The organism is Duganella aceris (genome assembly GCF_011090165.1).
In the GTDB taxonomy this organism is placed as follows: domain Bacteria; phylum Pseudomonadota; class Gammaproteobacteria; order Burkholderiales; family Burkholderiaceae_D; genus Rugamonas; species Rugamonas aceris.
On sequence record NZ_JAADJT010000006.1, the window covers coordinates 57,672 to 114,969 of the forward strand.

Consider the following 57,298-nt stretch of genomic DNA (forward strand, 5'->3'; position numbering starts at 1 on the left):
CTTGTTGTTCCTGCTGCCCAAGCGCTGGCGGGTGCGCGCCATCCAGCGCAAGGCGTCGTATGTGGACCGGCTGCTGGCCAACCTGGTGCGTTCGTTGTACGCGCAGCCGCAGCCGGATCCGGCGCTCGCGCTGCGCTTGCGGGCGCTGATCGAGCGCGACGACATCAGCCATCTGATGGTCAGCTTCGGCACGCTGGGGCCGCTGGCGCTGGCCGCCAAGCGCGCCGCCGGCCGCCACTTCGACTATGTGCTGACCTTCCAGGGCGACGAGGAGTTCGCCGCCCACGCCGGGCGCATCGGTCTGCTGGACGTGTATCGGCAGCGGCTGAATCAATCGCTGGCCGGATCGCCGTGGAAGTCGATCGCCGTCAGCGAGGATTATGTCAGCCGCATCGTCGACGATATCCAGGTCTCGCCGGCGCGCTTGCAGGTGGTTTACAACGGCGTCGAGCAAAAGGCGCGCGCCGAGGCGCCGTCGTTCGCGCCGATCAAGGCGCTGTTCCCGGCGCTGCGGCAGGATGTGCCCATCGTCTTGTATCTTGGGCGCCAGGACAGCGAAAAGGGCATCGACCTGCTGTTGTACGCGGTGCGGCTGCTGGCCGGACGCGCGTTGCCGATGCAACTGGTGATCTGCGGCGCGACCGCGAAGGGGCCGTCCTACCGCAAGGTGCTGACCGAGCTGGGGCAGCATCTGGGCCTGCGGGTTCATCATGCCGGCACGGTGTCGGCGGCGCTGCGCGACGCGCTGTATGCGCACAGCTATTGCGTGGTCTATCCATCGGTCAACCGCGAGCCGTTCGGGCTGGTGGTGGCGGAGGCGATGAGCCACGGCACGCCGGTGCTGGTGCCGGATTACGGCGGCGTGGCCGAGGTGATCCGCGACCGGGGACGCCAGGGCGGCCTGTGTTTCCGCACCTGGGACAGCGGCGACCTGGCGCGGCAACTGGGGCGTCTGTTCGAGGAGCCGGTGCTGTACCGCGAACTGGCCGGCAACGCGCGCGCGGTGGCGGCGCGCTTCAACGTCGATAATATGACCGACGCCATCCTGGCCCATATCGGCCTGCAAGCCCATCCGCCGGGCCCGGCCGAGCCGGCCGAGCTGCCGCTGCGCGCCTGATCGGCGCGATGCCATCCCGTGCCGACCTCGGCCGCGCGTCCGCCCGCCGGACGCGGCCAGGGCGGCGTTGCGGCGATGCCTCGCGCCGCCGGGGCTAGGCAGGCCTCATGTCTGGTCGCGCGCCAACGTGGCGGCGATCTCCGCGAAAAATGGCCGGGCGGCGGGATCGGCGGCGAGACAGCGGGCCGCCAGGCGTGCCAGTTGATCCAGCTTCGGCTGGAAAGCGGGTGGCGCGTCGCAGCGCGCCAGCAGCTCCTCCAGCAGCACGCCGAAGGCGCGCACCTCCAGCCGCTGCAAGGCCGGCGCATGGGCGGCGTCGGTCGCGAACAGCGAGGCGCCGCCGAAATCGCCCAGCAGCGGAGCGCCAAGCTCGCAATGCAGGATGTTGTGGCCGTACAGGTCGCCGTGCATCACGCCCCGGCTGTGCAGATGGCGCGCCGCCGAGGCGACGCCGCCGGCGATGGCCAGCAGCGTCGCCGGCGTGAAGCGCTTGTCGGCCGGGTAGACGTCGCGGGTGCAGCTGTCCAGGCTGGGCGGACCGGCCAGGTTGCCGAACTTCGGATCGATCAGCGACATCACCAGTCCGTGCGCGCCGTCGGGGTGGTCGTCGATCTTGCCCAGCAGCGGAATCAGGTTGGGATGCGCGCTGGCGCCGATGCAGGCCGCCATTTCGCTCAACGGCGAACCGTCGCTGGTCATCGCCCCCTTGAACACCTTGACCGCGACGTGGCCGCCAGCGTAAGCGGCGCGGTGGATCACGCCGGAAGCGCCTTCGCCCAGTTTCCGCTCCAGCGTCAGGTCGCGCCAGGCGATGGCGGCGCTCGGCGCGGCCGCTTCGCGCTCCGCGCTGAACGGATTGCCGGCGCAGGCCAGCCAGGTCAGGCGGGGCAGCGTCAGCAGCCATGGCGGCAACTCGGTCAGCCGGTTGGCGGCGATGCGCAGCAATTCCAGCTGATGCAGATTCGCCATCGAGGCGGGCAGGGCGCGCAGGCGGTTCCCGGCCAGCATCAGCTTCCGCATCAGCGGCCGGCGGCCCAGCTCGTCCGGCAATTCCTCGATCTCGTTATCGGTCAGCACCAGCCAGCGCAATTGCGGCGGCAGCGCGGCGGCCGGCACGCTGCGGATGCGGTTGGCCTTGAAGCCGACCATGCTCAACGTCGTGCATGCGCCCAGCACCGGCGGCAACTCGGTGAATAGATTGTCCGAACAAAAGATGATGCGCAGCTTGTGCAGCCGGGGCAGGTCGTCCGGCAGCGACGACAGCGCGTTGCCGGACAGGTCGAGGATTTCCAGGCTGTCGGCCAGGCCGAAGATCTCGCGCGGGAATTCGCGCAGGCCGCAGACGAGTTGCAGGCGCCGAACGCCTTGCAGGGCGCCGGAGCGCAGTTGTTCCAATGTATGCATGGATGTGGGTGAACAGTAGATGCGGCAGTGTATCACCGCGACTTTGATGGCGCGAGGTAACGAACTTCCGCTGTCGCGGCATCACCGTAATATGTACGGATCTACATCAGGGGGCTCACATGAAAACGACATATCTGCATATGCTGTTTCTTGGATGCTGCGCCGCGTGGAGCGCGGCGTCCGCTACCACCGTCCAACTGGACTTTTCAGTGGAGCGTTTTGCTCCGTCCAACGGCAATCCGGCGCCTTCCGACCCGGTCCAGGGAAGATTCTGGTGGGAATCCGATAGCTTGACGGGTCCCATCACTCGTCTTCTCGGCGTCGATTTGCGGATTGGCGAACATCGCTACGGTTTGTCCGAGCTGGCGACCAGCGTCATGTCTTCCGGCATTCCCGGCGACCCCGGATCGACTTTTATCGGCGGGAAATACGGCACCGAGTACGGCGTCACGACCGAGACCAACGACTTCACCATGGCCTGGGATAACGACACGCGGCGACCTTTCATTTTTTATTACGCCGTGGATAACAGGAGCGGCATCTGGGGCAGCGACTCGGCATTGCGGCCGAACTATACGCGGTTCGAATTCACGCTGTCGGACGTGCCGCCGCCGGTGCCGGAGCCTGCCGCGTGGGCGCTGTTGTTGGCCGGGGTGCCGTTGCTGGCCATGGCCGGCCGGCGGGCGAGACGGCGTGCGGCCGTGTTCCCGCTTAATGGGGAGGAAATGCCGATGAAGATATGTAAAGATTAGCGGAAAGCCAAACAACCGTGCGGCTTAAGTGAAAATTAATGACGAAAGATTTACGGGGACTTAGTCGCGCAAATGGTTGTTGGGATACAATACCGGTGCTATGCTGAATAACCGATTTTGTCGTACCTGAAGAAATATAGCCCTTCCCCACAACTTGATGTGCAATCCGCTAACCGGTCAGGCCGTGTCGCGGAAGGTTAGATTAACCCGCTAATTCCTCGCGAAGCGCGAAGAAAGGTGAGCAATATGATGCAACAATATACGTCCAACTCCTACCTGTTCGGTGGGAACGCTCCGTACGTCGAAGAATTGTACGAAGCGTATCTGAACAACCCGGGCTCCGTGCCGGACAACTGGCGCTCGTACTTCGACGCCATGCAGCACGTGCCAGCCGTCGATGGTTCCAACAAGCCGGACGTCGCCCACGCCTCCGTGATCGCCTCCTTCGCCGAACGCGCGAAAGCCGGCCCGATCCGCACCGTGACCGCCTCCGCCGATGTCGAAATGGGTCGCAAGCGCGTCGCCGCGACCCAGCTGATCGCCGCCTACCGCTACCTCGGCTCGCGCTGGGCCAACCTGGATCCGCTGCAGCGTCAGGAACGTCCCGCCATCAACGAGCTGGAGCCTAGCTTCTACGGCTTCACCGATGCGGACATGGACACCGTCTTCAACATCAGCAACACCTACTTCGGCCCAGAGACCGCGACCCTGCGCGACTTGCTGAACTACCTGCGCGACACCTATACCCGTTCGATCGGCGCAGAGTACATGTACATCTCCGATCCGGCCGAAAAGCGCTGGCTGCAAGAGCGCCTGGAGTCGATCCGCTCGACCCCTAACTTCACCGCCGACAAGAAAAAGCACATCCTGGAGCGCCTGACCGCGGCCGAAGGCCTGGAACGCTACCTGCATACCAAATACGTCGGCCAGAAACGTTTCTCGCTGGAAGGCGGCGAAACCTTCATCGCGTCGATCGACGAGATCATCCAGCGCGCCGGTGAAAAAGGCGTGCAGGAAATCGTCATCGGCATGGCCCACCGTGGCCGTCTGAACGTGCTGGTCAACACCCTGGGCAAAGCGCCTAAGGAACTGTTCGAAGAATTCGAAGGCAAGCACGGCGACGACCTGCCGGCCGGCGACGTCAAATACCACCAGGGCTTCTCGTCGGACATCTCGACTGCCGGCGGTCCGGTCCACCTGTCGCTGGCGTTCAACCCGTCGCACCTGGAAATCGTCAACCCTGTGGTCGAAGGTTCGGTCAAGGCGCGCATGGACCGTCGCGGCGACCACCTGGGCATGCAAGTGCTGCCTATCCTGGTGCACGGCGACGCGGCATTCGCCGGCCAGGGCGTTGTGATGGAAACGCTGAATCTGGCGCAGACCCGTGGCTATGGCACGGGCGGCACGGTGCACATCGTCATCAACAACCAGATCGGTTTCACCACCTCGGATCCGCGCGACGCGCGTTCCACCATCTACTGCTCGGACGTCGTCAAGATGATCGAAGCACCGGTGCTGCACGTCAACGCCGATGATCCTGAAGCCGTGGTGCTGGCTTCGCAGATCGCGATGGACTACCGTCTGCAGTTCCATAAAGATATCGTGGTCGACATCATTTGCTACCGCAAACTGGGCCACAACGAGCAAGACACCCCGGCGCTGACCCAGCCGCTGATGTACAAGAAAATCGGCCAGCACCCAGGCACCCGCAAGCTGTACGCGGACAAGCTGGTTGCCCAGACCGTGATCGCGGCCGATGGCGGCGAGCAGATGCAAGCCGCCTTCCGCGACGCGATGGACGCCGGCAAGCACACCGTCGATCCAGTGATCTCGAACTTCAAGAACAAGTACGCGGTCGACTGGCTGCCGTTCCTGAACAAGAAATGGACCGACTCGGCCGACACCGCCGTGCCGATGACCGAACTGAAACGCCTGGCCGGCCGCATCACCACCGTGCCTGAAGGCTTCAAGGTCCACTCGCTGGTCGAGAAGGTCCTGGGCGACCGCGCCTCGATGGGCCGTGGCGAACTGAACCTGGACTGGGGCATGGGCGAGCACATGGCCTACGCATCGCTGGTCGCTTCGGGCTACGCAGTGCGCCTGACCGGCCAGGACGCCGGCCGCGGCACCTTCGTGCACCGTCACGCCGTGCTGCACGACCAGAACCGCGAGCGTTGGGACGCGGGCACCTACGTGCCGCTGGAGAACATCTCGGAAGGCCAGGCGCCGTTCACCGTGATCGACTCCGTGCTGTCCGAAGAAGCGGTGCTGGGCTTCGAGTACGGTTACTCGACCGCCGAGCCGAACACGCTGACGATCTGGGAAGCCCAGTTCGGCGACTTCGTCAACGGCGCGCAAGTGGTCATCGACCAATTCATCAGCTCCGGCGAAGTGAAATGGGGCCGCGCTTCGGGCCTGGTCATGATGCTGCCGCACGGTTACGAAGGCCAGGGTCCTGAGCACTCGTCGGCACGTCCTGAGCGTTTCCTGCAGCTGTGCGCCGACAACAATATGCAAGTGGTCCAGCCGACCACCGCGTCGCAGATCTTCCACGTGCTGCGTCGTCAGATGGTGCGCCAGTTCCGCAAGCCGCTGGTGATCCTGACCCCGAAATCGCTGCTGCGCAACAAGGACGCCGGCTCCGCGCTGAACGACCTGGCCAAGGGCGCGTTCCAGACCGTGATCGGCGAAGTCGACGAGAAAATCGATGCCAAGAAAGTCAAGCGCGTCGTCGCTTGCTCGGGCAAGGTTTACTACGACCTGGTCAACGCACGCAAGACGCGCGGCCAGACCGACACCGCCATCATCCGTGTCGAACAACTGTATCCGTTCCCGCACAAGTCGTTCGCCGCTGAACTGAAAAAGTTCCCGGCGCTGACCGAAGTGGTGTGGACCCAGGACGAGCCGCAGAATCAGGGCCCATGGTTCCAGATTCAGCACAACATCTTCGAGAGCATGGACGCTGGCCAACGCCTGGCTTACGCCGGCCGTCCGGCATCGGCATCGCCTGCGGTCGGTTACTACGACAAGCACTATGCCCAGCAAAAAGACCTGCTGGAAACGGCGTTCTCGAAGCTCAAAGGCTTCATTCTGACCAAATAATCAAGCATCACTTACGGAGCCGTGCCCTGCTACGCGGGGCGCGGCCGCAATAACAAAATATACGGAGTTTTACATGGCACAAATCGAAGTCAAAGTACCCCAGCTGTCGGAATCGGTAGCAGAAGCAACCATGCTGACCTGGCATAAAAAAGTCGGCGACGCAGTCGCGCGCGACGAAAACCTGATTGACATCGAAACCGATAAAGTGGTTCTGGAACTGCCGGCGCCTGCCGCTGGCGTCCTGGTTAAAATCATCAAGGGCGACGGCACCACCGTGGTCGCCGACGAACTGATCGCCATCATCGACACCGACGGCGCCGCCGCCGCAGCCGCTCCAGTAGCCGCCGCAGCCGCACCAGCACCTGCCGCCGCTCCAGCAGCAGCGCCAGCCGCCGCCACCGGCGGTTCGAAAGGCGACGTGGCCATGCCTGCCGCCGCCAAGATCCTGTCGGAAAAAGGCCTGAGCGCTGGCGATGTCGCCGGTTCGGGCAAAGACGGCCGCGTCACCAAGGGCGACGCCCTGGGCGCCTCCGTTCCAGCGACCCCAGCCGTCGCTCCACTGGCGCAAGCCGCCGCCAAGCCTGCGCTGCAACAAGTCGCAGCGCCTGCCGCCGCCAACACCGGCGACCGTCCTGAAGAGCGCGTGCCGATGAGCCGCCTGCGCGCCCGTATCGCCGAGCGCCTGGTGCAGTCGCAATCGACCAACGCCATCCTGACCACTTTCAACGAAGTGAACATGGCTCCGGTCATGGAACTGCGCAACAAGTACAAGGACAAGTTCGAGAAAGAGCACGGCGTCAAGCTGGGCTTCATGTCCTTCTTCGTCAAGGCCGCTGTCGCAGCGCTGAAAAAATACCCGATCATCAACGCATCGGTCGACGGCAACGACATCGTCTACCACGGCTACTTCGACATCGGTATCGCTGTCGGTTCGCCGCGCGGCCTGGTGGTGCCTATCCTGCGCAACGCCGACCAGATGTCGATCGCCGACATCGAGAAGAAAATCGGTGAATTCGGCCAGAAAGCCAAGGACGGCAAGCTGACCCTGGACGACCTGACCGGCGGCACCTTCTCGATCTCGAACGGCGGCACCTTCGGCTCCATGCTGTCGACCCCGATCATCAACCCGCCGCAATCGGCCATCCTGGGAGTGCACGCGACCAAGGACCGCGCCGTGGTCGAAAACGGCCAGATCGTTGTTCGTCCGATGAACTACCTGGCGATGTCCTACGACCACCGCATCATCGACGGCCGCGAAGCCGTGCTGGGCCTGGTCGCCATGAAAGAAGCGCTGGAAGATCCTGCACGCCTGCTGCTGGATCTGTAATACGGCTGACCTCGGGCCCGTCCGGGCCCGGGGAATTTTCAGAGGGTCATGAATGAGTGTCGCCGAAGAAATCAAACGTTTGCACGAACTGCATCAGGCTGGCGCCTTGTCGGACGAGGAATATGCCCGAGCCAAGGCCCGTCTGCTGAACAGCGAAACCACCGCCCCAGGGGAGAACATCTCCAACGACATCAGCCGTTTGCGGCGCTCGCAGAGCGACCGCTGGCTCGGTGGCGTCTGCGGCGGACTGGGCAAGGTGACCGGAGTCGAATCCTGGATCTGGCGCCTGTTGTTCGTGCTGTTTGTGCTGACCTTTGGTTTCGGTCTCGCGATCTACATTCTGTTATGGATTTTCGTTCCAGACGAAGAACTGATTGGAAAATAAAACATGAGTAAGCAATTTGACGTAGTAGTCATCGGCGCCGGTCCTGGCGGTTACATCGCGGCGATCCGCGCGGCACAACTGGGTTTCTCGGTCGCTTGCGTCGACGCGTGGGAAAACGAAAAGGGCGGCCCGGCGCCGGGCGGCACCTGCACCAACGTGGGTTGCATCCCATCGAAAGCGCTGCTGCAATCGTCGGAGCACTATGAGCACGCCGGCCATGCGTTCAAGGACCACGGCATCGACGTCAGCGGCCTGTCGCTGAACCTGCCGCAAATGTTGAAGCGCAAGGAAGGCGTCGTCAAGCAGAACAACGACGGCATCCTGTACCTGTTCAAGAAAAACAAAGTCACCTTCTTCCACGGCCGTGCCGCTTTCGCCGGCGCCGCCACCGCTGAAGGCTATCCGCTGACCATCACCGGCCCGGGCGCCGACAGCATCTCGGGCAAGCACATCATCGTCGCCACCGGCTCCAACGCGCGCGCGCTGCCTGGCGCACCGTTCGACGAGAAACTGATCCTGTCGAACACCGGCGCCTTGGCCGCCGATGCCGTGCCTAAGAAACTGGGCGTGATCGGCGCCGGCGTCATCGGCCTGGAAATGGGTTCGGTATGGCGTCGCCTGGGTTCGGAAGTGACCGTGCTGGAAGGCCTGCCGGTGTTCCTGGGCGCGGTCGACGAGCAAGTCGCCAAGGAAGCGCTGAAGCAGTTCACCAAGCAAGGCCTGTCGATCAACCTGGGCTGCAAGATCAGCAAAGTCACCCCGGGCAAGAACGACGTCACCGTCGAGTACGAAAACTCGAAGGGCGAAGCCACCACCGCCGTGTTCGACCGTCTGATCGTATCGATCGGCCGCACCCCGAACACCGACGGCCTGGCCGCCGACAAAGCGGGTCTGGCGCTGGACGAGCGCGGCTTCGTCGCGGTCGACGACCACTGCAAAACCAATCTGCCGAACGTCTGGGCGATCGGCGACGTGGTGCGCGGTCCGATGCTGGCGCACAAAGCGGAAGAAGAAGGCGTTGCGGTGGCCGAGACCATCGCCGGCCAGCACGGCCACACCAACTTCAACACCATTCCTTGGGTCATCTACACCTCGCCGGAAATCGCGTGGGTTGGCCGTACAGAGCAGCAGCTGAAAGCCGACGGCGTCGCCTACAAGGCAGGCAGCTTCCCGTTCCTGGCCAACGGCCGCGCACGCGCGCTGGGCGACACCACCGGCTTCGTCAAGTTCCTGGCCGATGCGGTCACCGACGAAATCCTGGGCGTGCACATCATCGGACCGATGGCTTCCGAGCTGATCTCCGAAGCGGTTGTGGCGATGGAGTTCAAGGCTTCGGCCGAAGACATCGCGCGCATCTGCCACGCACACCCATCGCTGTCGGAAGCGACGAAAGAAGCCGCGCTGGCGATCGACAAGCGCACGCTGAACTTCTAAGCGTCACCAGTAGGCGGACTGCGGGCGGACTGCGGTCCGCCCGTTTTTATTTGCGCACCAAGAATCGAATCACATGAACGTCGAAGAGTTTTATCAGCACGCGCTGGAAGAGCGCAATTTCAAGGCCGACGCCGCCCAGCGTCGCGCGGTGGACCGCCTGCAGCTGTGCTACGAGGAATGGGTGGCCTACAAGGGCCAGCGTTCCAGCACCTTCAAGCGGCTGATCAATCGTCCCGACGTGCCGAAGGGCGTCTACATGTGGGGCGGGGTGGGGCGCGGCAAGTCGTTCTTGATGGACAGCTTTTATTCGGTCGTGCCGCTGGTGCGCAAGACCCGTTTGCACTTTCACGAATTCATGCGCGGCGTGCATCGCCAGCTCGACGAGCTGACCGGGGTCGCCAATCCGCTGGACGAGGTGGCCAAGCGCATCGCCAAGAAATACCGCCTGATCTGCTTCGATGAATTCCACATCTCCGATGTGGCCGATGCGATGATCATGTACAACCTGCTGAAGGCGCTGTTCGACAACGGCGTGTCCTTCATCATGACCTCGAACTACGATCCGCAGCTGCTGTACCCGGACGGCCTGCATCGCGACCGCATCCTGCCGACCATCCAGCTGCTGTACGACAAGCTGGACGTGATGAACATCGACGCCGGCATCGACTATCGCGGCCGCGCGCTGGAGCAGGTCGATTCCTACTACACGCCGCTGAACGCCAATACCGACAAGGCGCTGCGCGACGCCTATGCCCGCATCGCCGAGACCGCCGACGAGGATCCGGTGGTGCGCATCGAGGCGCGCGAGATCCGCGCCTTGCGCCGCGCCGGTTCGATCATCTGGTTCGACTTCAACACGCTGTGCGGCGGTCCGCGTTCGCAGAACGACTACCTGGAAATCGCCAGCCGCTTCCATACCGTGATATTGTCCGGGATTCCGATGATGTCGGCGTCGATGTCGTCGGAGGCGCGCCGCTTCACCTGGCTGATCGACGTGTTCTACGACCAGGGGATTAAACTGTTGATGTCGGCCGAAGTCGAGCCGGAGGAGTTGTACACCAACGGCATGCTGGCCAACGAATTTCACCGCACGGTGTCGCGCATCGTCGAGATGCAATCGCGCGAGTACATGGATAAGGAACAGCGCGCCGCTGCCGGTTCGCTGGCGTGACGTTACACAGGAAAACGAATATGAGAGCAGGTTTGAAACCGCTGGGCGAGATGATCGCCGCCGCCACGCTGGCGGCGCTGGCCGCATTGGCGGCGCCGGCGCAGGCCCAGACCACGTCGGTCGAGCAGGCCAATGCGAAGCTGGAGCAGGTCGCCAAGGACCGCGACGCGGTCGAGCAGGAGTACGCCACCAGCGAGAACGTTTGCAACAGCAAGTTTTTCGTCAATAACTGCCTGGACAAGGCCAAGGAAAAGCGCCGCGTGGCGCTGTCCAGCCTGCGCGCGATCGAGGTCGAGGCGGAGCATTTCAAGCGCGTCGATTCGGTGCGCAAGCGCGATGCCGACCTGGCCGAGCGCGCCCGCAAGGATGCCGACGAGCAGGCGCAACGCGCCGCGCACGGCCCCAAGCAGCATACGGCGCCGGAAGACAAGCCGGCCCCGACCCGCGCCGCCGGTCCCACCGTGGCCGAGCGCGAAGCCGGCCATGAGGCCAAGCTGCAACGCCAGCAGGCGAAGGATGCGGCCGAGGCGGACCAGCGCGCCGCTAAGGCCGCGGCCTTCGAGCGGAAAAAAGCCGAGTCGGAGCGGCGTCAGGCCGAAGTAGCGAAGAAGAAGGAGCAGAACGCTGCCAAGGCCGCCGCCAAGGAAGCCTCGGAGAAGAAGCGCGCCGAAGCCGAAGCCGCCGCAGCGGCCGCCGCAGCCGCCAAGGCCGCGTCGAAGTAAAACGTCGCGCGCCGGCCTGGGCGCTGGCGCGACGCAAGCCGGCCGCGCGGTATCGCTTGCGGTGTCGCCGGCACGCGGCGGCGACGCGCCGGGGCGACGACGGCGGCTATACGGCGCGGCGCATCTTTTGCACGGTGTAGCCGGGCGCTTCCTTGGGCGGTGTCACCAGCTTGATGATCGCCATCGAGCAGTTGTCGCCCTTGCCCTGCGCCCGTTCGGCGGCCTTGCCGATCAGCCGTTCCGCCGCCTGGCGCGGCGTGTTGCGGGCCACGGCGGCCGCCAGTTCGACATCCTTGAACAGCATCCACAGGCCGTCCGAGCACAGCATGAAGGCATCGCCACCCTGCAAGCCCTCATGCACGCCGACGCTGACGAACGGCGCCTTGAAGCTATTGCCCAGCGCATTGCTGAGCAACCGGGAACTGCGGTGCTTCTTTGCGGCCTCCAGCGGCAGCTTGTCCTCCGTCACCAGATGCTGGATGTAGGCTTCATCGTTGCTGCGCATCGCGCACGCTTCGCCGGCAAACCGGTACACGCGCGCGTCGCCGACATGCGCCCAGACCGCCTGGCCGCGCGGCGTCAGGATCAGCAGGGCCAGCGCGCTTTGCGGCTCGGCGGTGGCGGCGATCGGGTTCATCTTGATGACTTCGTGCGCCTCCAGCGCGATGGCGCGCAGCAGCTCCCGCAGACGATCCAGGCTGGAGCTGTCGCCGGCGCGGAACTCGTCGAACAGGTGTTTGCTGGTCAGCAGCACCTGATCCGCGCCGATGGCGCCGGTGTTGCCGTCGGCTAGCACCGCCAGCACGTAACCGGGCGCTTGCGCCGAGGTGAACAAGGCCACCCTGTCGTTTTGCTGCGGCCGGTTGCCGATGTGCTGGGCGGTCCCGGCTTCTATTTTGTAAGCGCTCATATATAACACTGTATCCTAACGCCGGGTGAGCGATCAATCTGTTGGCGGCAAGCTCGCCGTAGATTAAACTATGCACCGTGTAGCAGTTGGTTTGCAATGTGTTTGCTGCTCTTTTGTTGTTCCGGTGAAACTATTTGACTGAGAAATATGACTGATGTACAAGATATCCAGCGTCGGCTGATCGAACTCGACGTCGAACACCGCGATCTGGACGCGGTGATCGACATGTTGACCCTGGACGGGCACCACGATCAACTGCAATTGCGCCGCCTCAAGAAGCGCAAGCTGCAACTGAAAGACCATATCACTCTGCTGAAAATGCAACTAGTGCCCGACGTTCCGGCCTGATCCGGACGAGCCACAACTAAGTTTATTTTGACCGAACACCTCCCACAGCAAGCCGATGTCCCCGCCGTAATCGGCGCCACGCCAGACCAGCCCCCCGGCAAGCACGACGCCGAGGTCGAACGCCTGTTCGGCGCCGGCGGCCCGCTGGGGCCGGCCGTGGGCGAATACCGCCCGCGCAAGTCGCAAACCGAGATGGCCAAGGCGGTCGCCGACGCCATCGCCAACCAGACCACGCTGATCGCCGAGGCCGGCACCGGCACGGGCAAGACCTTCGCCTACCTGGTGCCGGCGCTGCTGTGGGGCGGCAAGACCATTGTCTCGACCGGGACCAAGAACTTGCAGGACCAGCTGTACCTGCGCGATATCCCGACCGTGCGCGCCGCCTTGCAGGCGCCGGTGTCGGTGGCGCTGCTGAAGGGCCGTTCCAACTACGTCTGCCACTACCATCTGGAGCGCACGCTGCAGAACGGCCGCATGACTTCGCGCGACGACGTCGGCCACCTGCGCGAGATCTCGCGCTTCCTGAAGATGACCAGTTCCGGCGACAAGGCCGAGCTGGCCCGCGTGCCGGAAAACGCGCTGATCTGGAACCTGGTGACCTCGACCCGCGACAATTGCATGGGCGCGGAATGCCAGTATTACCAGGATTGCTTCGTCATGAAGGCGCGCAAGGAGGCGCAGCAGGCCGATGTGGTGGTGGTCAACCACCACCTGTTCTTCGCCGACGTTGCGCTGAAGGATTCCGGCGTCGCCGAGTTGCTGCCTTCCGCCAACACCATCATCTTCGATGAGGCGCACCAGCTGCCGGACACCGCCACCTTGTTCTTCGGCGATACCTTCTCGACCTCGCAGGTGCTGGAATTGTGCCGCGACGTGCTGGCCGAAGGCTTGTCCAACGCCCGCGACGGCGCCGACTGGGGCAAGGTGGTGACGGTGGTCGAGAAGGCCGCGCGCGATCTGCGCCTGACCTTCCCGCAGGACATCGTGCGCCTGTCGCTGCCGCAGATCGCCGCGTCGAGCGAGTTTTTCCCCGCCCTGCAGAAGCTGAAGGACGAGCTGGACGGCATGCTGGCGGTGCTGGAAACCCAGGCCATGCGCGCGGAAACGCTGGAACAATGCCGCCAGCGCGGCATCGAGCTGGGGCAGAAGCTGGCGGCCTGGAAGTTCGATCCGAAAGCGCGGGTGGAGAAGGGCGAGGAGGCGGTGTTCTGGGTCGAGGCCTACGCGTCGTCGCTGCAGCTGCACAAGACACCGCTGTCGATCGCGCCGATCTTCAACGGCCAGCGCGAAGGCGTGCCGCGCAGCTGGATCTTTACCTCGGCGACGCTGGCGGTGAAGAACGATTTCACCCACTTTTCCGAGCAGATGGGCTTGACCAACGAGCCGTCGAAGACCTGGCCGAGTCCATTTAATTACGAGCAGCAGGGGATTTTGTACGTGCCGCAGGGCTTGCCGGACCCGAACTCGATGGGTTACACCGACGCCGTGCTGGACCATGCCTTGCCGATCATCGAGGCGGCCGGCGGTAAAACTTTCCTTTTGTGCACGACTTTGCGCGCCGTGAAGCGGGCCGCCGAGCGTTTCCGCGACGAATTCGAGAAGCGCGGCCTGCCGTATCCGCTGTTTGTACAGGGCGACAAGGGCCGGACCGAGCTGCTGGATCAGTTCCGCAAGGCGGGAAATGGCGTCTTGATCGGCTCGCAAAGCTTCTGGGAAGGCGTCGACGTGCGCGGCGATGCGCTGTCTCTGGTGATTATCGACAAGCTTCCGTTCGCTCCACCGGACGATCCGGTGCTGGCGGCGCGCATCGAGGTGATGGAAAAGCAAGGCAAAAATGGCTTCATGCACCACACTTTGCCGGAAGCGATCATCAATCTGAAGCAGGGCGCGGGCCGCTTGATCCGCGACGAAGGCGATCGCGGCGTGCTGATGTTGTGCGATCCGAGGGTGATTTCCAAGCCGTATGGCAAGCGGATCTGGCAGAGTTTGCCCTCATTCAAGCGCACCCGCGAGCAGGCCGAAGTGATTGAATTCTTCAAAAACAAGAATAACGAACAGTAACTTTCGGTAACAAAACCAAGCTTGAGCGGCGCACCCCGCAAAGCCAACCGGGGTCGGACCCTCTCGGGTCCGACCCCGGCGGAGCGCCGTGCGGGGTACTAAGGCTGTATCACCACCTTGCCCGTGACCTTGCGCGCCGCCATATCGTTCAGCGCCCGCGCCGTTTCCTCCAGCGTGTAGCGGCCCGAAATATGCGGCCGAATCTTCCCCTCCTGCAACCATCCCATCAATTGCCGCATGCCGGCCAGATTGGCTTTCGGCTCGCGTTTTGCGAACTCGCCCCAGAACACGCCGATCAAAGAAGCACCTTTGAGCAAGGTCAGATTGAGCGGCAATTTCGGAATCTCGCCGTTGGCGAAACCGACCACCAGATACCGCCCGCGCCACGCGATCGAACGGAACGCCGGCTCCGAATATTCGCCGCCGACCGGGTCATAAATCACGTCAGGCCCCTTGCCATCGGTCGCCGCCTTGATCGCCTCGCGCAAATCCTGGGTGCTGTAGTTGATCAGCACGTCCGCCCCGTGCTGGCGGCACACCTCCAGCTTCTCATCGGTCGAAGCGCAAGCAATAATGCGGGCTCCAAGGGCTTTGCCTATCTCGATCGCCGCCAGTCCCACACCCCCGGCCGCGCCAAGTACTAGCATGGTCTCGCCAGATCTTAGCGCGGCGCGGTCCGCCACCGCGTGATGCGAGGTGCCGTAGGTGAGGGTGATGGCCGCCGCCGTGTCGAAATCCATGCCCGGCGGCATCGGCATCAAGGCTTGCACGGGCGCCACCAATTGTTGCCCGAAGCCACCGGTCGAGGTGAAGGCGATGACCTTGTCGCCGACCTTGAAAGTTGTCACATCGTCAGCAACAGAGCGGATCACGCCGGCCACTTCGCTGCCTGGGATAAACGGCAATTCCGGCTTGAACTGGTACTTGCCTTGCACGATCAACACGTCGGGAAAGTTCACGCCGGCAGCCTTGACATCGATCACCACCTGTCCGGGACCGGCTTGCGGATCCGGCAATTCCTGGACAGTCAGGGTATCGGGCGCACCCCAGGCCTGGCATACGACAGCTTTCATTTCGGTCTCCTTGGTTTTTAAAATAGTACGGTCGTTAGATTTTAATGATACTGCAATTTCGGGCCGGCGCACGTTTGCGCTCGCTCAAAGTAGCTGCTGGGTGGATTGCTAGAGTTGGTTAAGCAAATGGAGGACGCCATGACTATCCGGCACGGCTGTTTTTTCAGTTATGCACATGGCCAGCATACGTACATGAGCAAGTTCAAGGACGATCTGATCGACGCGCTCAAATGCTATCTGGAACCGCACTTCGACAACGAGGATGAATTATTTGTCGACAGCGAACAGCTTGGCGGCGGCGACGACCTCGACCAGAAGATCGCGCGGGCCTTGTGCGAGAGCGTTTGCATGATCGTCATCTACACCCCGAAATACGAAGCCCACGCCTACACCCGGCGCGAGTTTGCCGCAATGCAACTTATCGAAAGCGAGCGCAAGCTATGGTATCCCTTGCCCAGCCATCTGATTATTCCCGTGATCATGACCCGCCACCCGGGCGGCATGCCGCCGCAGATCGCCGGGCCGGGCATGTATGTCGACTTTTCCCGCTACACATTGGCCAGCGGGGATTTGAAGACCAATCCCGATTTCATCCCCGACATCGAAAAAATCGTCCTGCGCATCGCCGAGCATTATCACTTTCTCAAACGTTGCACGCCGCCGGAGCATGACTGCGGCCGTTTTGTCATGCCGGACATCCCGCCGGAATGGCGCGCCATTCCTCCTCCACACTTCCCACGCTAAAGGCCTGTCATGGAACCTCATTCCCTGTCCCTGCCGCCGCTGAGCACCCGCGGCGAAGTCGTCACCTTTTATTCCTACAAGGGGGGAACCGGGCGCACCATGGCCCTGTCCAATATCGCGGTGATGCTGGCGCGCCGGCACAACGCCACCACCCCCGTCTTGATGATCGATTGGGACCTTGAAGCACCGGGCCTGCACCATTATTTCGATCAGCACGACGAGCGGCCGGGCGTGCTGGAGCTGTTCGAGGCGTGCCGCGAGCAATTGCAGCGACGGCGCAACGGGGTCGCGGCGCCGGACGACGAGCAATTAGCGCGCGAGGTGCTGACCGCCGTCGGCTGGGAGCAATATGTCGGCCGGGTCGACCAGAGCAGCCAGCTGTACCTGATGCGCTCCGGCCGCTTCGACGACAGCTACGGCGAGCGGCTGGCCGCGATGCGCTGGGACGAGCTGTTCGACAGCTGTCCGGCGCTGTTCCGTTGCTTCGCCGATAATCTTGCCGGCCATTTCCGCCATGTGCTGGTCGATTCCCGCACCGGCCGCACCGACAGCGCCGGCATCTGCACCACCTTGTTGCCGCGCAAGCTGGTGGTGGTGTTCACGCCGAACCGGCAAAGCCTGGAGGGCGTGCAGGCGCTGGTCACCCGCGCCACCGCCTACCGCCGCAGCCATGAGGACGAACAGCGTCCGTTGCTGGTCTACCCTTTGCCGTCGCGCATAGAAATGGCCGACAGCGCCCAGCGCGCGCAATGGCGGCGCGGCGACGCGCAGATGCGCATCGTCGGCTACCAGCCGATCTTCGAGCGCTTGCTGCGCGACTGCTACGGCATGCAGCAACTCTCGCTGGACAGCTATTTCGACGAAGTCCAGCTGCAGCAGACCCGCACCTTCGCCTATGGCGAGCAACTGGCGGTGCGGATGGAGCAGTGCGGCGACCGGTTTTCGCTGACCCGCACCTTCGAGGCGCTGCTGGACTGGCTGGAGCCGGGCTATTTCCCCTGGCAATCGAGCCGCGAAATCTGCCTTCTTGCCGCGATCGACGACGCACGCCGCACGCTCGACGAGGGCGGCGGGGGTGCCCGCGCGCTGCCGCAACTGCTGGCGCGCGACCTTAACCTGCTGGGCGAGCTGTACCGGCGCGACAACAAACCGCGCCAGGCGCTGGCCTGTTTCGAGGAGAGCCTGGCTTTGCGCCAGCGTGGCTTGGGCGAGGATCATCCCGACACGCTGACCGGCAAGTGCAACCTGGCCTCGGTGCTGCGCCAGCAGGGCCGGCTGGACGAGGCGCAATTCCTCGACGAGTGCGTCGTCGAGGCGCGCCGGCGGCTGCTTGGGCCGGAGCACCTCGACACCCTGGCCGCGCGCGCCAATCTGGCCGCCACCCTTGCGCAGCAGGGGCGCGGCGCCGAGGCGCTGGGCATGCAGGAGCAGGTGCTGGACGCCTATCTGCGCCTGCTCGGCCCCGAACACCTGCTGACGCTGGCGTGCAGGGCGGCGCGGGCCGAGCTGCTGTTTCAGCGCGGCGACTTCGAGCACGCCCGCGTCGCGCAGGAGCAGGTGCTGGCGGCGCGCAAACGGCTGCTGGGGGCCGAGCACGCCGACACGCTGCGCGCCAAGCTCGCGCTGGCGGCCACCCAGGTGCGACTGCGCGAGCTGGAGGCGGCGCGCAGCCTGTATGACGGGGTGTTGCAAGCGCAAACCCGGCGGCTGGGGCCGGACCATGCCGACAGCCTCAACACGCGCGAACTTCTCGCCGACGTCCAGGTCAAGATAGGCGAGCAGCTCGGCGCCAAGCTGGGGGAGGGGCCGCTGGTGCCGGAACTGCATCAGGACGCGGCGATGGACGACTACGGCGACGCGCTGGTGCATGCCGTCCGGCCGCGCGGGGCGGCCAGGGCCGGCGGTCCGCGCTCGCGCGCCAGCGATGAATTGCCGCCGCTCGACAAGCAACTGGCCCGTGCGCGCCCGACGCAACGTTAGCGTAAATTTATCTGGCTTGCGGGCCGCCGCCACGCGCAGCCGGGCCGTTGCTTCAGGTAAAATCTCCGTATGAGAATCCTGATTAGTAACGACGACGGCTACCTGGCTCCCGGCATCAACGCGCTGGCGGCGGCGTTGGCGCCGATCGCCGACATCGTGGTGGTGGCGCCCGACAGCAACCGCTCCGGCGCGTCCAATTCGCTGTCGCTGGACCGGCCGCTGTCGGTGCAGCAGGCGGCCAACGGTTTCTATTTTGTCAACGGAACGCCGACCGATTGCGTGCACGTGGCGCTGACCGGCATCCTCGACTTCGTGCCGGACCTGGTGGTCTCCGGCATCAACAACGGCCCCAACATGGGCGACGACACCTTGTATTCCGGCACCGTCGCCGCCGCCACCGAGGGTTATCTGTTCGGCATCCCGGCCATCGCGTTTTCGCAGGGCACTTACGGCTGGGAGCATATCGACGACGCCGCCCGTCACGCGCGCGACATCGTCGAGCGTTATTTCGCCGCGCTGCCGCGCCCCTACCTGTTAAACGTCAACATCCCCAACCGGCCCTACGAGCAGCTGACCAGCGTGGTCGCCACCCGGCTCGGCCGGCGTCACCAGGCCGAGCCGGTGATCAAGGCCAAAGACCCGCGCGGCAAGGATATCTACTGGATCGGTCCGCCGGGGGCGACCAAGGACGCGGGCGAGGGCACCGATTTCCACGCCTGCGCCCATGGCCTGACCTCGATCACCCCGCTGCAGATCGACCTGACCCACAAAACCCAACTCGATGCATTGTCCAAGGCGCTGGCATGACCGATAAAAACCGTACCTTTCCTTTGCCGCTGTCCTCGGTAGTCGACAACAAGGGGGCCAGGAAGGCGACGGTGTTCGCGCCGGTGGCGACGCCGCAGACCGCGACGCAGAACGCGGCCCGCCACGCGCCGCCGCAATATCCGGGCGCGCGGCCGGTGGCGACGCCGTCCAAGTCGCACAGCTACGCGATGGAGCGGGCGCAGCCGGTCCAGACCCAGGCGCCGCGCCAGAACCCGCTGGTGTCGGACGCGGTGCGCCGCGCCATGGTGCAGCGGGTGGCCAGACAGGGCGTCAAGGATCCGGTGGTGCTGGGCGCGCTGGAAAGCGTGCCGCGCCATCTGTTCATGGAGGAGGCGCTGGCCTCGCAGGCCTACATCGACGCGTCGCTGCCGATCGGCCACCACCAGACCATCTCCCAGCCCTATATCGTGGCGCGCATGATCGAGGTGATGCGCAACGGCGGCCAGCTGAAGAAGGTGCTGGAAATCGGCACCGGCTGCGGCTACCAGGCGGCGGTGCTGGCGTGCGTGGCGCAGGAGGTGTATTCGATCGAGCGCATCAAGCCGCTGCACGAGCTGGCCAAGACCAATCTGCGCCCGCTGCGCGTGCCGAACCTGCGTTTGCATTACGGAGATGGTATGCTTGGCCTGCCGCAAGCGGCGCCGTTCGACGGTATCATATTGGCCGCGGCGGGGTTGGAAGTGCCGCAAGCCTTGCTGGAGCAGCTCGCCATCGGCGGCCGGCTGGTGGCGCCGGTAGGCGCCCGCTCGCAGCATCTGGAATTGATTACGCGCGTCGGCAAGCAGGAATGGACCAGCGAAACGCTGGAGGATTGCCATTTCGTGCCGCTGCGTCCGGGCACAATCTGAGTGCCCGCACCACACAGACATTAAGATGAGAATGACAAATAAAAGTAATTTGCTCGCATTGAGCTTCACGCTGGCTTTTTTGAGCGCCTGTAGCACCACTCCCAATCTCGCACCGGTTGTCGACCGTACCATTCCGCCGGCCGTCAAGCCGGCCACGCCGAGCGAAACCGCGCAGATCGCCCGCGACGAGCGCGGCCTGTACACCGTCAAGAAGGGCGACACCCTGATCCGCATCGCGCTGGAGTTCGGCCAGAACTACCGCGACCTGGTGGCCTGGAACAACCTGGCCAATCCGAACGACATCAAGGTCGACCAGGTGCTGCGCGTGGCGCCGCCGGACAGCGCCAATTCCGGCGTCGAAACCGCCGCCATCGTCATGCCGCCGTCCGACAAGACGCCGCCGCCGGCGCCGGTCGTCAAGCTGACCGGCCCGAAAGGCGAGAAGAAACCGTACTCCGACGCCACGCTGGCCGAGCTGCAGCGCGGCGACGCCGGCAATGGCAACGTCGCCGCCAACGGCAATGGCAACGGCAGCAACGGCAGCAACGGCAAGAGCGTGGCGGCGGTCGTCCCGACCCCGGCGCCGACCCCGGTGGTCGCCCGCCCATCGCCGACGCCGCCGATCGCCGCGCCGAGCGTGCCGGCGCAGAGCGCCGAAGACGAAAAACTGAGCTGGATCTGGCCGTCCGAGGGCAAGGTCATCGCCACCTTCGACGAAGGCAAGAACAAGGGCGTCGACATCGCCGGCAAAGCGGGCCAGCAGGTCGTTGCTGCCGGTGCAGGAAAAGTCATGTACGCCGGCAGCGGCATCCGTGGTTATGGTAATCTCGTTATTGTGAAGCACAGTAATAGCTTGTTGTCGGCCTACGCGCACAATCGCACGATTGTGGTCAAGGAGGGCCAAAGCGTGACCAAGGGACAAATGATTGCGGAAATGGGCGACTCCGATACCGATTCCGTCAAGCTGCACTTTGAAATCAGGCAGCAGGGCAAACCGGTGGACCCGTCCAGATTCCTGCCTAACCGCTAGTAGCTGAGCCATGACACATTAGCCATGACACATACGCCGCACGACCAGATGGATGACGACTCGGCCCCGGAAGATTTCGAGGACGAGGCGGGCGATGATGTGGTCATCGATTCCCTGGATGCGGCGGACGGCGCCCCCGATTCCGACCATGCGCCGGCGGCCGGCGCGGTGCTGGAAACCGTCGACGAATTGAAGAAGGTGCTGGCGGCCGAGCTGTCGACCGACACCACCCAGCACTACCTGAACCAGATCGGCACCCGCCCGCTGCTGACCGCGCAGCAGGAGGTGCACTACGCCACCCTGGCCAAGGGCGGCGACTTCCCCGCCCGCCAGACCATGATCGAGCACAACCTGCGGCTGGTGGTGTCGATCGCCAAGCACTACATCAATCGCGGCGTGGTGCTGCTGGACATGATCGAAGAGGGCAACATCGGCCTGATGCGCGCCATCGACAAGTTCGAGCCCGAGCGCGGCTTCCGCTTTTCCACCTACGCCACCTGGTGGATCCGCCAGAGCATCGAGCGCGCCATCATGAACCAGGCGCGCACGGTGCGGCTGCCGGTGCACATGGTGCGCGAACTGAACCAGATCCTGCGCGGCAAATACCATCTGGAAGCGCAGCACCACAACGGCAAGGACGCCACCGCCGAGGACATCGCCGAGCTGGTCGGGCGGCCGGTGGAGGAGGTGCAGGACATCCTGGCGCTGTCCGAGCACGCCACTTCGCTGGACGCGCCGCTGGACAACGATCCGCAATCGTCGCTGATGGACATGCTGCCCGGCGACAGCGACGACAGTCCCGACGCCCGCGCCGAGCATCACGAAATGACGCTGCTGGTGCGCGACTGGCTGACCAAGCTGCCGGACAAGCAGCGCATCGTCATCATGCGCCGCTTCGGCCTGGACAACGACGACCCGGCCACGCTGGAAACGCTGGCCGAGGAAATGGGCGTGACCCGCGAGCGGGTGCGCCAGATCCAGCAGGAGGCGCTGGTCAAGCTGAAACGGGCGATGGCCGCGCGCGGCGTGGTCCGCGATTCCCTGCTTTAACACTTCCCATTCTGCTATCATGACGGCCCCGGCGTAAGAGCGTCGGCGTTAGTGAACTGCAACGTTTAAATTGGGAGCGCCTGCCGCGCATGCGCCGCGCATGGCGGCGTTGCAAATGCTCGCGATAGCCAGCTATCGCTGCGCTTTGCGCCTTGCCCTGCACGCCGCCTGCGCGTCCTTCGCTCCCAATTTATACGTCGCAGTCCACTGGCCATTCCCAAATCAATATTGAACGTTATGCAAGAAAACACTATTTTCATCAAGTCGCTCGACATGGACGCGCGCGGCGTCGGCCACATGCAAAATGAAGACGGCTCGCAGGGCAAAGTGGTCTTTGTCGAAGGCGCCTTGCCGGGCGAGACGGTCAGCTTCACCTCGTTCAAGAAGAAGAAAAACTGGGAAATGGCGCGCATGGACGCGCTGCACCACGAATCGTCGATGCGTGTCACGCCCAAGTGCGTGCACTTCGACGTCTGCGGCGGCTGCTCGATGCAGCATCTGGAGCCGACCGCGCAGGTGGCGATCAAGCAGCGCGTGCTGGAGGACGACCTGAAGCACATCGGCAAGGTGCGCCCGCTGAATGTGATGCGCCCGATGTATGGCCCGACCTGGGGCTACCGCTACCGCGCCCGGCTGTCGGTGCGCTACGTGGCCAAGAAGGAGACGGTGCTGGTCGGCTTCAAGGAGCGCAAGACCATCTACGTGGCCGACATCAAGAGCTGCCTGATCCTGCCGCAACACGTGTCGGACCTGCTGCTGCCGCTGCGCGCGTTGATCGGTTCGCTGTCGCTGTACGACCAGATTCCGCAGATCGAGCTGGCGATCGGCGAGGGCGTGACCGCGCTGGTGCTGCGCATCATGGCGCCGCAGACGCCGGCCGACGAAGTCAAGCTGAAGGCCTTCGCCGACTTGCACGGCGTCCAGTTCTGGCTGCAAACCAAGGGCCCGGAAACCGCCGCGCCGTTCTACCCGCTGGATACCGACCTGCACTACCTGCTGCCGGAATTCGGCATCAAGATGCCGTTCAAGCCGGTCGACTTCACGCAAGTGAACCACTACATCAACCGGGTCCTGGTCGGCAAGGCGCTGCGCCTGCTGGAAGTGCGGCCGGACGACCGCGTGGCCGACCTGTTCTGCGGCCTCGGCAACTTCACGCTGCCGCTGGCGACGCAGGCGCGCGAAGTGGTCGGCATCGAAGGCAGCACCACGCTGTCCGAGCGCGCGCTGGACAACGCCAAGGCCAACGGCCTGTCGGAAAAGACCACCTTCTACACCCGCAACCTGTTCGACGTGACCGCCGACGACCTGGTCGCGCTGGGCAAATTCGACCGCATGCTGATCGACCCGCCGCGCGACGGCGCGATGGCGCTGAGCGAAGCGCTGGTGGAATTGAGCCAGAGCCGCGCCGACTTGCTGCCGAAGCGCATCGTCTACGTCTCGTGCAGCCCGTCGACGCTGGCGCGCGACGCCGGCATCCTGGTCAACGCCGGCTACGTGCTGGACAGGGCCGGTGTGGTGAATATGTTCCCGCACACCTCCCACGTGGAATCGATGGCGGTATTTAACCTGGCCGGTTAACCCGGCCGGATCGCGCTGCGGTACACTTTACGCATTACCTCACGCGCCCATGGGTGTGACATGAACCTGACCGCCGGCACCCTGCTGGCGCTGGCCGCCTTAGCCGGCCACGCCCCGACCCTCGACGCCGCTCAAGCGGCGGCGCCCGAACCCGCGCCGCAAATCGCGCTGCAACTGGCGTGCGCCGCGCCGCAGCAGCTGCGCTGGCCGTCCACCTGCAGTGAAATCCGCCTGCGCGTCATCGTCAACATGGGACGCCCGCAGTGGGCCTAGGCGTAAAAAAACCGGCGCTGGTTGCCCAGGCCGGTTTTTGCGAAGTGCTTGACGCTTAGTCGCGGCTACCGCCGGCGATGCCCAGCAGCGACAGCAGGCTGGTGAAGATGTTGTACACGTCGAGGTACAGACGCAGCGTGGCGCTGACGTAGTTGGTCTCGCCGCCGTTGATGATCTGCTGCACGTCGTACAGGATGTACGCGGAGAAGATCGCGATCGCCACCACCGAGATCACGATGCCCAGCGCCGGGATGCCCAGGAAAATGTTGGCGACGGAAGCCAGGATCAGCACCACGACGCCGGCGAACAGCCAGGTGGCCATGCCCGAGAAATCACGTTTCGACACGGTGGCGATCGACGCCAGCACCAGGAACACCGAGGCGGTGCCGCCGAAGGCCGTCATGATCAGGAAACCGCCGTTGGAGTAGCCCAGGATGCGCGACAGCAGCGGCGTCAGCATCAGACCCATGAAGAAGGTGAAGCCCAACAGCAGCGCGACGCCGACGCCGGAGTTCTTGTTCTTCTCGATCGCCCAGATGAAGCCGAAGGCGCCCGCCAGGAACACCAGCGCCATCAGGCCGCCGCCGAGCGGCAGGTGCAGCGAGACGCCCAGCGCCGCGCCGAACACGGTCGGAATCATCGACAGCGCCAGCAGCCAGTAGGTGTTGCGCAGCACGTTGTGCTGCACCGACCGGCGACTTTGGGTCAGGTCGTAGGTTTTTTGCATATTGATCATAGTGCCTCCATTACATAGGAATCGGTTTCCCGCTTGATAAAAGCATAGCACGTCCAGGTAAAAATACGCAAAAACCATGCTTGAAATGCACTTAAGACCGGCTTAAAGCGGCAGTATCGGCCTTTTTTAATGCCGAGTTGCAAGCTTATCTACTGTCGATAGTCGGTTGCCGAGGTGTTTTATGGTAAAATCGAAGGTTGATTGAGTTATCAATTTTGTTTTAAACCTTTCTTTTTATTGGAGTTTTTCAAATGGCAATCGAACGCACCCTGTCGATCATCAAACCAGACGCAGTTGCAAAAAACGTTATCGGCCAAATCTACAGCCGCTTCGAAGGCGCTGGCCTGAAGATCGTTGCTGCGCAAATGAAGCAGCTGTCGCGTGAAGAGGCTGAAGGTTTCTACGCCGCGCACAAAGAGCGCGGTTTCTTCAAGGACCTGGTTGACTTCATGGTCTCCGGTCCAGTCATGATCCAGGCGCTGGAAGGCGAAAACGCCGTCCTGAAAAACCGCGAACTGATGGGCGCAACCGATCCTAAGAAGGCAGAAAAAGGCACCATCCGTGCTGACTTCGCCGACTCGATCGACGCCAACGCGGTCCACGGTTCCGACGCTGTCGAAGCCGCTCAAGTTGAAATCGCTTACTTCTTCGGTAAGTAATTTTTGCAGCATCCCGTTTCCGCCTCGCCCCCGCGGGTGGAAACGGAGTTTTTTAGAACTGTTTTGAACCCTGAAATGAATACGCCCGTGAACGCCGCCGCTCTGACCAACTTGCTGGATTTCGATCCCGCGCAGCTCATCGCCTATTGCGCCGAGTTGGGAGAGAAGCCGTTCCGCGCCAAGCAGCTGCAGCGCTGGATCCACCAGTTCGGCGCGTCGGATTTCGACAGCATGACCGACCTGGCCAAGTCGCTGCGCGACAAACTCAAGACCCGCGCCCACGTCAGCGCGCCGGCCATCATCAGCGACCACACGTCGACCGACGGCACGCGCAAATGGCTGGTCGACGTCGGCAACGGCAACGCGGTCGAAACCGTGTTCATCCCGGAAGAAAACCGCGGCACGCTGTGCATCTCGACCCAGGCCGGCTGTGCCGTCAACTGCCGTTTCTGCTCGACCGGCAAGCAAGGCTTCTCGCGCAACCTGACCGTCGGCGAAATCATCGGCCAGCTGTGGATGGCCGAATTCGAACTGCGCCGCACCAAGGGCATCGAGCCCGGCCCGAAAGGCGAGCGCCAGATCACCAACGTGGTGATGATGGGCATGGGCGAGCCGCTGCTGAATTTCGAGCCGACCGCCACCGCCCTCAAGCTGATGCTGGACGATAACGCCTACGGCCTGTCGCGCCGCCGTGTCACGCTGTCCACCTCCGGCGTGGTGCCGATGATGGACAAGCTGTCGCAGGAAGTGCCGGTGGCGCTGGCGGTCTCGCTGCACGCCTCGAACGACGAGCTACGCAACGGCCTGATCCCGCTGAACAAGAAATACCCGCTCAAAGAGTTGATGGCCGCCTGCAAGCGCTACCTGGAATTCGCGCCGCGCGACTTCATCACCTTCGAATATTGCATGCTGGACGGCGTCAACGACTCCGACGAGAACGCGCGTGAATTGCTGGCCCTGGTGCAGGACCGCGAATTCGGCGTCAACTGCAAATTCAACCTGATTCCGTTCAATCCCTTCCCGGAATCGGGCCTGCTGCGCTCGAAGAATCCGCGCATCAAGGCCTTCGCCCAGATCCTGATGGATGGCGGCGTGGTCACCACCATCCGCAAGACCCGGGGCGACGATATCGACGCCGCCTGCGGCCAGTTGGCCGGCGAGGTCCAGGACCGCACCAAGGTCGCCCAGCGCATGGAAAAAATGGCCGAATACCAGCAGAAGTTCGGCGCCAATTTCGGCAAGATCGTGGAGATCCGTTCCTGATGACCCACCAGGCGCAGCGTAGCCGGCTCAGTCTCGTCGCACTCTGTGCGGCCGCGACGCTGGCTGCTTGCGCCTCGTCGGGGCCGCAGCGCGGCCAGAGCGGCAAGGCCGAACTGACCACCGCCTCCGACCAGACCGCCGCCCAGCGCAAGGTCGAGATCCGCATGCAGCTGGCGGTCGGCTATTTCGAGCAGGGTCAATACCCGTTCGCGCTGGACGAGGTCAAGATGGCGCTGGTGGCCGATCCCAACCACGCCGACGCCTACGGCATGCGCGGCCTGATTTACCAGCGCATGGGCGAGACCGGCCTGGCCGAGGATAATTTCATCCGCGCCCGCAAGCTGGCGCCCGGCAATCCGGATCTGGCCAACAATTACGGCTCGTTCCTGTGCCAGAACGGCCGGGTGGCGGAATCGCTGCCGCTGTTCGACGCCGCCCTGGGCAACCGCGCCTACCGTTCGCCGGCCAACGCCGCGAACAACGCCGGGTCCTGCGCGTTGAAGATCAAGGATTACGCCAGCGCGGAGCGTTATCTGCTGCAAGCCTTGCAGTTGACGCCCGACCTGCCGGCCACCAACGCCAATCTGGCGCGGGTATATTTTGAAAAGCGCGATTATGTGCGCGCCAATTTCTTTATTACCCGTTTGAACAAGGTGGCAAAGATGGAGAGCCTGACGGCCGATGTGCTGTGGCTCGCGATTAAGGTGCAGCATAAGCTGGGCGATACGTCCGCGGAATCCGGTTGGGGCACGCAGTTGCGCCGCCACCATCCCGGCTCGACCGAGTATGCTGCTTATCAACGTGGGGCGTTTGATGAGTGAAACAGGGATACCAATGAATTCAGAGTGGGCAGAACCGCCAAAAGACCAGGGCAGCAAAAGCCTGGCCACGCCCGGAGCACAACTGGCGGCCCAGCGCGAAGCGATGGGTTGGACGGTGGAACAGATCGCCGATCAATTGAAGCTGGCCCCGCGCCAGGTCAAGGCATTGGAAGCGGGCGACTACGCCGCGCTGCCGAACATGGCCGTGGTGCGCGGTTTCGTGCGCGCCTACGCCAAGGTGGTCAAACTCGACGCCACGCCGTTGGTGGCGATGATCGAAGTGGTGTCGCCGACCAGTCACGAGGCCGCGCCGCCGCGCAAGGAAATCGCCGCCACCTTCTCCGAGTCGCGCTTCCCGTCGATGACGGGGCGCTCCGCCAGCCCGACCGGCTGGCTGGTCGGTGTCGCCGTGGTGGTCGTGGTGGCCGCCGCCGGCGCGTATGCCTGGCAGACCGGTTTGATCCCGGCCACGCTGTTCCAGCGGGCCGGGAAGGAAGCGCCGGCCGCCGTCGCGGTGGAGGAAGCCAAGCCGGCTGACTCCGCGCCGATCGAGACCACGCTGGTCAAGCCGGGCGAGGAAAACAATCCGGTGCAAACCACCAATGTGCCGTTGATTTCGGTGCCGCCGCAAAACGCGGCGGAGACCGCGCCCGTCGCGACCGCGCCGGCCGCCGCCGCGCCGACGCCTGCACCTGCGCCCGCGACGCCTGCCGCCGCCGCGCCGGTCGCTCCGGCAGCGGTGGCCCCGGCCGCCGCAACCGCCGGCCGTCAGCTGGTGCTGAAGGTGGCGGAGGATTCGTGGGTGGAGATCCGCCGTCCCGGCTCGACGCCGCTGATTTCGCGTCTGGTCAAAGCCGGCAGCACCGAGACCTTCGACATCAAGGATCCGGCGCTGCTGATCATCGGCAAGCCTACCGCCGTGGAAGCCACGCTGGGCGGCGCGCCGCTGGCCTTGCCGCCGGTCGCCGGCGGCACGATTTCACGCGTCAATATCAAGTAAAAAGAACTGCCATGTCTTCAACGCAAACAGCTATTCCTTCGGGACCGTCGAACCGCCGCGCCAGCCGCAGCGTGCTGGTGGCCTACGGCCAGCGCAAGATCTGGGTCGGCGGCGACGCGCCGGTGGTGGTGCAGTCGATGACCAACACCGACACCGCCAACGCCATCGAAACCGCGATCCAGATCCGCGACCTGGCGCGCGCCGGTTCGGAACTGGTACGCCTGACGGTGGACCGTCCGGAAGCCGCCGAAGCGGTGCCGTACATCCGCGAGCAGCTGGACAAGATGGAAGTCGACGTGCCGCTGGTCGGCGACTTCCACTACAACGGCCACACGCTGCTGAACGATTACCCGGAATGCGCCAAGGCGCTGTCGAAGTACCGCATCAATCCGGGCAACGTGGGCAAGGGCGCCAAGCGCGACACGCAGTTCGCGCAGATGATCGAAGTGGCCGCGCGCTACGACAAGCCGGTGCGCATCGGCGTCAACTGGGGCAGCCTGGACCAGGCGCTGCTGGCGCGCATCATGGACGAAAACGCCGGCCGCGCCGAACCGTGGAGCGCACAGGCGGTGATGTACGAAGCGCTGATCACATCGGCCATCGAGAACGCCGTGCGCGCCGAGGAACTGGGCCTGGGCCGCGATAAGATCATCCTGTCGTGCAAGGTCTCCGGCGTGCAGGATCTGATCGCCGTGTACCGCGAGCTGGCCAAGCGCTGCGACTATCCGCTGCATCTCGGCCTGACCGAAGCGGGCATGGGCAGCAAGGGCATCGTCGCCTCGACGGCGGCGCTGTCGGTGCTGCTGCAGGAGGGCATCGGCGACACCATCCGCATCTCGCTGACGCCGGAACCGGGCGGCGACCGCACCAAGGAAGTCATCGTCGGCCAGGAGATCCTGCAGACCATGGGCCTGCGCAAGTTCACGCCGATGGTGATCGCGTGCCCGGGTTGCGGCCGCACCACCTCGACCACCTTCCAGGAGCTGGCCGACAACATCCAGACCTATCTGCGCGAGCAGATGCCGGAATGGAAAAAGACCTATCCGGGCGTCGAGGCGATGAACGTGGCCGTGATGGGCTGTATCGTCAACGGTCCGGGCGAATCGAAGCACGCCAACATCGGCATCAGCCTGCCGGGCACCGGCGAATCGCCGGCGGCGCCGGTGTTTGTCGACGGCGCAAAGTTCGCCACGCTGCGCGGCGAACGCATCGTCGAAGAATTCCAGGACATCGTCCTGAACTACGTTAAGAAGAATTACAGCAATGTCCAAAACTGAAAAAATCAATGCCGTCAAAGGCATGAACGACATCCTGCCGACCGACTCGCATCTGTGGCAGCTGTTCGAGAACACCGCGCAATCGGTGGTGCAGAGCTATGGCTTCCAGCAGATCCGCACCCCGATCGTGGAAAACACCTCGCTGTTCGCGCGCGCCATCGGCGCCGTGACCGACATCGTCGAGAAGGAAATGTACTCCTTTGAAGACTCGATGAACGGCGACAAGCTGACGCTGCGCCCCGAAGGCACGGCCGGCGCGGTGCGCGCGGTGATCGAGCACAACCTGGTCTACGAAGGCCCGAAGCGCCTGTGGTACACCGGCCCGATGTTCCGCCACGAGCGTCCGCAGCGCGGCCGCTATCGCCAGTTCTATCAGTTCGGCTGCGAGGCGGTCGGCTTCAGCGGCCCGGACGTGGACGCGGAAATGATCATGATGTGCCGCCGCCTGTGGGATGACCTGGGCCTGGAAAACATCCGCCTCGAACTGAACTCGATCGGCGACGCCGAAGAGCGCGCGCGCCACCGCGTCGACCTGATCGCCTACCTGGAAAAAAGCGAAGACCTGCTCGACGCCGAAGCCAAGCGCCGCCTGCACAGCAACCCGCTGCGCATCCTCGACACCAAGAATCCGGCGATGCAGGAACTGGTCAACGGCGCGCCCAAATTGTTGGAATACCTGGGCGAGGAATCGCTGGCGCACTTCAACGGCGTGCGCAAGATCCTCGACCACAACAACATCCCGTACGTGATCAACCCGCGCCTGGTGCGCGGCCTGGATTACTACAACCGCACCGTGTTCGAATGGGTCACCGATGCGCTGGGCTCGCAGGGCACCGTGTGCGCCGGCGGCCGCTACGATCCGCTGATCGCCTCGTTCGGCGGCAAGCCGACGCCGGCCGTCGGTTTCGCCATGGGCATCGAGCGCCTGCTGGAGCTGATGAAGGAAGCCGGCGAGCCGGAAGCGCCGAGCCAGTGCGACGTCTACCTGGTGCACCAGGGCGAAGCGGCGCAGCTGCAAGCCTTCGTGCTGGGCGAGCGCTTGCGCGACGCCGGCCTGGACGTGGTCATGCACGGCTCGACCGCCGCCGGCGCGGGCAGCTTCAAGACCCAGATGAAGAAAGCCGACGGCAGCGGCGCATCGTTCGCCGTCATCATCGGCGAAGACGAAGTGGCCAACCACACCGCCAGCGTCAAGGCGATGCGCGCGTCGGAAGGCGAGCAGCAGCAGTCGACGGTGCCGTTCGACGACGTGGTCGATTTCGTGGTCGACCAGATCACCGACAGCGGCGATCATCATCATCACGTGCACGACGAGCATTGCAATCACTAAGCATTCCGATCAACTTATAACTAGCAGACGACTGACATGGCATACGATCTCGAAGAACAAGAACAACTTGCGACGCTTAAAGCATGGTGGGAAAAGTACGGCAACCTGACCACCTGGGTGCTGATCGCCTGCCTGGCGGCCTACTCGGGCTGGCAGGGCTGGAAGTACTACGAGCGCAACCAGGCCGCCCAGGCCTCGGCGCTGTATGACGAGCTGCAAAGCGCGGTACAGGCCAAGGACAACGCCAAGGTGCTGCGCGCCGCCGGCGACATGGAAAGCAAATTCGGCGGCACCGTGTACGCCCCGATGGCCGCGCTGGTCGCCGCCAAAAGCTCGTTCGAAGCCAACGACCTGAAATCGGCCAAGGTCCAGCTGCAATGGGCGGCCGATCACGGCGGCGACGAATTCAAGGCGATCGCCAAGATCCGCCTGGCCGGCGTGCTGCTGGACGAAAAAGCCTACGACGACGCGCTGAAGGCGCTGGGCGGCGATGTGCCGGCGCAGTTCGCCGGCGCCGTGGCCGACCGCAAGGGCGATATCCTGGCGGCGCAGAACAAGCTGGCCGAAGCCCGCGCCGCCTACCAGGCCGCGCTGGACGCCACCGACAAGAAGAACCCGGGCCGTCAACTGATCCAGCTGAAATTCGAAGCCATCGGCGGCTCGGTGCCCGCCGCCAAAGGCGCCGCGTAATAGGCGCAGCGTAATCTATCGGCGCCGGCGTCCGCCGGCGCTCTCTAAGCAAGGTTAAAAAGATGCGTATTACCGAAAAAGTTATTGCTGCAAGCGTGTTTGCGATGTTGGCCGGTTGTTCCTTGTTTGGCTCCAAAGATAGCAAGAACCAGCCCGCGCCCCTGGTCGAGCTGAAGGGCATGGCCACGCCGAAAACGGTGTGGAAGTATTCGGTGGGTAAAGCCGGCAACGCCGTGTTCACCCCGGCGCTGTCGGGCGCCAACCTGTACGTGGCCGACGCCGACGGCGCGCTGGCCAGCATCGATGCCGCCACCGGCAAGCAGAACTGGCGCATCAAGACCGGCTCCGACCTGACCGCCGGCGTCGGCACCGACGGCGAAGTGGTCGTGGTCGGCGGCGTCAAGGGCACCATCCTGGCGTTCGACGCCAGCGGCAAAGAATTGTGGAAAGGCCAGGCCACCAGCGAAGTGCTGTCGTCGCCGGTCGTCGGCGGCGGCGTGGTGGTGGTGCGCAGCGTCGACAACCAGATCACCGCGTTCGAAGCCAAGACCGGCGTCAAGCGCTGGACCGTGACCCGCACCACGCCGGCGCTGACCTTGCGCAACGCGCCGGGCATGGTGGTCAACGGCCTGAACGTGTACGTCGCCCAGCCGGGCGGCAAGCTGCTGGCGCTGGTGCTGGCGACCGGCCTGCCGCGCTTTGAAGTGGTGGTCGGCGAGCCGCGCGGCGCCACCGAACTGGAACGCGTCACCGACATCGCCGGCAGCCCGGTGATCTTCGAGAACGACGTCTGCGCCGTGTCCTACCAGGGCCGCGTCGCCTGTTTCGACGCTGTCACCGGCGCGCCGCACTGGAGCAAGGCCACTTCGTCCGACAAGGGCGTGGCGGTCGACCAGCGATTTGTATTCGTCTCCGACGACAAAGGTGAAGTTGCAGCCTACAGCCGTGAAAACGGCAGCAACGCCTGGAAAAACGATAAACTGTCCTATCGCAACCTGTCGACCCCCGTGTCGTATGGCCGCGCCGTGGCAGTCGGGGACTACCAGGGTTACGTCCACTTCCTGTCGCGGGAAGATGGCGCGTTTATAGGTCGCGCCGCGACCGACGGCAGCAAGATTCAGGCTGATCCCGTCATCGCAGGTTCGAATTTGATTTTCCAAACCCAATCAGGGACAGTGACCGCTCTCGCGGTCGAGTAAAAAATGAAGCCGGTAATCGCACTAGTGGGTCGACCCAATGTAGGGAAATCGACCTTGTTCAATCGTCTGACCCGCTCGCGCGATGCGCTGGTGGCGGACTTGCCTGGGTTGACGCGCGATCGTCACTATGGCGAGGGCCGTGTCGGCGAACGTCCCTTCCTCGTCATCGACACGGGCGGCTTCGAGCCGGTCGCCAAGGAAGGCATCATGCATGAGATGGCCAAGCAGACCAAGCAGGCCGTGGCCGAAGCCGACATCGTCGTGTTTCTGGTCGACGGCCGCCAGGGTCTGACGCCGCATGACAAAACCATTACCGACTTCCTGCGTAAAAGCGGCCGTCCGGTCATGCTGGTCGTGAACAAGTCCGAGGGCATGCGCTACACCGCCGTCGTCGCCGAGTTCTACGAGCTGGGACTGGGCGAGCCGTACTCGATCTCGTCGGCCCACGGCGATGGCGTGTCCGACCTGGTGGAGGAGGCGCTGGACCTGGCCTTCGCCCAGCGTCCGGACGACGCGGCCGAGCTGGACAAGACGGACCATGGCATCAAGATCGCGCTGGTCGGCCGTCCGAACGTCGGCAAGTCGACGCTGATCAACACCCTGGTCGGCGAAGAGCGCGTGATCGCCTTCGACATGCCGGGCACCACCCGCGATTCGATCGAGATTCCGTTCGAGCGCGAAGGCAAGCAATACACGCTGATCGACACCGCCGGCATCCGCCGTCGCGGCAAGGTGTTCGAAGCGATCGAGAAATTCTCGGTCGTCAAAACCCTGCAATCGATCTCGGAGGCCAACGTGGTCGTGCTGATGCTCGACGCGCAGCAGGACATCTCCGAGCAGGACGCCCACATCGCCGGCTTCGTGCTCGAGACCGGCCGCGCGCTGGTGATCGCGGTCAACAAGTGGGACGGTCTGCGCACCGATGAGCGCGACGAGATCAAGATCGACATCGACCGCAAGCTGGACTTCCTGTCCTTCGCCAAGATGCACTTCATTTCAGCCTTGAAGTCGCAGGGCATCGGTCCGCTGATGAAGTCGCTGGACGCGGCCTACGCCGCCGCCATGTGCAACCTGTCGACGCCGAAGCTGACCCGCGCGCTGATCGAAGCGGTGGAGAAGCAGGAACCGCGCCGCAAGGGTTCGATCCGTCCGAAGCTGCGCTATGCGCACCAGGGCGGCATGAATCCGCCGGTGATCGTTATCCACGGCAATGCGCTGGACGCGGTGGGCGAACCGTACAAACGTTACCTGGAAAAACATTTCCGCGATACGTTCCAACTGGTCGGCACCCCGCTGCGGATCGAACTGCGCACCGGTAAAAATCCGTTCGCAAAAGGTTCGGCAAAATAAGGCCGTTTTTTTGCAGGAACGCCCTGCAAAAAAAGCCAAAACAGGTTACAGTGGCTTAGAAGCACCATTCCCCGCGTGGCGAGCGGTGTTTCAGCGAAAATCATTTGACTTTCGCTGAGCCACGTACTTGAATTTAAGCGTTTCGCCTCCAAATCCAACACAACAACATAAAATGGAGCTGTTATGAGCAACAAAGGGCAACTGTTACAAGACCCATTCCTCAATGCCTTGCGCAAAGAGCATGTTCCTGTCTCGATTTACCTGGTCAACGGCATCAAGCTTCAAGGCCATATCGAATCGTTCGATCAATACGTCGTACTGCTGCGTAACACTGTGACCCAGATGGTGTATAAGCACGCCATCTCCACCGTGGTGCCGGCCCGCGCCGTCAATCTCAACATTGAATCCGAAGCGGAATAAGCGCTTGCATCTCGGCTTCTTTCCAACTTGCTTGATCGTCGTATGCGCGCAGCCTTAGTCGGTATCGATTTCGGTCAAGGCGACTTTGCCGCCAGCGTCGAGGAACTGCATCTGCTGGCACGTTCGGCGGGTGCGGAACCGATTACGACGATCACGGCCAAGCGTTCGTCCCCGGACGCCGCCTATTTCGTCGGCAGCGGCAAGGCCGACGAGATCGGCCTCGCCGTGCTCGATCACAAGATCGAGATCGTCATCTTCAATCACGCGCTGTCGCCCGCTCAGCAACGCAATCTGGAAAAGCGTTTGCAGATCCGGGTGCTCGACCGTACCAGCCTGATTCTCGACATCTTCGCCCAGCGCGCCGCCTCCCACGAGGGCAAGCTGCAGGTGGAGCTGGCGCAGCTGCAGCATCTGGCCACGCGCCTGATCCGCGGCTGGACCCACCTGGAACGGCAAAAGGGCGGTATCGGCCTGCGCGGTCCCGGTGAAACCCAGCTGGAGACCGACCGCCGCCTGATCGGCGAGCGGGTCAAGGCCCTGCGCGCGCGTCTCGACAAGCTGCGCAAGCAGCACGAGACGCAGCGCCGCTCGCGCGGCCGCAGCCAGACTTTCTCGGTGTCGCTGGTCGGCTATACCAACGCCGGCAAGTCGACGCTGTTCAACGCCGTCACCAAGGCCGGCGTGTATGTCGCCGACCAGCTGTTCGCCACGCTGGACACGACCTCGCGCCGCGTCTACATGGGGCAGGAGGTCGGCAACGTGGTGATCTCGGACACGGTCGGCTTCGTGCGCGAGCTGCCGCACCAGCTGGTGGCGGCGTTCCGCGCCACGCTGGAGGAGACCATCCACGCCGATCTGCTGCTGCACGTGGTCGACGCGTCGTCGCCGGTGCGCATGGAGCAGATCGAGCAGGTCAACCTGGTGCTCAAGGAAATCGGCGCCGATCATATCCCGCAGATTCTGGTGTGGAACAAGATCGACGTCGCCGAGATGGAGCCTTCGGTCGAACGGGATGAATATGATAAGATTTCCCGCGTCTTCCTCAGTGCGCGCACGGGTCAAGGACTGGACCTGCTGCGGGGCGCCATCGTCGAATGGGCCAAGGCCGCGCCGGGCGCGCGCCTGCACCAGGCGTACGAGGGACAAGAACAAACAGAAGAAGAACTAGAACTAGAACCAGAATCAGAAGCAGTAGAGAGCAGTCCCACCCTCACTCACGTTGGACCACACTAATGCGTGTCTCCTCACTTATGAAACGACTCGGTTTGAAGCTGTCGCTGAACGATCCCCGCTGGGGCTCGGACAAGAAAGACGACAACAAGCCGCAAGCCAATGAAGGCAAGAAGCCCGGCGAGGGCCCGCCCGATATGGAACAACTGTGGCGCGATTTCAATCAGCGCCTGAACAGCTTCTTCGGTCAAAAAAATCGCCCGCCAGGTAACAACAATGGCGGCGACAACGGCGGTCCCGCCGGCGGCGGACGTCCCGATTTCGCCGGCGTGCGCGCCACGGCCGGCGCCATCGGCGTGGTGGTCGCGCTGATCTGGCTCGCCAGCGGCTCGTTCATCGTGCAAGAGGGTCAGACCGGCGTGGTCTACACCTTCGGCAAAGTCAGTCACACCACCGGTTCCGGTTTCAACTGGCGCTGGCCGTATCCGTTCCAGACCGATGAAACGGTCAAGGTATCGCAGATGCGCATGGTCGAAATCGGCTATCGCGGCAACATCAAGAACAAGCAGGCGCGCGAATCGCTGATGCTGACCGACGACGAAAACATCATCGACATCCAGTTCGCGGTGCAGTTCAAGCTGAAGGATCCGGTCGCATGGCTGATGAACAACCGCGACGAGGAGGACACCGTACGCCAGGTGGCCGAGACCTCGATCCGCGAAATCGTCGGCAAGAACAAGATGGACTTCGTGCTGTACGAGGGCCGCGACAAGGTCGCCTTCGAAACCCAGCAACTGATGCAGCAGATCCTCGACCGCTACGCCTCCGGCGTGCTGATTTCGAACGTGACGCTGCAGGCGGTGCAACCGCCGGAGCAGGTGCAGGGCGCCTTCGACGACGCGGTGAAAGCAGGGCAGGACCGCGAGCGCCAGAAGAACGAAGGCCAGGCCTACGCCAACGACGTGATCCCTAAAGCGCACGGCTACGCCTCGCGCCTGATGCAGGAAGCGGAAGCGTATCGTTCGATGGTCACCGAGAACGCGACCGGTAACGCCTCGCGCTTCAAGCAGGTGTTGACCGAGTACCAGAAGGCCCCGGGCGTGACCCGCGACCGCATGTATCTGGAAACCATGCAGCAGATTTATTCGAGCGCCAGCAAGGTGATGGTCGACGCCAAGAGCGGCAGCAACCTGCTGTATCTGCCGCTGGACAAGCTGATCGCACAAGCCGCGGCGACCGACGCTTCGGCCGCCGCCAGCCGCGCCGCCGCGCAAGCCGCGGCAGCCGCGCCGCCGTCATCGGCGACGCTGCCGGCGGATATCATTCCATCGGTGGAAGTCAGCCGCCAGCGCGACTCGCGCTCGCGGGAAGCCTTACGTGACCGGGAGAGCCGTTAATGAATCGCATCGCTAGTTCCCTCATTGCGGCTTTCGTCGTGCTGCTGCTGTTGTCGTCGACCGTGTTCGTGGTCGACCAGCGCAGGTACGCGATCGTCTTCGCGCTGGGCCAGATCAAGGAAGTGATCCGCGAGCCGGGCCTGCACTTCAAGCTGCCGCCGCCGTTCCAGAATGTGCTGTTCCTGGACAACCGCATCATGACGATCGAAACGCCGGACGCCGAGCGCTTCATCACCGCCGAGAAGATGAACATCCTGATCGACAGCTTCGTCAAATGGCGCATCGGCCGCAGCGAATCGGCGCCGAAGCTGTACTACGTCACGTTCGGCGGCGACGAAGGCCGCGCGCGCGACCGCATGTCGCAGATCGTCAAGGCGGCGCTGAACGAGGAAATCACCAAGCGCACCGTGGGCGAAGTGATCTCCGGCCAGCGCGGCAAGGTCATGGAAGGCATCCGTACCAAGGTGGTGCAGGAAGCGGCCCAGATCGGCGTCGAGATCATCGATGTGCGGCTGAAGCGTGTGGAATATGTGGAGCAGATCAACAACTCGGTCTACGACCGCATGAAGGCCGAGCGCCTGCGCGTGGCCAACGAGCTGCGTTCGACCGGTTCCGCCGATTCGGAGAAGATCCGTGCCGACGCCGATCGTCAACGTTCGGTGATCCTGGCGGAAGCCTATCGCGACGCCGAGGAGATTCGCGGTGACGGCGACGCCAAGGCGTCGGCGATCTACGCCGAAGCGTTCGGCCGCAATCCCGAGTTCTACAAGTTCTACCGCAGCCTGGAAGCCTACCGCGCCACCTTCAAGAACCACGGCGACGTGATGGTGATGGATTCCAGTTCGGACTTCTTCAAGTACTTCAAGAGCTCCGGCGGCGCCTCAGCCGCTCCGGCTCCGGCCAAGAAATAAAAAAAGAGGGCGGATACGAAAGTATCCGCCCTTTTTTTTAGTCCATTCCGCTCTTGCCGGGCGCCCAATACGCCTTGCTGGTACGCCGCTCCGAGGCAACGCCATGTTGCCGCAGCAGCCGGCTGATGTGCTGGATCGCGCCGGCCCTACCCGTCAGCACCAGCTCCGCCGCAGGATGCTCGCGCAGCAGCGCCGTCATGCGCTGCTCCAGCTCGGCGAAATGGCGGTCGTCCTCAAGCCGGGCACACAGCGCCACGCCGTTCAGATCCAGTCGTTCGGCCGCGCGCGCGGCGTCCGCCGGGCTCGATACTTCAAACAAGCCGATAACCGTCGGCGCCGACAGTTGATGCGACAGGGCCGCCGCCAGCCCCAACGAAGTTTCGTCGCCGAACACGATGACCGTGGATGGCGGACCGGAGAGCCTGACCGACTTGCGCGGACCGAACACAATGCACTGGTCGCCAACCCGCAGCGCGCGTGCCCAGCGGGTGCCGGGCGCGTCGCCGTGCAGATGGACCAGGATGCGGGTGCGTCCGTTGTCGGCATCCCAGCCCATCGGCGTGTAGGTGCGCTGGGTCCATCCGCCGAGCTGGATTTGTATCTTGTCACCCGGCGTCCACGCGACATTGCGTAGCGCCTCGCCCTCCAGCGTGACCAGGCGGAAGGCGCCGCCGATATCCTCGATGCCCAGCACCTGCGCGCCGCGCGTGAACAGTTTGAGCATGGCGCCTTCAAGCATGCCCGTGGAAGGCCGCCGCCCCGCGACAGGCGCGTGCGCCGGGAGTTCGTACCCCTGAATGTTTTTGTTCGGCATGGCGTTGAACTTTCTGATGTCGGTTACTCGTTAGCTGCTGGTGTAGACGGACCACGCGGCTGAATATTGTGCTCAGACCATGCCGCGCCGGGTTGCATCGCCGGCGCCGCGCTGATCCGTCAGGCCGATCGGCTAAGCGACATGCTGATTGCCCACTTCCGGATTGCCTGGCCGCGCCGGGCGGCGGCAATTTTTTCCCGCCCGCCAAGCATTTCGCGTAAAATATCAGGTTCGGCCTTCCGCTTTACGGCCACGGCGCGTGCGTCACCTTGTTCATTTTTAAATTGTCTCCCCATGCCGAATTGGCTTCTGCCTGAGAATATCGCCGACGTTTTGCCGTCGGAAGCACGCAAGATCGAAGAGTTGCGTCGTCTGATGCTGGATAATTTCCGTCTGTACGGATATGAACTGGTGATGCCGCCGCTGCTCGAATACCTGGAGTCGCTGCTGACCGGCGCCGGCGAGGATACCGACCTGCGCACCTTCAAGCTGGTGGACCAGCTGTCGGGCCGCATGCTGGGCCTGCGCGCCGACATGACGACCCAGGTGGCGCGCATCGACGCCCACTTGCTGAACCGTAGCTCGGTGACCCGGCTGTGCTACGCCGGCAGCGTGCTGCATACCCGTCCGTCGGGCCTGCACGCCACCCGCGAACCGCTGCAGATCGGCGCCGAGATCTACGGCCACGCCGGCCTCGAAGCCGACGCCGAGATCCAGGAACTGGCGCTGGCGTCACTGGCCCTGGCCGGCTTCCCCGAAGTGCGGCTGGACCTGACCCATGTCGGCGTGCTGCGCGCCATCATCGAAGGCGACGCGGCGGCGCTCAAGGACGAGGCCCGGCTGTACCTGGCGCTGCGCGCCAAAGACGTGCCGGACTTGCAGGAGCTGACCAAGGATTACGCGCCGACGGTGCGCGACGCGCTGCTGGCGTTGCCCAACCTGTACGGCGGCATCGACGTGCTGAAGAAAGCGCGCGAAACGCTGCCCGACCTGCCGGCCATCAGCAAGGCGCTGGCCGAGCTGGCGGCGCTGGCGGCGTCGGCCATCGACCGCGCCGAAGTGGCGATCGACCTGGCCGACCTGCGCGGCTATCAGTACGAAAGCGGCGCGATGTTCGCCTTGTATGTGCCGGGCCTGCCGAACGCGGTGGCGCGCGGCGGCCGTTACGATCACGTAGGCGAGGCCTTCGGCCGGGCGCGTCCCGCCACCGGCTTCTCGCTCGACCTGCGCGAACTGGCGCGTCTGTTGCCGACTGCGGAGCGCAAGCATTCGATCCGCGCGCCGTGGGGCAATGCGCCGGAATTGAAGGAAAAAATCGCCGAGCTGCGCAAGTCCGGCGAAGTCGTGATCCAAAGCATGCCGGGTCATGACAGCGAACTGGACGAGTTCGAGTGCGATCGCGCGCTGGTCCTCGACGATAATGGTAGCAACTGGATTCTTAAAAACTTAGGTTAGTGTGATGTCAAAGAAAAACGCAAAAAACGTCGTCGTCATCGGTACCCAATGGGGCGATGAAGGCAAGGGCAAGATCGTCGACTGGTTGACCGATCATGCACAGGGTGTGGTCCGCTTCCAGGGCGGCCACAACGCCGGCCACACGCTGGTCATCGGCGGCGTAAAGACCGCGCTGCAGCTGATCCCGTCGGGCATTATGCGTCCAGGCGTGGCCTGCTACATCGGCAACGGTGTGGTGGTGTCGGTGCCTGACGTGCTGCGCGAAATCGACAAGCTGGAAGCGGTCGGCGTCGAAGTCGCCTCGCGCCTGAAAGTGTCGGACGCGGCCCCGGTGATCCTGCCTTACCACGCGGCGCTCGACCTGGCGCGTGAAGCCAAGCGCGGCGAAGCCAAGATCGGCACCACCGGCAAGGGCATCGGCCCGGCCTACGAAGACAAAGTGGCGCGCCGCGCGATCCGTATCGCCGACCTGCTGAACGAGACCCGCTTCGCCGAGAAACTGGCCGAGAACCTCGACTATCACAACTTCGTGCTGGAGCACTACCTGAAGGCGCCGAAAGTCGACTATCAGAAGACCCTGGACGACGCGCTGGCCTACGTGCCGCGTCTGCGCCCGATGGTCACCGACGTCTCGAGCGCGCTGTACGCCGCGCACAAGGCCGGCGCCAACCTGCTGTTCGAAGGCGCGCAAGGCTCGCTGCTGGACGTCGACCACGGCACCTATCCATTCGTCACCTCGTCGAACTGCGTGGCCGGCAATGCCGCCGCCGGCGCCGGCGTCGGTCCGAACATGCTGCACTACATCATGGGCATCACCAAGGCCTACACCACCCGCGTCGGTTCCGGCCCGTTCCCTTCGGAACTGCCTACCGATGCCGGCGTCGGCCATCACCTGGCCCAGGTCGGCCACGAGTTCGGCACCGTCACGGGCCGCGCCCGCCGCTGCGGCTGGTTCGACGCCGCGCTGCTGCGCCGCTCGGTCCAGATCAACGGCGTGACCGGCATGTGCCTGACCAAGCTGGACGTGCTGGACGGCCTGGAATCGCTGAAGCTGTGCACCGGCTACACCATCGACGGCGTGGCCGTGGACATCTTCCCGTCGGGCGCCGAAGAAGCCGCCCGTTGCGTGCCGGTGTACGAGGAAATGCCGGGTTGGACCGAAAGCACCGTCGGCGCCAAGTCGCTGGCCGCGCTGCCGGCCACCGCCCGCGCCTACATCAAACGTATCGAAGAGTTGGTCGGCGTGCCGGTCGACATGGTATCGACCGGTCCGGATCGTGAAGAAACGATCGTGCTGCGTCATCCGTTCGAGTAATTAAGGACTTATTCATGACCACTCCACAATCGAACGAAAAACACCTCTGGGTCTCCTGGGACGAGTATCACCGCCTGATCGAGCGCCTGGCGCTCAAGGTGCACGAATCCGGCTGGAAATTCGACATGGTGCTGTGCCTGGCGCGCGGCGGCGTGCGTCCGGGCGACGTGTTCTCCCGCATCTTCGACGTGCCGCTGGCGATCCTGTCGACCAGCTCGTACCGCGAAGACAAGGGCACCACCCAGGGCGACCTGGACATCGCCAAGTACATGACGATGACCAAGGGCCCGCTGAGCGGCCGCATCCTGCTGGTCGACGACCTGGCCGACTCCGGCGTCACGCTGATCAAGGTGATGCAGCACTTGAAGGACAACTTCGAGGGCGTCACCGAAGTCAAGTCGGCGGTGATCTGGACCAAGGGCAGCTCGGCCTTCAAGCCGGACTACCAGATGGAAGAACTGCCGCATAACCCATGGATCCACCAGCCGTTCGAAGACTACGACGGCCTGCGCCCGCACCAGCTGGCGGCGTGGATCAAGAAGGGCGACAGCGCGGCCTGAGTGCCTTGGCTTAGTCCAGTCAGTTGAAAAAGCGGCCACAGGCCGCTTTTTTTATTGAAAACATAAGTATTTCTTCGGCAACTTATGTTGTTTATACTGAATTTAACATGCAAAAAAGAAATGCAAGTTGCATATCTTGTGTTAAGATACGTTTAAGTTTTGGTGAGAGTGATCCTGTAGCCTAACAACTGCTGCTGCCACTTGTCGTTTTGTTTCGTAAATATTTTATATGGATGGGAAACCCCATGAAATTGAATAAGCTTTCGCAAGTACTGCTGGCAGCAGCCTGCTTCGCATCCACCGCGGCAAATGCGGCCGTGAAGACCTACGTCAGCACGCCGGTGTCGAGCTCGATCACCGACCTGTCGGACTTTCTGTCGTTTCAACAGTTCAACTCGGCCTGGGGCACACTGCAATCGATCTCGATCACCGTCGGCAGCACCGTCACCGGCACGGTCGACCTGATCGACCTGGTCGACGTCGCGCACGCCCCGCAAGCGGTGCCGGTCAGCCTGAGCGTGGAACTGTTCCTGCAGCGTCCCGCCGACGCCAGCAATATCCTGCAACTGAGCCAATCGGTGTTCGACACCGAATTGACCCTGAGCGGCGTCGCCAACGGCACCGCGACTCAATCGGGCACGGTACACCTGTCGGCCACCAAGAGCCTGGACGCCAGCGACTTCGCGCTGTTCACCGGCAGCGGCTATGTGTACGCGCCGCTCAAGGTGAACGCCATCTCGAGCTCGACCGGCGACGACATCGATGTGCAATTCACCACCTACGCCAGCGGCACCGCCAGCATCACCTACAACTACGTGGCCGCCGTACCTGAACCGGAAACCTACGGCATGATGTTGCTGGGCATGGGCGTGGTCGCCTTTGCCGCCCGCCGCAAATCCCGTTCGGCTCAAGCCTGATACCGATCCGCGACCCGATACCTGACTGGACAATAATATGAAAAAAGCTCTTACCCTGCTGGCCGCCGGCGCGGTCCTGACCGTGGCCGCCAGCGCGCAAGCCGCGCCGGCGCCTGCCCCGCTGGTCCTGAACACCAACGTCATCAGCAACATCAAGAAATCCACTGGCGTTCTCGATTTCACGCAATTCAACGCCACCAACGGCACGCTGCTGTCGGTGCAAATTGAATTGTTCAGTGACCTGGACAGCAAATTCAGCGTCGAAAACAAGGGCAAAAGCGCGACCACCTTCACGCTGGACTCGGCAAGCTCGGTGTCGCTGTCGTCGAGCGTGTTCTCGCTGGCCACGCTGGTCAACAACTACCACTCGACGGTGAGCAAGGGCGCGTTCGACCTGACCGACGACTACGCCGGCACCTCGGGCACCGTCGTGACCTTGGCCCCTCAGCATCAAAGCGTCAGCGCCGTCTTCACCGACGCCGCCACGCTGGCCGCGTTCACCGGCACCGGCAGCGTCGCCGCCACCGTGACCGGTCTCGGCACGACCAAGATCACCGCTTCGGGCAACGTCCACACCGCTGCGACCTCCGCCTACAGCGCCTACGGCACGGTGACCTACACCTTCGCCGCTCCGGTGCCGGAACCGGAAACCTATGCCATGCTGCTGGCCGGCCTGGGCCTGGTGGGCTTCGCCGCCCGCCGCCGCAAATCGGCGTAAGCCGCAACTGGCGGTCACGACAAACGGGAGCTTCGGCTCCCGTTTGTCATTGTGCGCTTGGTGGTGTGGCGCGGGCCGATCAGTTAAACTGGTCGCCCCGATGCCTATCAACAATAATAAGATCATGACCCAAGATTTTTTCCAGACCTTCATCCTGCTGCTGCTGGTGACCGACCCATTCGGCAATGTGCCGCTGTTCGCCAGCGTGTTGAATCCCGTGCCGCCGTCGCGCCGTTCGCGCATCGTGGTGCGGGAGTGCGCGATCGCCTTTGTGCTGCTGCTGATTTTCATGTTCTTCGGGCGCCACTTCCTGTCGGCGCTGCACCTGTCGGAAGTGGCGCTGCGCATCGGCGGCGCGGTGATCCTGCTGCTGATCTCGATCCGCATGATCTTTCCGCATCCGGATGGCGTATTGGGTCGCACCGACGGTGGCGAACCGTTCATCGTGCCGTTGGCGATACCGGCGCTGGCCGGGCCGTCGGCGCTGGCCACGGTGCTGCTGTTCTCGCGCGAGAGCACCGGCGAAGTGCTGGTGCACGTCGCCGCGCTGGCGGCGGTTGGCGTGGTGTGGCTACTGGTGTTCCTCAGCGCCGAGAAGCTGCAGAAAGTCCTCGGCCCGCAAGTGATGACCGCCTTCGAGCGCCTGATGGGATTAATCCTGACCGCCATGTCGGTCGAAATGCTGCTTGGCGGGATACGCGAGTTCGTCAAGACGCTGTAGCCCGCCAACCAGATCACCGTATGCTGGGTACGGTACGCATCAGGGAGTTGGTGCCACCGACGCCAATTCCGGAAGAATTGAACTGGACCGACGCGAGCGCACCCAGGCCGACCGGCTGCATGCTCGCCTGCGCTAGACGCTTTCGTATGCCGGCGAACAATATGCTTAAGCGATGGCGCACGTGACATGCTGGGCCTTGGCTGAGGGCTCTGGGTATCGAAGACGGTAAGTGATTCCGTTCGATACCAGGCAGCGACCGATTAATCGCTGTATAAGCTTCAGAAATAACAATCCATATTGCAATAATTGAATGTAAGCATTACAATTTCCGTAATTAAACTAAATTAATTGAGGAGAAATTGTGAGGAGATCGGTTGCCCTTGTTTTATTGCTGATGCTGGGGTCGTTGTTTATATGGGCAGCAACTCAAGGACCTATCTGCCAAACACAGTGGGTATGCCAGTAGTTCCTCTTTTTTTGCTGAGTAAATCGCAGCGCCTTAAAGTGTAGGCCTCTGTTTTTTGGAGATTGCGATGAATCAGCGCATTTCCGTCCGAGGAAAGCCCCGTTGAGCAACGGCCGCTTTTCCATCGCGTCTCTTGCCATTTTTTGCGTGATCATGTTCGCCTAGTACAACGCTCCAGCGTTGTCGAAATTGCATGTGGTAGTGCTTGGCGAGACCGCGATGAAGTGCTTGACCCGCCACGTATCGCGGATTATAGTTAGATAACTATCTAATTAGACGCTTGCCTAATGAGTGCCACCAACAACGCCTTCAAAGCCATCGCCGACCCGGCGCGCAGGGAGATCCTGCGGCTGCTGCGGCAGGGCGAGATGACGGCCGGCGATCTGGCGGCGCATTTCGACATGAGCAAGCCGACCATGTCGCACCACTTCGCGGTGCTGGCGGACGCCGATCTGATCACGCGCCGCCGCGACGGCCAGACCATCTGGTATGGCTTGAATACCACCGTGCTGCAGGACGTGCTGGCCTGGATGATGGATCTCACCGATACCGACACCAAGGGGAAGAAGAAATGACGCCACGCTATCTGGTTGTTTGCCTGCTGCTGATCGCCGCCGCATGCGCGGCCACGCTGTACTGCTGGCCCTCGCTGCCGGAACGGCTGCCGCTGCACTGGAACGCCGCTGGCGCGATCGACGGCTACGGCCCGCGCGCGGTCTTGTGGCTGCTGGGCCCCGGCATGATGACGCTGGCCGCGTTGGGCGGCCCGCTGCTGCCGCGCATCGCGCCGCGCCGGTTCGACATCGCCGGCTTCGAGTCGACCTATTACTACGTATGCGGCGTCATCGTCGTCATGCTCGCCTATGTGCATGCACTGGTCCTGCTGGCGGTGCTGCACGGCGGCGTGGAGATGGCGCGCGCCATCCCCGCCGGCATCTGCATCCTGCTGATCCTGATCGGCAACCCGCTGGGCAAGGTGCGGCGCAATTTCGTCATCGGCGTCCGCACGCCATGGACGTTGGCCAGCGAAGCGGTCTGGTACGCCACGCACCGGCTGGCGGCGAAGCTGATGGTCGCCAGCGGCCTGCTTGGCCTGTGCGCGCTGTGGCTCGGCGCGCCGCACTGGCTGCTGGCGACGGCGATGCTGGCCTGGGCGCCGATCGCCGTCGCTTACTCGCTGCTGCTCTACAAACGTCTTCCTCAATAGATCGGAGAAAAAGTATGCGCTTCAAAGTATTGTTGTCGTTGTTGATGTTGTCGCTGTCGGCCGGCGCCGCGCAGCGCCTGGTATCGCAGGATGTCGCCGGCGGCGCCGTGTACGGCAGCGAGCTGACGCCCGACGGCGTCACCGGCAAGGTGCCGGTGGTGCTGCTGCATTCCGGCTCCGGCCCGACCGACCGCGATGGCAACAGCCCATTGCTGCCGGGCCCCAACGACTCGCTGCGCATGGTCGCCGAAGCGCTGGCCAGGCGCGGCATCGCCTCGGTACGCTACGACAAGCGCGGCATCGGCGCCAGCGCCTTGCCGGTCTGGAAAGAGAATGAGCTGCGGCTGGACGACTATATCAACGACGCCAGCGCATGGCTGCAAAAGCTGCGCGCCGATCCGCGCTTCTCGCGGGTGGTGATGGCGGGCCACAGCGAAGGCGCGCAGATCGCGGCCGAGGCGTGCAAGCAGGGCGGGGCGGACGCCTGCGTGCTGATCGCCGGCGCCGGCCACCCGCTTGACGAGATCTTGCGCGACCAGCTGAAGACCCGGCTCCCGCCGCCGCTGCTGGCCCAAAGCGAACGCGTACTGGCCTCGCTCAAGGCGGGCGACACGGTCGACAACGTGCCGCAGCCGTTGATGACGCTCTATCACCCGACGGTGCAGCCGTATCTGATCTCGTCGCTGAAGCATGACCCGCGCACCGCGATCGCGGCGCTGGCGATGCCGGTGCTGATCCTGCAAGGCACGTCGGACATCCAGGTGCAGAAGTCGGAGGCGGAGGCCTTGTCGGCCGCCGCGCCGAAGGCGAAGCTGGTGCTGGTCGACGGCATGAACCATCTGCTGAAAATGGTCGGCGACGACGAGGCCTTGCAGCAGAAATCCTACGGCAACCCGGAGCTGCCGGTGTCGCCGCAATTGATCGACGCGTTGAGCGAATTCGTCAAGAAGCCCTGACGCCGCCTGGCCAGCCACACCGTGCGGCAGCCGCCGCATCGGTCCCCATGGCGCGGCGTCAGGCGATATTGTCCGCGCCGGGCGCGCCGAACAGTTGCTGCTTGAGGCCATGCAGCTGATCGCGCACCTGCGCGGCTTTCTCGAACTCGAGGTTCTTGGCGTGATCGAGCATCGCCTTCTCCAGGCGCTTGATCTCCTTGCTGATCTGCTTCTCGCTCATCGACTCGTACTTGGCCGTCTCCTGCGCCACCTGCAGCGACTCGCGCGCATCCTGCGGGCTGTAGACGCCGTCGATCATGTCCTTGATGCTCTTCGTCACGCCGCGCGGCACGATGCCGTTCGCTTCGTTGAAGGCGATCTGCTTGGCGCGACGCCGCTCGGTCTCGCCGATGGCGCGCTCCATCGAATCGGTCATGCGATCCGCGTACAGCAGCGCCACGCCGTTCAGGTTACGCGCCGCGCGGCCGATGGTCTGGATCAGCGAACGCTCGGAACGCAGGAAGCCTTCCTTGTCGGCGTCCAGGATCGCCACCAGCGACACCTCCGGCAAGTCCAGGCCCTCGCGCAGCAGGTTGATCCCGACCAGCACATCGTAGGTGCCGATGCGCAGATCGCGCAGCAGTTCGACCCGCTCGACGGTCTCGATATCGCTGTGCAGGTAGCGCACCTTGATGCCGTGATCGCTCAGGTATTCGGTCAGCTGTTCGGACATGCGCTTGGTCAGCGTGGTCACCAGCACCCGTTCGTTCTTGGCCACGCGCAGTGTGATCTCGGACATCAGGTCGTCCACCTGCGAGCTGGCGGGACGCACTACGATCAGCGGATCCACCAGGCCGGTCGGACGCACCACCTGCTCGACCACCTGATCGGCATGGGTCTTCTCGTATTCGGCCGGGGTGGCCGAGACGAACACCGTCTGCCGCATCTTCGATTCGAATTCCTCGAACTTCAGCGGGCGGTTGTCCAGCGCCGACGGCAGGCGGAAGCCGTAGTCCACCAAATTGGTCTTGCGCGAACGGTCGCCGTTGTACATGGCGCTCAACTGGCCGATCAGCACGTGCGACTCGTCGAGGAACATCAGCGCGTCCTTCGGCAGGTAGTCGACCAGCGTCGGCGGCGGTTCCCCCGGCATCGCGCCGCTCAGATGGCGCGAATAGTTCTCGATGCCCTTGGTGAAGCCGATCTCGGTCATCATCTCCAGGTCGAAGCGGGTGCGCTGTTCCAGGCGCTGTTCCTCGATCAGCTTGTTCTCCTTGCGGAAGAACTCCAGTCGCTCGCGCAGCTCCAGCTTGATGGTCTCGATCGCGCGCAGCACGGTCGAACGCGGCGTCACATAGTGCGAACCCGGATACACGGTGAAGCGCGGGATCTTCTGCTTGACGCGGCCGGTCAGCGGATCGAACAGCTGGATCGATTCCAGCTCGTCGCCGAACAGGTCGAGGCGCACCGCCAGTTCCGCATTCTCCGCCGGGAAGATGTCGAGCGTATCGCCGCGCACGCGGAAGGTGCCGCGGCCGAAGTCCACCTCGTTGCGGGTGTACTGCATCTGGATCAGGCGCGCGATGATGTCGCGCTGCGACACGCGGTCCTTGGCGCGCAGCGTCAAGATCATCTGGTGGTATTCGGTCGGATTACCGATACCGTAGATCGCCGACACGGTGGCGACGATGATGACGTCGCGCCGCTCCATCAGCGACTTGGTGCACGACAGCCGCATCTGCTCGATGTGCTCATTGATGGACGAATCCTTTTCAATGAACAGGTCGCGCTGCGGCACGTAGGCTTCCGGCTGGTAGTAATCGTAGTAGGAGACGAAGTACTCGACCGCGTTCTCCGGGAAGAATTCGCGGAACTCCGAATACAGCTGCGCCGCCAGCGTCTTGTTCGGCGCGAACACGATGGCGGGACGGCCCTTGCGGGCGATCACGTTGGCCATGGTGTAGGTCTTGCCCGAGCCGGTCACGCCGAGCAGGGTCTGGAAGAACAGGCCGTCGTCGATGCCCTCGCACAGCTGGTCGATCGCGGTCGGCTGGTCGCCGGCGGGCGGGAAGGGCTGGTGCAACTTGAAGGGCGAGTCCGGGAAGGTAACCACGGTCGCCGCCGGGAAGTCTACTACTGGTAAATCAGCCATCTTGTTCAGACCTTTGTTAGAATAATGGCCTGCCAGCGGCCTGAGGTGAATTTATTTGAGGGCGCTGTCTGACATTCATCCGCTGCGAACCGCTTCCAATCGAATCCAATCTTATCATGACGAATCCTAGCTTGTTCAGCGCCATCGAGATGGCACCACGCGACCCTATCCTGGGCATCACCGAAGCATTCAACGCCGACCAGAATCCGGCCAAGATCAACCTGGGCGTCGGCGTTTATTATGACGACAACGGCAAGGTGCCGCTGTTAGCGTGCGTACAGAAAGCGGAGGAAATCCTGATTGCCGCGCCGGCCCCGCGCACCTACCTGCCGATCGAAGGCCTGGCTGCCTACGACAAGGCGGTGCAAGAGCTGGTATTTGGCGCCGACAGCGCCGTAATTCAAGAGAAGCGCGCGATCACCGTGCAAGCCATCGGCGGCACCGGCGCGCTGAAGATCGGCGCCGACTTCCTGAAGCGCTTCGCGCCGGACGCCCAAGTCTACATCAGCGACCCAAGCTGGGAAAACCACCGCGCGCTGTTCGAGAGCGCCGGCTTCGTGGTCAACAACTACGCCTACTATGACGCGGCCACCCACGGCGTCGATTTCGCCGGCATGCTGGCCGACCTGAAAGCCATGCCGCGCGGCGCCATCGTGCTGCTGCACGCCTGCTGCCACAACCCGACCGGCGCCGACCTGACCTCGGCCCAGTGGGATGAAGTCATCGCCGCCGTCACCAATGGCGGCCTGGTGCCGTTCCTCGACATGGCCTACCAGGGCTTCGGCGCCGGCATCGCCGAAGACGGCGCCGTGGTGCGCCGCTTCGCCGCCGCCGGCGGACCGCTGCTGGTGTCGAACTCGTTCTCCAAATCGTTCTCGCTGTACGGCGAGCGCGTCGGCGCGCTGAGCGTGGTCGCCGCCACCGGCGAAGAAGCGGGGCGCCTGATGTCGCAGCTGAAGCGCGTGGTGCGCACCAACTACTCGAATCCGCCGGTCCACGGCGGCAAGGTGGTCGCCACCGTGCTGACCACGCCGGAACTGCGTCAGATGTGGGAAGAGGAACTGGCCGGCATGCGCGTGCGCATCAAGGAGATGCGCGAAGCCTTCGTCGCCAAGCTGAAAGCCAAGGCGCCGCAGCGCGACTTCGCCTTCGTGCGCGACCAGGTCGGCATGTTCTCGTACTCGGGCCTGAACAAAGCCCAGGTCGAGCAGCTGCGCGAGCAGTCGATCTACGCGGTGGACACCGGCCGCATCTGCGTCGCCGCGCTGAACTCGCGCAATATCGACATCGTTATTGACGCCATCGCCAAAGTCCTTTAAACTCTTGTTTCTTCGGATCAGGCAGTAGCTTGATTCAAGATGGCAACACAAAATACCGCTGAGGTTTGCATCTTGCTGGTGCGAAAGAAACAGTATAAAATGTTGCCTCAATTCCCTGATAGCTCAGTTGGTAGAGCGACGGACTGTTAATCCGCAGGTCCCTGGTTCGAGTCCAGGTCGGGGAGCCAAAATTCTAAAAGCCCATTCTTTCGAGGATGGGCTTTTTTCATTGTTGGGCATCTTATTTTGGTTGTTGAAAAGAAATATAAAATAAAATATTGACACTAAAAAGTTTTAATAAGATAATTCTTCCTGGAATTCATTCTTTACAACAAAAATCACCAAGGGGCAGCAAATGAACAAAATTAAGACCGGTATCGCAGCACTCACACTGGCCTTGCTGGCCCCATTGGCGCAAGCGGGTGCCTTCACCAACGGCAGCTTCGAAGTCACCAACTTCACCGGCAGCTTCCAGAACATCGTCGCCGGCTCCACCGCGCTGACCGGCTGGTCGGTCGATTCGAACAGCGTTGACCTGATCAACACCTATTGGAACGCCTACCAGGGTAACTACAGCCTGGACCTGAACGGCAACAGCATCGGCAGCATCTCGCAATCGTTCGACACCGTGGTCGGTCAGACCTACACCGTCAGCTTTGCAATGGCCGGCAATCCGGATGGCGGCGGCGCCAAAAAGACCATCACCGCCGGCGTGACTTCGGTTGACCCGTTCACGTTCTACACCACTGGCCACACCCTGAGCAACATGGGTTGGGAAGTCAAGAGTTTCCAATTTGTTGCTGAAGAAACCACCAGCACGCTGTACTTCTCGGGCTTCAAGGGCAATGGCGCATACGGCGCCGCGCTGGACAACATCACTGTGACCGCCGCCGTGCCGGAACCAGAAACCTACGGCATGCTGCTGGGCGGTCTGGCGTTGCTGGGCGTTGTTGCCCGCCGCAAGAAATCGGCCTGATCAATCTGGCTGTACGTTAAGAAATCCCGCCGCGTCATCGACGCGGCGGGATTTTTTTATGGATGTGAAAAAAAAGTGATGCCTTGGGCTGGCTAAATCGCAAACCGGCGGCTATAATTCCGGCCTCAATTCCCTGATAGCTCAGTTGGTAGAGCGACGGACTGTTAATCCGCAGGTCCCTGGTTCGAGTCCAGGTCGGGGAGCCAGAACAAGAAAAAGCCCAGCCTTCACCGGTTGGGCTTTTCCGTTTCAGCAGGGTCTTTCTTGCATAAATTATCCTCATCCATTGTTCGCCGCGCCTTGCTTCCGACCGAGGCGCGACTGATCGATGAGTCGCGGCAAGCGGCGCTGACCGAGCGTTATCTGTTGCCGGCCCTCGCCGACCTGGAAGCATTCTTCCTGGTGGTGCGGGCGCTGGTCGATACGGAACTTGAATTCACTCTGCCCGCCAAGCAGGGGAAAGCCTATCCGCTGGGCCAGTGTCTGGAAATCTCGCAGGCGGCCCACCATCAACTGCAGCGTGCGGATCTGCGCGCGCTGGCCATGAGCGCATCCGCGCGGACCGGCCATGCGGCGTTCGTCGCATTCCGTCGGGCGGGCGGCGAGTTGCGCCAGGTATGGGGCGATTTGCGCGGCGAATTCTTTCAAAACGCGTTTCAGCTTGGAACGCTGTATCTCGACGTCTCCAACGACACCGTCACGCGCAGCAAGCCGAAGGTGGAAATCCTGCCGTTCGCCGAAGCGCGCTTCATTCCGATCGCCGACTACCGGCATTTCCTGCGCGTCGCGGCACGTTATTGGCACCTGCGGATTTATCCTAACCACGTGCTGCCCGAATTGGCGCCGTATTGTCCGCTGCTTTACGTCGCGCCGGATGGCCGGATGATGCTGGGCGACGCCACCGTCTACATGATTGCGCTGACGCGGGCGGAGCGGTTCGAGCCTAGCGAGCTGATCCTGCGCGATGCCCCCATGCCGCCAGATGTGTTCCGGCGCGCCAGGGCGGGGCTGGCGGGCCTCGCCAAGATGCTGCCGGACAATCCGGAGCAGGGCCGCGACATGGCCCTGCGCGCTTGCCGCGAATACCGGCGCAAGCGTTGGCATGTCGCCGGCCGCGAAATTGGCGATGTGATCGGTGCCGTGTTGGCGATCAACGCCAAGCTGGTGCCGGCGACGGCGATCCGGCCGACCACGATTCACTCCGATCATGTTTCCTTTGCGAAGAAAGTGCACCAGATGAACACCAACGACCTCATTCAAATCAACGGCATCGAATACAAGCTGTCCGAGCTGTCCGAGGCGGCGCGCCGCGAGCTGGCGATGTTGCAGCAGACGGATGCCAGGCTGGCGGAATTGCAGCGCGATGTGGCGATTTGCAGCACCGCGCGCAATGCCTATGCGAATGCATTGGCGGCATTGTTGCCGGCGGCGTGAAAAACTATCGACTTTGTAGTTACATGATGTCGAAATGGCTATATACTGCTGAATAACCTTTTTAGCTGTAGGGATGTTCTCGCTAGGTAACTTCTGTCCTCACCGTCGGAGTTCACTGTGTATCGAACCGGAATCGCCCTGCTCGGGGCCTTGTTTCTGCTACAGACGGCCCATGGGCAGGAACGGACCGACGCCATCCCTGCGTTCAAAAAGCTCGACTCCATCGAGGCGCGGGTGCAGGGCTGCGTGACCTGTCACGGGCAGCTGGGGCAGGGCACGGCGAACGGCTACTTCCCCCGCATCGCCGGCAAGCCGTCCGGCTATCTCTACAATCAGCTGGTCGCGTTTCGCGACGGCACGCGCAGCTACCCGCCGATGAACTACCTGGTGGCGTATCTGCCGGATGCGTATCTCAAGGAAATCGCCGAGCACTTTTCGGCGCAACGCCCCGAATATCAACCCGCCGAAAAAACCACGGCCGATCCCGCCGCGGAGCAGCGCGGCCTGCTGCTCGCCACGGTCGGCGATGCCGCCAAGGGCGTGCCGGCCTGCGTCGCCTGCCACGGCAAGAGCTTGACCGGCATGGATCCCGGCATCCCCGGTCTGGCCGGCTTGCGCACCGCCTACATCGCCGGCCAGCTGACCCGCTGGCGGGTCGGTGAACGCAAGGCGGCCGATCCCGATTGCATGAAGCGGATCGCGTCGCGCCTGTCGGACGCCGACATCGCGGCGGTGGCGGCGTGGCTGTCGCGGCAAGCGCCGCGCGCGGACGCCTCGCCGGAACCGTCCAACCTGGTTCGCATGCCGCTCGCTTGCGGCAGTCAGCGGTAGCGCCCATGTCCAGGACGCTACGCATCGTGCTCGTATTGATCGCCCTGGCGCTGGCCGCCGTGGCGGTGCTGCTGTTCCTGCGCCCCGGCCTGCTGCCGCGCACCGGCGCCGCGCCGGAGCCGAGCGCATCGACGCAACTGATCAAGAACGGCGAGTACCTGGCGCGCGCCGGCGACTGCGTCGCCTGCCACACCGTGCCCAACGGTCCGGTGTTCGCCGGCGGACGGGCCATGGCGACGCCGTTCGGCAATCTGTACGTGCCCAACATCACGCCCGACGACGACACCGGCATCGGCCTGTGGACCGCCGACGAGTTCTACCGGATGATGCACACCGGCGTCTCGCGCGACGGCAAGCTGCTGTATCCGGCGATGCCGTTCGCGTCCTACACGCAGGTGACGCGCGCGGATTCGGATGCGATCTTCGCCTACCTGATGTCGATGCCGCCCATCAAGCAAAAGAACCGCGAACACGAGCTGCGCTTCCCGTTCAACAACCGCGAGCTGCTGATCGGCTGGCGCACCTTGTACTTCAAGGAAGGCGAGTTCAAGGCCGACCCGGCGCAGACGGTGGAGTGGAACCGTGGCGCCTACCTGGTCAAGGGGCTGGGGCACTGCGCCATGTGCCACACCGCCGTCAACGCGCTGGGCGGGTCGAGCGAGTCCAAGGCCTTCGAGGGCGGCATGATTCCGAATCAAAACTGGTACGCGCCGTCGCTGACGTCGAACCGCGAGGCCGGCCTGGGCGAGTGGGAAATCGCCGAGATCGCGGACCTGCTGCAGGTCGGCGTCTCGCATCGCGGCACCGTGTACGGCCCGATGGCGGAAGTGGTCTACAACAGTCTGCAGTACATGACCGACGTCGACGCCAAGGCGATGGCGGTCTACCTGAAGGGCTTGCCGCAAAAGGATGGCGCGCCGCTGCCGACCAGCCAGGCGCGGCTGGTCAATCCCGAGGTGATGGAGGTCGGCCGCAAGGTGTACGTCGCGCAGTGCGCGATGTGCCACGGCGCCGAAGGCAAGGGCCAGCCGCCGTCGTTCCCGATGCTGGCGGGCAACCGCTCGATCACGATGGCGACGCCGGTCAATCCGATCCGCATGGTGTTGAACGGCGGCTACCCGCCGGGCACGCAGAAAAATCCGCGCCCGCACGGCATGCCGCCGTTCTCGCACATTCTGGACGACGAGCAGGTGGCCGCAGTCGTCACCTATATCCGTGTCGCCTGGGGCAACAGCGGCACGCCGGTCACGCCGACCCAGGTCAACGATCTCCGCAAGTTGTTACCCGAATAGAGGAGCCTTATGCAAACGCCCGGCAATGAAGAATCGGCTGAACTCGACAGGAAAATCGACCAGATCGTCAGCCTCGGACCGTCGGGCGCCTTCGCGGTCGCCGGCATCGCGACCGTGGTGGTGGTGGCGATCTTCTTCCTGTTTTACTGGATCGTCTACCTGCCCAGGGGCGTGGTGCAATGATGCCGCCGAACGCCGCCGAGATGCACCACGCCTCCGAGCTCGTGGCCGACGCGGCCGAGCGGCGCTGGGCCGTCATCGTCATGGCCATCATCGCGCTGCTGCTGGGACTGATGATTTTCACCAGCCTGCATTGGGCGACGATGCCGCCGTCGCGGGTCGAGACCATCGACGTGCGGACGCTGCACCTGAAGGGCGAGTTTGTCGAGAGCAACCTCGGCACCATGGTCGACAAGGACGGCCGCGTCGTCGCGCGGCTGGTGGGGCAACAGTATTCGTTCACGCCGCAATGCATCGTGGTGCCGGTCGGGGTGCCGGTGACGTTCCGGGGCACCAGTTCGGATGCGATCCACGGCTTCATGATCGGGCGCACCAACGCCAACACCATGTTGATCCCCGGCTTTATCTCGACCTTCACCACCACCTTTCCGACGGCGGGCGAGCAGCTGATGCCCTGCCACGAATATTGCGGCACCGGCCATGAAGCGATGTGGGCCAAAGTCCGGGTCATCCCCGCCGAGGAATTTTTCGCCAAAGCGAAAGCGGCAGAAAGGCTGAGCTGTGTACCGGGCTAAGAAACTGGTGTTGGCCCATTTCTGGGTCGCCTTCGTCGCGTTCTTTGCGGCGATCCTGCTGGGCGAATGGCAGATGTTCGTCCGCAGTCCGCTGTCGCCGTGGATCAACAACCCGGAGCACTACTACCGCTCGGTGACCGCGCACGGCACCGTGATGGGCTATGTGCTGCCGACGCTGGTGGCGATGGGCTTCGGCTACGCCATTTCGGAGCTGGCGTTGAAGCGGCCGCTCACCGGGATGCGCTGGGCCTGGGGCGGTTTCTGGCTGGTGATCGTCGGCACCGTGATGGCGGCGCTGACCACCGCCGCCGGCAAGTCGTCGGTGCTGTACACCTTCTACCCGCCGATGATCGGCAGTACGTTTTATTACCTCGGCGTGGTGCTGGTGGTGGTGGGCTCGTGGGTCTGGGTGGCGCTGATGTCGCTCAACCTGTATTGGTGGCGCAAGGAGAACCCGGGCGCGACGGTGCCGCTGGCGATGTACGGCAACGTCGCCGGCGCCTATCTGTGGGCCTGGACCTCGGTCGGCGCGGCGTCGGAGATCCTGCTGCTGATACTGCCGGCCTCGACCGGGCTGACCGACACCATCAACGTCGGCCTGGCGCGGGTGCTGTTCTCGTGGACCTTGCACGCCATCGTGTATTTCTGGCTGATGCCGGCGTATATCGCCTTCTACACCATCTTCCCGCGCGCGATCGGCGGCCGGCTCTACAGCGACACCATGGGCCGCGTGGCGTTCGCCTTGTTCCTGGTGTTCTCGATGCCGATCGGCATCCATCATCTGTTCGCCGATCCGCAGGTCGGCGCCGGCTTCAAGTTCGTGCACGCGGCGATGACCGCCATGGTGTCGGTGCCGACCTTCCTGACCGTGTTCACCATCGTGGCCTCGGCCGAGGTGGTGGGGCGCTTGCGCGGCGGCACCGGACCGCTGGGCTGGGTGATGGCGCTGCCATGGCGCAACCCGTGGATGCTGGCGGTGACGCTGGCCTTCATCATGCTGGGTTTCGGCGGCGCCGGCGGCATCATCAACATGAGCTACCAGCTCAACGAATCGATCCACAACACCCAGTG

General features: G+C 63.4%; 54 protein-coding genes and 2 tRNA genes (2 of these 56 only partly in view). 50 read left to right on the plus strand and 6 right to left on the minus strand.

What is annotated here, in order from left to right; all coding sequences use genetic code 11:
* Window positions 1–1,117 carry the 3' portion of a glycosyltransferase family 4 protein gene (locus tag GW587_RS14035; protein ID WP_166103959.1) on the plus strand. 242 nt of this gene lie to the left of the window's left edge, so 1,117 of the gene's 1,359 nt are visible here — the last part of the coding sequence; its start codon lies beyond the left edge, outside the window; the stop codon is at window positions 1,115–1,117.
* 105 nt (window positions 1,118–1,222) lie between these two features.
* Here the strand turns inward: GW587_RS14035 and GW587_RS14040 are convergent, their stop codons facing one another.
* Window positions 1,223–2,521, minus strand: a complete 1,299-nt coding sequence (locus GW587_RS14040; protein ID WP_166103962.1) for a leucine-rich repeat-containing protein kinase family protein — start codon at window positions 2,519–2,521, stop codon at window positions 1,223–1,225.
* Window positions 2,522–2,640: 119 nt separating this feature from the next.
* Here GW587_RS14040 and GW587_RS30995 point away from each other — a divergent pair, with 119 nt between their 5' ends.
* The 7 genes from GW587_RS30995 (at window position 2,641) to GW587_RS14075 (ending at window position 11,414) form a co-directional block, all read left to right on the plus strand.
* Window positions 2,641–3,273, plus strand: coding sequence for a PEP-CTERM sorting domain-containing protein (locus GW587_RS30995; RefSeq protein WP_207393492.1), 633 nt, complete (start codon window positions 2,641–2,643; stop codon window positions 3,271–3,273).
* Between the two features lie 246 nt (window positions 3,274–3,519).
* Entirely contained in the window at window positions 3,520–6,375 is a 2,856-nt protein-coding gene (locus GW587_RS14050; RefSeq protein WP_166103964.1) for a 2-oxoglutarate dehydrogenase E1 component, read from the plus strand.
* A 73-nt stretch (window positions 6,376–6,448) separates the two neighbouring features.
* Window positions 6,449–7,702 carry a 2-oxoglutarate dehydrogenase complex dihydrolipoyllysine-residue succinyltransferase gene (odhB, locus tag GW587_RS14055; RefSeq protein ID WP_166103966.1) on the plus strand — a complete coding sequence of 418 codons (1,254 nt, stop codon included), beginning with the start codon at window positions 6,449–6,451 and terminating at the stop codon, window positions 7,700–7,702.
* A gap of 52 nt (window positions 7,703–7,754) precedes the next feature.
* Entirely contained in the window at window positions 7,755–8,087 is a 333-nt protein-coding gene (locus GW587_RS14060) for a PspC domain-containing protein (protein ID WP_166103969.1), read from the plus strand.
* Between the two features lie 3 nt (window positions 8,088–8,090).
* On the plus strand, window positions 8,091–9,521 hold the full coding sequence (gene lpdA, locus GW587_RS14065) for a dihydrolipoyl dehydrogenase (RefSeq protein WP_166103972.1): 1,431 nt from the start codon (window positions 8,091–8,093) through the stop codon (window positions 9,519–9,521).
* A gap of 73 nt (window positions 9,522–9,594) precedes the next feature.
* Complete coding sequence (zapE, locus tag GW587_RS14070; protein WP_166103975.1) at window positions 9,595–10,692, plus strand: cell division protein ZapE; 1,098 nt, start codon at window positions 9,595–9,597, stop codon at window positions 10,690–10,692.
* A gap of 20 nt (window positions 10,693–10,712) precedes the next feature.
* A complete protein-coding gene (locus GW587_RS14075) occupies window positions 10,713–11,414 on the plus strand; it encodes a hypothetical protein (RefSeq protein WP_229259446.1) in 702 nt (233 codons plus the stop codon).
* A 106-nt stretch (window positions 11,415–11,520) separates the two neighbouring features.
* Here GW587_RS14075 and GW587_RS14080 read toward each other — a convergent pair whose 3' ends face one another.
* Window positions 11,521–12,324, minus strand: a complete 804-nt coding sequence (locus GW587_RS14080; RefSeq protein WP_166103978.1) for a PP2C family protein-serine/threonine phosphatase — start codon at window positions 12,322–12,324, stop codon at window positions 11,521–11,523.
* Between the two features lie 147 nt (window positions 12,325–12,471).
* Here GW587_RS14080 and GW587_RS14085 point away from each other — a divergent pair, with 147 nt between their 5' ends.
* A complete protein-coding gene (locus tag GW587_RS14085; RefSeq protein ID WP_008450659.1) occupies window positions 12,472–12,672 on the plus strand; it encodes a YdcH family protein in 201 nt (66 codons plus the stop codon).
* A 27-nt stretch (window positions 12,673–12,699) separates the two neighbouring features.
* Window positions 12,700–14,733, plus strand: coding sequence for a DNA repair helicase YoaA (gene yoaA, locus GW587_RS14090; RefSeq protein WP_207393493.1), 2,034 nt, complete (start codon window positions 12,700–12,702; stop codon window positions 14,731–14,733).
* Window positions 14,734–14,831: 98 nt separating this feature from the next.
* Here the strand turns inward: yoaA and GW587_RS14095 are convergent, their stop codons facing one another.
* Window positions 14,832–15,806, minus strand: coding sequence for an NADPH:quinone oxidoreductase family protein (locus GW587_RS14095; protein ID WP_166103981.1), 975 nt, complete (start codon window positions 15,804–15,806; stop codon window positions 14,832–14,834).
* A 138-nt stretch (window positions 15,807–15,944) separates the two neighbouring features.
* On the opposite strand from GW587_RS14095, the gene GW587_RS14100 reads away from it, so the two are divergent.
* The 8 genes from GW587_RS14100 (at window position 15,945) to GW587_RS14135 (ending at window position 24,137) form a co-directional block, all read left to right on the plus strand.
* Window positions 15,945–16,550: a toll/interleukin-1 receptor domain-containing protein gene (locus tag GW587_RS14100; protein ID WP_166104857.1), complete on the plus strand. Its 606-nt coding sequence runs from the start codon at window positions 15,945–15,947 to the stop codon at window positions 16,548–16,550.
* A gap of 9 nt (window positions 16,551–16,559) precedes the next feature.
* Window positions 16,560–18,530: a tetratricopeptide repeat protein gene (locus tag GW587_RS14105; protein WP_166103984.1), complete on the plus strand. Its 1,971-nt coding sequence runs from the start codon at window positions 16,560–16,562 to the stop codon at window positions 18,528–18,530.
* Between the two features lie 69 nt (window positions 18,531–18,599).
* Complete coding sequence (surE, locus tag GW587_RS14110; RefSeq protein ID WP_166103987.1) at window positions 18,600–19,337, plus strand: 5'/3'-nucleotidase SurE; 738 nt, start codon at window positions 18,600–18,602, stop codon at window positions 19,335–19,337.
* A complete protein-coding gene (locus GW587_RS14115; protein ID WP_166103989.1) occupies window positions 19,334–20,206 on the plus strand; it encodes a protein-L-isoaspartate(D-aspartate) O-methyltransferase in 873 nt (290 codons plus the stop codon). The genes surE and GW587_RS14115 overlap by 4 nt, the downstream gene beginning before the upstream one ends.
* Window positions 20,207–20,237: 31 nt before the next feature.
* Window positions 20,238–21,236: a peptidoglycan DD-metalloendopeptidase family protein gene (locus tag GW587_RS14120; protein ID WP_166103992.1), complete on the plus strand. Its 999-nt coding sequence runs from the start codon at window positions 20,238–20,240 to the stop codon at window positions 21,234–21,236.
* Between the two features lie 24 nt (window positions 21,237–21,260).
* Complete coding sequence (rpoS, locus tag GW587_RS14125; protein WP_166103995.1) at window positions 21,261–22,286, plus strand: RNA polymerase sigma factor RpoS; 1,026 nt, start codon at window positions 21,261–21,263, stop codon at window positions 22,284–22,286.
* Window positions 22,287–22,523: 237 nt separating this feature from the next.
* On the plus strand, window positions 22,524–23,864 hold the full coding sequence (rlmD, locus tag GW587_RS14130; protein WP_166103998.1) for a 23S rRNA (uracil(1939)-C(5))-methyltransferase RlmD: 1,341 nt from the start codon (window positions 22,524–22,526) through the stop codon (window positions 23,862–23,864).
* 60 nt (window positions 23,865–23,924) lie between these two features.
* Entirely contained in the window at window positions 23,925–24,137 is a 213-nt protein-coding gene (locus GW587_RS14135) for a hypothetical protein (RefSeq protein ID WP_166104001.1), read from the plus strand.
* A gap of 55 nt (window positions 24,138–24,192) precedes the next feature.
* Here GW587_RS14135 and GW587_RS14140 read toward each other — a convergent pair whose 3' ends face one another.
* The gene (locus GW587_RS14140; protein ID WP_166104003.1) at window positions 24,193–24,873 is read right to left on the minus strand and encodes a Bax inhibitor-1/YccA family protein; all 681 of its coding nucleotides are present in this window, start codon (window positions 24,871–24,873) and stop codon (window positions 24,193–24,195) included.
* Between the two features lie 251 nt (window positions 24,874–25,124).
* On the opposite strand from GW587_RS14140, the gene ndk reads away from it, so the two are divergent.
* The 13 genes from ndk (at window position 25,125) to hflC (ending at window position 38,360) form a co-directional block, all read left to right on the plus strand.
* On the plus strand, window positions 25,125–25,532 hold the full coding sequence (ndk, locus tag GW587_RS14145) for a nucleoside-diphosphate kinase (protein ID WP_020701986.1): 408 nt from the start codon (window positions 25,125–25,127) through the stop codon (window positions 25,530–25,532).
* 75 nt (window positions 25,533–25,607) lie between these two features.
* On the plus strand, window positions 25,608–26,795 hold the full coding sequence (gene rlmN, locus GW587_RS14150; RefSeq protein ID WP_166104005.1) for a dual-specificity RNA methyltransferase RlmN: 1,188 nt from the start codon (window positions 25,608–25,610) through the stop codon (window positions 26,793–26,795).
* Complete coding sequence (pilW, locus tag GW587_RS14155; RefSeq protein ID WP_166104008.1) at window positions 26,795–27,616, plus strand: type IV pilus biogenesis/stability protein PilW; 822 nt, start codon at window positions 26,795–26,797, stop codon at window positions 27,614–27,616. Before rlmN ends, pilW begins: the two co-directional genes overlap by 1 nt.
* 13 nt (window positions 27,617–27,629) lie before the next feature.
* Window positions 27,630–28,616 carry a helix-turn-helix domain-containing protein gene (locus GW587_RS14160; protein WP_166104009.1) on the plus strand — a complete coding sequence of 329 codons (987 nt, stop codon included), beginning with the start codon at window positions 27,630–27,632 and terminating at the stop codon, window positions 28,614–28,616.
* A gap of 11 nt (window positions 28,617–28,627) precedes the next feature.
* Window positions 28,628–29,893, plus strand: a complete 1,266-nt coding sequence (gene ispG, locus GW587_RS14165) for a flavodoxin-dependent (E)-4-hydroxy-3-methylbut-2-enyl-diphosphate synthase (protein WP_166104012.1) — start codon at window positions 28,628–28,630, stop codon at window positions 29,891–29,893.
* The gene (gene hisS / locus GW587_RS14170; RefSeq protein WP_166104015.1) at window positions 29,880–31,223 is read left to right on the plus strand and encodes a histidine--tRNA ligase; all 1,344 of its coding nucleotides are present in this window, start codon (window positions 29,880–29,882) and stop codon (window positions 31,221–31,223) included. Before ispG ends, hisS begins: the two co-directional genes overlap by 14 nt.
* Window positions 31,224–31,259: 36 nt before the next feature.
* On the plus strand, window positions 31,260–31,913 hold the full coding sequence (locus GW587_RS14175) for a YfgM family protein (RefSeq protein WP_166104018.1): 654 nt from the start codon (window positions 31,260–31,262) through the stop codon (window positions 31,911–31,913).
* 62 nt (window positions 31,914–31,975) lie between these two features.
* Window positions 31,976–33,112 (plus strand): outer membrane protein assembly factor BamB, encoded by a 1,137-nt coding sequence (gene bamB / locus GW587_RS14180; protein WP_166104021.1) that lies wholly within the window; start codon window positions 31,976–31,978, stop codon window positions 33,110–33,112.
* A gap of 3 nt (window positions 33,113–33,115) precedes the next feature.
* The gene (gene der / locus GW587_RS14185; RefSeq protein ID WP_166104024.1) at window positions 33,116–34,462 is read left to right on the plus strand and encodes a ribosome biogenesis GTPase Der; all 1,347 of its coding nucleotides are present in this window, start codon (window positions 33,116–33,118) and stop codon (window positions 34,460–34,462) included.
* Between the two features lie 183 nt (window positions 34,463–34,645).
* Window positions 34,646–34,882: an RNA chaperone Hfq gene (gene hfq, locus GW587_RS14190; protein ID WP_008450615.1), complete on the plus strand. Its 237-nt coding sequence runs from the start codon at window positions 34,646–34,648 to the stop codon at window positions 34,880–34,882.
* 42 nt (window positions 34,883–34,924) lie between these two features.
* Window positions 34,925–36,115, plus strand: coding sequence for a GTPase HflX (gene hflX / locus GW587_RS14195; RefSeq protein ID WP_166104027.1), 1,191 nt, complete (start codon window positions 34,925–34,927; stop codon window positions 36,113–36,115).
* A 17-nt stretch (window positions 36,116–36,132) separates the two neighbouring features.
* Window positions 36,133–37,449, plus strand: coding sequence for an FtsH protease activity modulator HflK (gene hflK, locus GW587_RS14200; RefSeq protein ID WP_229259447.1), 1,317 nt, complete (start codon window positions 36,133–36,135; stop codon window positions 37,447–37,449).
* Window positions 37,449–38,360 (plus strand): protease modulator HflC, encoded by a 912-nt coding sequence (hflC, locus tag GW587_RS14205; RefSeq protein WP_166104032.1) that lies wholly within the window; start codon window positions 37,449–37,451, stop codon window positions 38,358–38,360. Before hflK ends, hflC begins: the two co-directional genes overlap by 1 nt.
* Before the next feature lie 37 nt (window positions 38,361–38,397).
* Here hflC and GW587_RS14210 read toward each other — a convergent pair whose 3' ends face one another.
* Window positions 38,398–39,084, minus strand: a complete 687-nt coding sequence (locus GW587_RS14210) for a siderophore-interacting protein (protein ID WP_229259448.1) — start codon at window positions 39,082–39,084, stop codon at window positions 38,398–38,400.
* 384 nt (window positions 39,085–39,468) lie between these two features.
* Between GW587_RS14210 and GW587_RS14215 the strand changes: the two genes are divergently transcribed.
* From GW587_RS14215 to GW587_RS14255, 9 genes are all read left to right on the plus strand, one after another.
* Window positions 39,469–40,629 carry an ATP phosphoribosyltransferase regulatory subunit gene (locus tag GW587_RS14215; protein ID WP_166104037.1) on the plus strand — a complete coding sequence of 387 codons (1,161 nt, stop codon included), beginning with the start codon at window positions 39,469–39,471 and terminating at the stop codon, window positions 40,627–40,629.
* Between the two features lie 4 nt (window positions 40,630–40,633).
* Entirely contained in the window at window positions 40,634–41,944 is a 1,311-nt protein-coding gene (locus GW587_RS14220) for an adenylosuccinate synthase (protein ID WP_166104040.1), read from the plus strand.
* Between the two features lie 14 nt (window positions 41,945–41,958).
* On the plus strand, window positions 41,959–42,504 hold the full coding sequence (locus tag GW587_RS14225; protein WP_166104043.1) for a phosphoribosyltransferase: 546 nt from the start codon (window positions 41,959–41,961) through the stop codon (window positions 42,502–42,504).
* Window positions 42,505–42,749: 245 nt separating this feature from the next.
* Window positions 42,750–43,421 carry a choice-of-anchor E domain-containing protein gene (locus GW587_RS14230; RefSeq protein WP_166104046.1) on the plus strand — a complete coding sequence of 224 codons (672 nt, stop codon included), beginning with the start codon at window positions 42,750–42,752 and terminating at the stop codon, window positions 43,419–43,421.
* Window positions 43,422–43,458: 37 nt separating this feature from the next.
* Window positions 43,459–44,139 carry a choice-of-anchor E domain-containing protein gene (locus tag GW587_RS31305; RefSeq protein WP_229259449.1) on the plus strand — a complete coding sequence of 227 codons (681 nt, stop codon included), beginning with the start codon at window positions 43,459–43,461 and terminating at the stop codon, window positions 44,137–44,139.
* Window positions 44,140–44,263: 124 nt separating this feature from the next.
* The gene (locus GW587_RS14240) at window positions 44,264–44,860 is read left to right on the plus strand and encodes a MarC family protein (protein WP_166104049.1); all 597 of its coding nucleotides are present in this window, start codon (window positions 44,264–44,266) and stop codon (window positions 44,858–44,860) included.
* A gap of 753 nt (window positions 44,861–45,613) precedes the next feature.
* Complete coding sequence (locus tag GW587_RS14245) at window positions 45,614–45,901, plus strand: autorepressor SdpR family transcription factor (protein ID WP_166104052.1); 288 nt, start codon at window positions 45,614–45,616, stop codon at window positions 45,899–45,901.
* Window positions 45,898–46,533: an SdpI family protein gene (locus tag GW587_RS14250; RefSeq protein WP_166104054.1), complete on the plus strand. Its 636-nt coding sequence runs from the start codon at window positions 45,898–45,900 to the stop codon at window positions 46,531–46,533. The genes GW587_RS14245 and GW587_RS14250 overlap by 4 nt, the downstream gene beginning before the upstream one ends.
* A gap of 14 nt (window positions 46,534–46,547) precedes the next feature.
* Entirely contained in the window at window positions 46,548–47,489 is a 942-nt protein-coding gene (locus tag GW587_RS14255) for an alpha/beta hydrolase (RefSeq protein ID WP_166104057.1), read from the plus strand.
* Window positions 47,490–47,547: 58 nt separating this feature from the next.
* Here the strand turns inward: GW587_RS14255 and uvrB are convergent, their stop codons facing one another.
* A complete protein-coding gene (uvrB, locus tag GW587_RS14260) occupies window positions 47,548–49,620 on the minus strand; it encodes an excinuclease ABC subunit UvrB (protein ID WP_166104060.1) in 2,073 nt (690 codons plus the stop codon).
* Between the two features lie 116 nt (window positions 49,621–49,736).
* On the opposite strand from uvrB, the gene GW587_RS14265 reads away from it, so the two are divergent.
* From GW587_RS14265 to GW587_RS14310, 10 genes are all read left to right on the plus strand, one after another.
* Window positions 49,737–50,939 (plus strand): amino acid aminotransferase, encoded by a 1,203-nt coding sequence (locus tag GW587_RS14265; RefSeq protein ID WP_207393495.1) that lies wholly within the window; start codon window positions 49,737–49,739, stop codon window positions 50,937–50,939.
* 112 nt (window positions 50,940–51,051) lie between these two features.
* Window positions 51,052–51,127: transfer RNA gene (locus GW587_RS14270), tRNA-Asn, on the plus strand.
* A gap of 167 nt (window positions 51,128–51,294) precedes the next feature.
* On the plus strand, window positions 51,295–51,915 hold the full coding sequence (locus GW587_RS31310) for a choice-of-anchor C family PEP-CTERM protein (protein WP_166104863.1): 621 nt from the start codon (window positions 51,295–51,297) through the stop codon (window positions 51,913–51,915).
* 130 nt (window positions 51,916–52,045) lie between these two features.
* Window positions 52,046–52,121: transfer RNA gene (locus GW587_RS14280), tRNA-Asn, on the plus strand.
* Between the two features lie 58 nt (window positions 52,122–52,179).
* Window positions 52,180–53,349, plus strand: coding sequence for a DUF6447 family protein (locus GW587_RS31315; RefSeq protein WP_229259450.1), 1,170 nt, complete (start codon window positions 52,180–52,182; stop codon window positions 53,347–53,349).
* 117 nt (window positions 53,350–53,466) lie between these two features.
* Window positions 53,467–54,180, plus strand: coding sequence for a c-type cytochrome (locus GW587_RS14290; protein ID WP_166104064.1), 714 nt, complete (start codon window positions 53,467–53,469; stop codon window positions 54,178–54,180).
* Window positions 54,181–54,185: 5 nt separating this feature from the next.
* Entirely contained in the window at window positions 54,186–55,472 is a 1,287-nt protein-coding gene (locus tag GW587_RS14295; protein WP_166104067.1) for a c-type cytochrome, read from the plus strand.
* A 9-nt stretch (window positions 55,473–55,481) separates the two neighbouring features.
* A complete protein-coding gene (locus GW587_RS14300; protein WP_166104070.1) occupies window positions 55,482–55,655 on the plus strand; it encodes a hypothetical protein in 174 nt (57 codons plus the stop codon).
* Entirely contained in the window at window positions 55,655–56,227 is a 573-nt protein-coding gene (locus GW587_RS14305) for a cupredoxin domain-containing protein (RefSeq protein WP_371875598.1), read from the plus strand. The genes GW587_RS14300 and GW587_RS14305 overlap by 1 nt, the downstream gene beginning before the upstream one ends.
* Window positions 56,214–57,298, plus strand: partial view of a cbb3-type cytochrome c oxidase subunit I gene (locus GW587_RS14310; RefSeq protein ID WP_166104073.1) — the 5' portion only. It continues 535 nt past the right edge of the window; 1,085 of the gene's 1,620 nt are visible here — the first part of the coding sequence; its start codon is at window positions 56,214–56,216; the stop codon falls past the right edge of the window. The genes GW587_RS14305 and GW587_RS14310 overlap by 14 nt, the downstream gene beginning before the upstream one ends.

Coding starts and splice junctions, on each gene's coding strand:
- GW587_RS14080 (WP_166103978.1), bottom strand. CDS start 12,324: ATGAGCGCTTACAAAATAGAAGCCGGGACCGCCCAGCACATCGGCAAC.
- GW587_RS14300 (WP_166104070.1), top strand. CDS start 55,482: ATGCAAACGCCCGGCAATGAAGAATCGGCTGAACTCGACAGGAAAATC.
- GW587_RS14105 (WP_166103984.1), top strand. CDS start 16,560: ATGGAACCTCATTCCCTGTCCCTGCCGCCGCTGAGCACCCGCGGCGAA.
- zapE (WP_166103975.1), top strand. CDS start 9,595: ATGAACGTCGAAGAGTTTTATCAGCACGCGCTGGAAGAGCGCAATTTC.
- hfq (WP_008450615.1), top strand. CDS start 34,646: ATGAGCAACAAAGGGCAACTGTTACAAGACCCATTCCTCAATGCCTTG.
- GW587_RS14210 (WP_229259448.1), bottom strand. CDS start 39,084: ATGCTCAAACTGTTCACGCGCGGCGCGCAGGTGCTGGGCATCGAGGAT.
- GW587_RS31305 (WP_229259449.1), top strand. CDS start 43,459: ATGAAAAAAGCTCTTACCCTGCTGGCCGCCGGCGCGGTCCTGACCGTG.
- GW587_RS14075 (WP_229259446.1), top strand. CDS start 10,713: ATGAGAGCAGGTTTGAAACCGCTGGGCGAGATGATCGCCGCCGCCACG.
- GW587_RS14265 (WP_207393495.1), top strand. CDS start 49,737: ATGACGAATCCTAGCTTGTTCAGCGCCATCGAGATGGCACCACGCGAC.
- GW587_RS14060 (WP_166103969.1), top strand. CDS start 7,755: ATGAGTGTCGCCGAAGAAATCAAACGTTTGCACGAACTGCATCAGGCT.
- hisS (WP_166104015.1), top strand. CDS start 29,880: ATGTCCAAAACTGAAAAAATCAATGCCGTCAAAGGCATGAACGACATC.
- GW587_RS14305 (WP_371875598.1), top strand. CDS start 55,655: ATGCCGCCGAACGCCGCCGAGATGCACCACGCCTCCGAGCTCGTGGCC.
- GW587_RS14085 (WP_008450659.1), top strand. CDS start 12,472: ATGACTGATGTACAAGATATCCAGCGTCGGCTGATCGAACTCGACGTC.
- GW587_RS14175 (WP_166104018.1), top strand. CDS start 31,260: ATGGCATACGATCTCGAAGAACAAGAACAACTTGCGACGCTTAAAGCA.
- odhB (WP_166103966.1), top strand. CDS start 6,449: ATGGCACAAATCGAAGTCAAAGTACCCCAGCTGTCGGAATCGGTAGCA.
- GW587_RS14050 (WP_166103964.1), top strand. CDS start 3,520: ATGATGCAACAATATACGTCCAACTCCTACCTGTTCGGTGGGAACGCT.
- rpoS (WP_166103995.1), top strand. CDS start 21,261: ATGACACATACGCCGCACGACCAGATGGATGACGACTCGGCCCCGGAA.
- GW587_RS14230 (WP_166104046.1), top strand. CDS start 42,750: ATGAAATTGAATAAGCTTTCGCAAGTACTGCTGGCAGCAGCCTGCTTC.
- GW587_RS14040 (WP_166103962.1), bottom strand. CDS start 2,521: ATGCATACATTGGAACAACTGCGCTCCGGCGCCCTGCAAGGCGTTCGG.
- rlmD (WP_166103998.1), top strand. CDS start 22,524: ATGCAAGAAAACACTATTTTCATCAAGTCGCTCGACATGGACGCGCGC.
- bamB (WP_166104021.1), top strand. CDS start 31,976: ATGCGTATTACCGAAAAAGTTATTGCTGCAAGCGTGTTTGCGATGTTG.
- GW587_RS31310 (WP_166104863.1), top strand. CDS start 51,295: ATGAACAAAATTAAGACCGGTATCGCAGCACTCACACTGGCCTTGCTG.
- GW587_RS14135 (WP_166104001.1), top strand. CDS start 23,925: ATGAACCTGACCGCCGGCACCCTGCTGGCGCTGGCCGCCTTAGCCGGC.
- GW587_RS14115 (WP_166103989.1), top strand. CDS start 19,334: ATGACCGATAAAAACCGTACCTTTCCTTTGCCGCTGTCCTCGGTAGTC.
- GW587_RS14295 (WP_166104067.1), top strand. CDS start 54,186: ATGTCCAGGACGCTACGCATCGTGCTCGTATTGATCGCCCTGGCGCTG.
- pilW (WP_166104008.1), top strand. CDS start 26,795: ATGACCCACCAGGCGCAGCGTAGCCGGCTCAGTCTCGTCGCACTCTGT.
- hflC (WP_166104032.1), top strand. CDS start 37,449: ATGAATCGCATCGCTAGTTCCCTCATTGCGGCTTTCGTCGTGCTGCTG.
- surE (WP_166103987.1), top strand. CDS start 18,600: ATGAGAATCCTGATTAGTAACGACGACGGCTACCTGGCTCCCGGCATC.
- GW587_RS14100 (WP_166104857.1), top strand. CDS start 15,945: ATGACTATCCGGCACGGCTGTTTTTTCAGTTATGCACATGGCCAGCAT.
- ispG (WP_166104012.1), top strand. CDS start 28,628: ATGTCTTCAACGCAAACAGCTATTCCTTCGGGACCGTCGAACCGCCGC.
- GW587_RS14220 (WP_166104040.1), top strand. CDS start 40,634: ATGTCAAAGAAAAACGCAAAAAACGTCGTCGTCATCGGTACCCAATGG.
- GW587_RS14245 (WP_166104052.1), top strand. CDS start 45,614: ATGAGTGCCACCAACAACGCCTTCAAAGCCATCGCCGACCCGGCGCGC.
- GW587_RS14215 (WP_166104037.1), top strand. CDS start 39,469: ATGCCGAATTGGCTTCTGCCTGAGAATATCGCCGACGTTTTGCCGTCG.
- hflX (WP_166104027.1), top strand. CDS start 34,925: ATGCGCGCAGCCTTAGTCGGTATCGATTTCGGTCAAGGCGACTTTGCC.
- GW587_RS14120 (WP_166103992.1), top strand. CDS start 20,238: ATGACAAATAAAAGTAATTTGCTCGCATTGAGCTTCACGCTGGCTTTT.
- uvrB (WP_166104060.1), bottom strand. CDS start 49,620: ATGGCTGATTTACCAGTAGTAGACTTCCCGGCGGCGACCGTGGTTACC.
- GW587_RS30995 (WP_207393492.1), top strand. CDS start 2,641: ATGAAAACGACATATCTGCATATGCTGTTTCTTGGATGCTGCGCCGCG.
- GW587_RS14140 (WP_166104003.1), bottom strand. CDS start 24,873: ATGATCAATATGCAAAAAACCTACGACCTGACCCAAAGTCGCCGGTCG.
- GW587_RS14160 (WP_166104009.1), top strand. CDS start 27,630: ATGAATTCAGAGTGGGCAGAACCGCCAAAAGACCAGGGCAGCAAAAGC.
- GW587_RS14240 (WP_166104049.1), top strand. CDS start 44,264: ATGACCCAAGATTTTTTCCAGACCTTCATCCTGCTGCTGCTGGTGACC.
- GW587_RS14255 (WP_166104057.1), top strand. CDS start 46,548: ATGCGCTTCAAAGTATTGTTGTCGTTGTTGATGTTGTCGCTGTCGGCC.
- rlmN (WP_166104005.1), top strand. CDS start 25,608: ATGAATACGCCCGTGAACGCCGCCGCTCTGACCAACTTGCTGGATTTC.
- GW587_RS14250 (WP_166104054.1), top strand. CDS start 45,898: ATGACGCCACGCTATCTGGTTGTTTGCCTGCTGCTGATCGCCGCCGCA.
- der (WP_166104024.1), top strand. CDS start 33,116: ATGAAGCCGGTAATCGCACTAGTGGGTCGACCCAATGTAGGGAAATCG.
- ndk (WP_020701986.1), top strand. CDS start 25,125: ATGGCAATCGAACGCACCCTGTCGATCATCAAACCAGACGCAGTTGCA.
- hflK (WP_229259447.1), top strand. CDS start 36,133: ATGAAACGACTCGGTTTGAAGCTGTCGCTGAACGATCCCCGCTGGGGC.
- lpdA (WP_166103972.1), top strand. CDS start 8,091: ATGAGTAAGCAATTTGACGTAGTAGTCATCGGCGCCGGTCCTGGCGGT.
- GW587_RS14095 (WP_166103981.1), bottom strand. CDS start 15,806: ATGAAAGCTGTCGTATGCCAGGCCTGGGGTGCGCCCGATACCCTGACT.
- GW587_RS14225 (WP_166104043.1), top strand. CDS start 41,959: ATGACCACTCCACAATCGAACGAAAAACACCTCTGGGTCTCCTGGGAC.